The 57671-nt window shown below is 44.4% G+C and carries 54 protein-coding genes (2 of these 54 only partly in view); 29 read left to right on the forward strand and 25 right to left on the reverse strand.

Annotation, left to right across the window (positions count from 1 at the left end; all coding sequences use genetic code 11):
• The 3 genes in view from OH456_RS01545 to OH456_RS01555 are tightly spaced (at most 12 nt apart) and all read left to right on the forward strand, a layout consistent with a single transcriptional unit that may run on beyond the window.
• Nucleotides 1–204, forward strand: the 3' portion of a protein-coding gene (locus tag OH456_RS01545) for a PTS sugar transporter subunit IIB (RefSeq protein ID WP_006069230.1). Its footprint begins 66 nt before the window's first position; the window shows 204 of its 270 coding nt (coding positions 67–270); its start codon lies beyond the left edge, outside the window; it ends in the stop codon at nt 202–204.
• Nucleotides 205–216: 12 nt separating this feature from the next.
• The gene (locus OH456_RS01550) at nt 217–1473 is read left to right on the forward strand and encodes a PTS ascorbate transporter subunit IIC (protein WP_006069231.1); all 1257 of its coding nucleotides are present in this window, start codon (nt 217–219) and stop codon (nt 1471–1473) included.
• The gene (locus tag OH456_RS01555) at nt 1470–1919 is read left to right on the forward strand and encodes a PTS sugar transporter subunit IIA (RefSeq protein WP_006069232.1); all 450 of its coding nucleotides are present in this window, start codon (nt 1470–1472) and stop codon (nt 1917–1919) included. Before OH456_RS01550 ends, OH456_RS01555 begins: the two co-directional genes overlap by 4 nt.
• A 148-nt stretch (nt 1920–2067) precedes the next feature.
• Here the strand turns inward: OH456_RS01555 and OH456_RS01560 are convergent, their stop codons facing one another.
• The gene (locus tag OH456_RS01560) at nt 2068–2997 is read right to left on the reverse strand and encodes a LysR family transcriptional regulator (protein ID WP_270032656.1); all 930 of its coding nucleotides are present in this window, start codon (nt 2995–2997) and stop codon (nt 2068–2070) included.
• A 165-nt stretch (nt 2998–3162) separates the two neighbouring features.
• Between OH456_RS01560 and OH456_RS01565 the strand changes: the two genes are divergently transcribed.
• Both OH456_RS01565 and OH456_RS01570 read left to right on the forward strand, forming a co-directional pair.
• Nucleotides 3163–4197 carry a DUF1214 domain-containing protein gene (locus tag OH456_RS01565; protein ID WP_270032657.1) on the forward strand — a complete coding sequence of 345 codons (1035 nt, stop codon included), beginning with the start codon at nt 3163–3165 and terminating at the stop codon, nt 4195–4197.
• A 262-nt stretch (nt 4198–4459) separates the two neighbouring features.
• A complete protein-coding gene (locus tag OH456_RS01570) occupies nt 4460–4972 on the forward strand; it encodes a GNAT family N-acetyltransferase (protein ID WP_252039553.1) in 513 nt (170 codons plus the stop codon).
• Between the two features lie 65 nt (nt 4973–5037).
• On the opposite strand, the gene OH456_RS01575 is transcribed toward OH456_RS01570, so the two are convergent.
• Nucleotides 5038–6027 carry a zinc ABC transporter substrate-binding protein gene (locus tag OH456_RS01575; RefSeq protein ID WP_252039552.1) on the reverse strand — a complete coding sequence of 330 codons (990 nt, stop codon included), beginning with the start codon at nt 6025–6027 and terminating at the stop codon, nt 5038–5040.
• 148 nt (nt 6028–6175) lie between these two features.
• On the opposite strand from OH456_RS01575, the gene OH456_RS01580 reads away from it, so the two are divergent.
• The 9 genes from OH456_RS01580 to OH456_RS01620 all read left to right on the forward strand — a co-directional run bounded on the left by OH456_RS01580 (nt 6176) and on the right by OH456_RS01620 (nt 13678).
• Nucleotides 6176–6907, forward strand: a complete 732-nt coding sequence (locus tag OH456_RS01580) for an ATP-binding cassette domain-containing protein (RefSeq protein ID WP_270032658.1) — start codon at nt 6176–6178, stop codon at nt 6905–6907.
• The gene (locus tag OH456_RS01585; protein ID WP_270032659.1) at nt 6897–7706 is read left to right on the forward strand and encodes a metal ABC transporter permease; all 810 of its coding nucleotides are present in this window, start codon (nt 6897–6899) and stop codon (nt 7704–7706) included. Before OH456_RS01580 ends, OH456_RS01585 begins: the two co-directional genes overlap by 11 nt.
• Before the next feature lie 6 nt (nt 7707–7712).
• Nucleotides 7713–8381: a DUF1826 domain-containing protein gene (locus tag OH456_RS01590; RefSeq protein ID WP_270032660.1), complete on the forward strand. Its 669-nt coding sequence runs from the start codon at nt 7713–7715 to the stop codon at nt 8379–8381.
• Between the two features lie 5 nt (nt 8382–8386).
• Nucleotides 8387–8845 carry a Fur family transcriptional regulator gene (locus tag OH456_RS01595; RefSeq protein WP_031493159.1) on the forward strand — a complete coding sequence of 153 codons (459 nt, stop codon included), beginning with the start codon at nt 8387–8389 and terminating at the stop codon, nt 8843–8845.
• Nucleotides 8846–8893: 48 nt separating this feature from the next.
• Nucleotides 8894–10228, forward strand: a complete 1335-nt coding sequence (locus tag OH456_RS01600) for a dihydroorotase (RefSeq protein WP_270032661.1) — start codon at nt 8894–8896, stop codon at nt 10226–10228.
• Between the two features lie 63 nt (nt 10229–10291).
• On the forward strand, nt 10292–10852 hold the full coding sequence (locus OH456_RS01605; RefSeq protein WP_006069242.1) for a carbonate dehydratase: 561 nt from the start codon (nt 10292–10294) through the stop codon (nt 10850–10852).
• Nucleotides 10842–11846 carry a CobW family GTP-binding protein gene (locus OH456_RS01610; protein ID WP_270032662.1) on the forward strand — a complete coding sequence of 335 codons (1005 nt, stop codon included), beginning with the start codon at nt 10842–10844 and terminating at the stop codon, nt 11844–11846. The genes OH456_RS01605 and OH456_RS01610 overlap by 11 nt, the downstream gene beginning before the upstream one ends.
• A gap of 12 nt (nt 11847–11858) precedes the next feature.
• Nucleotides 11859–12533 carry a DUF1007 family protein gene (locus OH456_RS01615; protein ID WP_443088623.1) on the forward strand — a complete coding sequence of 225 codons (675 nt, stop codon included), beginning with the start codon at nt 11859–11861 and terminating at the stop codon, nt 12531–12533.
• Nucleotides 12530–13678 carry a nickel/cobalt transporter gene (locus OH456_RS01620; RefSeq protein WP_270032663.1) on the forward strand — a complete coding sequence of 383 codons (1149 nt, stop codon included), beginning with the start codon at nt 12530–12532 and terminating at the stop codon, nt 13676–13678. The genes OH456_RS01615 and OH456_RS01620 overlap by 4 nt, the downstream gene beginning before the upstream one ends.
• Nucleotides 13679–13809: 131 nt before the next feature.
• Here the strand turns inward: OH456_RS01620 and OH456_RS01625 are convergent, their stop codons facing one another.
• From OH456_RS01625 to OH456_RS01640, 4 genes are all read right to left on the reverse strand, one after another.
• Nucleotides 13810–14682 carry an aspartoacylase gene (locus OH456_RS01625; RefSeq protein WP_252039547.1) on the reverse strand — a complete coding sequence of 291 codons (873 nt, stop codon included), beginning with the start codon at nt 14680–14682 and terminating at the stop codon, nt 13810–13812.
• Nucleotides 14683–14879: 197 nt separating this feature from the next.
• Nucleotides 14880–16574: a phospho-sugar mutase gene (locus tag OH456_RS01630; protein WP_270032664.1), complete on the reverse strand. Its 1695-nt coding sequence runs from the start codon at nt 16572–16574 to the stop codon at nt 14880–14882.
• A 194-nt stretch (nt 16575–16768) separates the two neighbouring features.
• Complete coding sequence (locus tag OH456_RS01635) at nt 16769–18385, reverse strand: ABC transporter ATP-binding protein (protein WP_270032665.1); 1617 nt, start codon at nt 18383–18385, stop codon at nt 16769–16771.
• Nucleotides 18386–18407: 22 nt separating this feature from the next.
• A complete protein-coding gene (locus OH456_RS01640; RefSeq protein ID WP_006069249.1) occupies nt 18408–18896 on the reverse strand; it encodes a hypothetical protein in 489 nt (162 codons plus the stop codon).
• A 194-nt stretch (nt 18897–19090) separates the two neighbouring features.
• On the opposite strand from OH456_RS01640, the gene OH456_RS01645 reads away from it, so the two are divergent.
• The 5 genes from OH456_RS01645 to OH456_RS01665 all read left to right on the forward strand — a co-directional run bounded on the left by OH456_RS01645 (nt 19091) and on the right by OH456_RS01665 (nt 26818).
• On the forward strand, nt 19091–20182 hold the full coding sequence (locus OH456_RS01645; RefSeq protein WP_171388848.1) for an alkene reductase: 1092 nt from the start codon (nt 19091–19093) through the stop codon (nt 20180–20182).
• Nucleotides 20183–20367: 185 nt separating this feature from the next.
• Nucleotides 20368–20649 (forward strand): hypothetical protein, encoded by a 282-nt coding sequence (locus OH456_RS01650; RefSeq protein ID WP_038226228.1) that lies wholly within the window; start codon nt 20368–20370, stop codon nt 20647–20649.
• Between the two features lie 637 nt (nt 20650–21286).
• Nucleotides 21287–24307: an NADH-dependent flavin oxidoreductase gene (locus OH456_RS01655; RefSeq protein WP_198558668.1), complete on the forward strand. Its 3021-nt coding sequence runs from the start codon at nt 21287–21289 to the stop codon at nt 24305–24307.
• Between the two features lie 53 nt (nt 24308–24360).
• The gene (locus OH456_RS01660; RefSeq protein WP_107306000.1) at nt 24361–25305 is read left to right on the forward strand and encodes an FAD:protein FMN transferase; all 945 of its coding nucleotides are present in this window, start codon (nt 24361–24363) and stop codon (nt 25303–25305) included.
• A 112-nt stretch (nt 25306–25417) separates the two neighbouring features.
• Entirely contained in the window at nt 25418–26818 is a 1401-nt protein-coding gene (locus OH456_RS01665; RefSeq protein ID WP_270032666.1) for an amidohydrolase, read from the forward strand.
• A gap of 58 nt (nt 26819–26876) precedes the next feature.
• Here OH456_RS01665 and OH456_RS01670 read toward each other — a convergent pair whose 3' ends face one another.
• The 3 genes from OH456_RS01670 to melR all read right to left on the reverse strand — a co-directional run bounded on the left by OH456_RS01670 (nt 26877) and on the right by melR (nt 28789).
• Nucleotides 26877–27425, reverse strand: a complete 549-nt coding sequence (locus tag OH456_RS01670) for a disulfide bond formation protein B (RefSeq protein WP_270032667.1) — start codon at nt 27423–27425, stop codon at nt 26877–26879.
• Nucleotides 27426–27440: 15 nt separating this feature from the next.
• A complete protein-coding gene (locus OH456_RS01675; protein ID WP_006069256.1) occupies nt 27441–27596 on the reverse strand; it encodes a DUF5993 family protein in 156 nt (51 codons plus the stop codon).
• A gap of 188 nt (nt 27597–27784) precedes the next feature.
• Nucleotides 27785–28789, reverse strand: a complete 1005-nt coding sequence (gene melR, locus OH456_RS01680; RefSeq protein ID WP_038226208.1) for a transcriptional regulator MelR — start codon at nt 28787–28789, stop codon at nt 27785–27787.
• Nucleotides 28790–29116: 327 nt separating this feature from the next.
• Between melR and OH456_RS01685 the strand changes: the two genes are divergently transcribed.
• From OH456_RS01685 to OH456_RS01695, 3 genes are all read left to right on the forward strand, one after another.
• Nucleotides 29117–30469, forward strand: a complete 1353-nt coding sequence (locus tag OH456_RS01685; RefSeq protein WP_270032668.1) for an alpha-glucosidase/alpha-galactosidase — start codon at nt 29117–29119, stop codon at nt 30467–30469.
• A gap of 70 nt (nt 30470–30539) precedes the next feature.
• Complete coding sequence (gene melB / locus OH456_RS01690; RefSeq protein WP_006069259.1) at nt 30540–31967, forward strand: melibiose:sodium transporter MelB; 1428 nt, start codon at nt 30540–30542, stop codon at nt 31965–31967.
• Nucleotides 31968–32066: 99 nt separating this feature from the next.
• Nucleotides 32067–34277, forward strand: coding sequence for a hypothetical protein (locus tag OH456_RS01695; protein WP_270032669.1), 2211 nt, complete (start codon nt 32067–32069; stop codon nt 34275–34277).
• 76 nt (nt 34278–34353) lie between these two features.
• Here the strand turns inward: OH456_RS01695 and OH456_RS01700 are convergent, their stop codons facing one another.
• The 3 genes from OH456_RS01700 to OH456_RS01710 form a co-directional block, all read right to left on the reverse strand.
• Nucleotides 34354–35793, reverse strand: coding sequence for a catalase (locus tag OH456_RS01700; RefSeq protein WP_270032670.1), 1440 nt, complete (start codon nt 35791–35793; stop codon nt 34354–34356).
• A gap of 397 nt (nt 35794–36190) precedes the next feature.
• A complete protein-coding gene (locus tag OH456_RS01705) occupies nt 36191–36970 on the reverse strand; it encodes a glycine betaine ABC transporter substrate-binding protein (protein ID WP_252039537.1) in 780 nt (259 codons plus the stop codon).
• Nucleotides 36971–37093: 123 nt separating this feature from the next.
• A complete protein-coding gene (locus OH456_RS01710; RefSeq protein WP_268666275.1) occupies nt 37094–37987 on the reverse strand; it encodes a DMT family transporter in 894 nt (297 codons plus the stop codon).
• A gap of 162 nt (nt 37988–38149) precedes the next feature.
• Between OH456_RS01710 and OH456_RS01715 the strand changes: the two genes are divergently transcribed.
• Nucleotides 38150–38350 (forward strand): hypothetical protein, encoded by a 201-nt coding sequence (locus OH456_RS01715; RefSeq protein WP_006069264.1) that lies wholly within the window; start codon nt 38150–38152, stop codon nt 38348–38350.
• A gap of 201 nt (nt 38351–38551) precedes the next feature.
• Here OH456_RS01715 and OH456_RS01720 read toward each other — a convergent pair whose 3' ends face one another.
• Together OH456_RS01720 and cfa are read right to left on the reverse strand one after the other, a co-directional pair.
• Entirely contained in the window at nt 38552–39037 is a 486-nt protein-coding gene (locus tag OH456_RS01720; RefSeq protein ID WP_231892903.1) for a MarR family winged helix-turn-helix transcriptional regulator, read from the reverse strand.
• A gap of 181 nt (nt 39038–39218) precedes the next feature.
• Nucleotides 39219–40367: a cyclopropane fatty acyl phospholipid synthase gene (gene cfa, locus OH456_RS01725; protein WP_270032671.1), complete on the reverse strand. Its 1149-nt coding sequence runs from the start codon at nt 40365–40367 to the stop codon at nt 39219–39221.
• A 374-nt stretch (nt 40368–40741) separates the two neighbouring features.
• Here cfa and OH456_RS01730 point away from each other — a divergent pair, with 374 nt between their 5' ends.
• Nucleotides 40742–41917: an MFS transporter gene (locus tag OH456_RS01730; RefSeq protein WP_006069267.1), complete on the forward strand. Its 1176-nt coding sequence runs from the start codon at nt 40742–40744 to the stop codon at nt 41915–41917.
• A gap of 21 nt (nt 41918–41938) precedes the next feature.
• Here the strand turns inward: OH456_RS01730 and OH456_RS01735 are convergent, their stop codons facing one another.
• Nucleotides 41939–42103, reverse strand: a complete 165-nt coding sequence (locus OH456_RS01735; protein ID WP_156750258.1) for a hypothetical protein — start codon at nt 42101–42103, stop codon at nt 41939–41941.
• On the opposite strand from OH456_RS01735, the gene OH456_RS01740 reads away from it, so the two are divergent.
• Nucleotides 42082–42957, forward strand: coding sequence for a DoxX family protein (locus OH456_RS01740; protein WP_270032672.1), 876 nt, complete (start codon nt 42082–42084; stop codon nt 42955–42957). The genes OH456_RS01735 and OH456_RS01740 overlap by 22 nt on opposite strands.
• 103 nt (nt 42958–43060) lie before the next feature.
• Here OH456_RS01740 and OH456_RS01745 read toward each other — a convergent pair whose 3' ends face one another.
• The 3 genes from OH456_RS01745 to OH456_RS01755 are packed head-to-tail and all read right to left on the reverse strand — an operon-like array spanning nt 43061 to nt 47169.
• Entirely contained in the window at nt 43061–44212 is a 1152-nt protein-coding gene (locus tag OH456_RS01745; protein WP_270032673.1) for a mandelate racemase/muconate lactonizing enzyme family protein, read from the reverse strand.
• A 2-nt stretch (nt 44213–44214) separates the two neighbouring features.
• Entirely contained in the window at nt 44215–45798 is a 1584-nt protein-coding gene (locus OH456_RS01750) for a BCCT family transporter (RefSeq protein WP_270032674.1), read from the reverse strand.
• Between the two features lie 15 nt (nt 45799–45813).
• Complete coding sequence (locus tag OH456_RS01755) at nt 45814–47169, reverse strand: FAD-dependent oxidoreductase (RefSeq protein WP_270032675.1); 1356 nt, start codon at nt 47167–47169, stop codon at nt 45814–45816.
• Nucleotides 47170–47317: 148 nt separating this feature from the next.
• On the opposite strand from OH456_RS01755, the gene OH456_RS01760 reads away from it, so the two are divergent.
• A complete protein-coding gene (locus OH456_RS01760; RefSeq protein WP_270032676.1) occupies nt 47318–47971 on the forward strand; it encodes a GntR family transcriptional regulator in 654 nt (217 codons plus the stop codon).
• Between the two features lie 45 nt (nt 47972–48016).
• Here the strand turns inward: OH456_RS01760 and OH456_RS01765 are convergent, their stop codons facing one another.
• The 7 genes from OH456_RS01765 to OH456_RS01795 all read right to left on the reverse strand — a co-directional run bounded on the left by OH456_RS01765 (nt 48017) and on the right by OH456_RS01795 (nt 54817).
• The gene (locus OH456_RS01765) at nt 48017–48325 is read right to left on the reverse strand and encodes a hypothetical protein (protein ID WP_031493168.1); all 309 of its coding nucleotides are present in this window, start codon (nt 48323–48325) and stop codon (nt 48017–48019) included.
• 126 nt (nt 48326–48451) lie between these two features.
• On the reverse strand, nt 48452–48970 hold the full coding sequence (locus tag OH456_RS01770) for a GNAT family N-acetyltransferase (RefSeq protein ID WP_270032677.1): 519 nt from the start codon (nt 48968–48970) through the stop codon (nt 48452–48454).
• An 82-nt stretch (nt 48971–49052) separates the two neighbouring features.
• Complete coding sequence (locus tag OH456_RS01775) at nt 49053–49952, reverse strand: multidrug transporter (protein WP_038226179.1); 900 nt, start codon at nt 49950–49952, stop codon at nt 49053–49055.
• Nucleotides 49953–50017: 65 nt separating this feature from the next.
• The gene (phnR, locus tag OH456_RS01780) at nt 50018–50722 is read right to left on the reverse strand and encodes a phosphonate utilization transcriptional regulator PhnR (RefSeq protein WP_006069272.1); all 705 of its coding nucleotides are present in this window, start codon (nt 50720–50722) and stop codon (nt 50018–50020) included.
• A gap of 27 nt (nt 50723–50749) precedes the next feature.
• The gene (locus tag OH456_RS01785; protein WP_270032782.1) at nt 50750–52453 is read right to left on the reverse strand and encodes a putative 2-aminoethylphosphonate ABC transporter permease subunit; all 1704 of its coding nucleotides are present in this window, start codon (nt 52451–52453) and stop codon (nt 50750–50752) included.
• 45 nt (nt 52454–52498) lie between these two features.
• Entirely contained in the window at nt 52499–53605 is a 1107-nt protein-coding gene (locus OH456_RS01790) for a putative 2-aminoethylphosphonate ABC transporter ATP-binding protein (protein ID WP_006069274.1), read from the reverse strand.
• A gap of 201 nt (nt 53606–53806) precedes the next feature.
• Entirely contained in the window at nt 53807–54817 is a 1011-nt protein-coding gene (locus tag OH456_RS01795) for a putative 2-aminoethylphosphonate ABC transporter substrate-binding protein (RefSeq protein ID WP_107306009.1), read from the reverse strand.
• Between the two features lie 221 nt (nt 54818–55038).
• Between OH456_RS01795 and phnW the strand changes: the two genes are divergently transcribed.
• The 3 genes in view from phnW to phnX are tightly spaced (each overlapping or abutting the next) and all read left to right on the forward strand, a layout consistent with a single transcriptional unit that may run on beyond the window.
• A complete protein-coding gene (gene phnW, locus OH456_RS01800) occupies nt 55039–56142 on the forward strand; it encodes a 2-aminoethylphosphonate--pyruvate transaminase (protein ID WP_270032678.1) in 1104 nt (367 codons plus the stop codon).
• Complete coding sequence (locus tag OH456_RS01805) at nt 56142–57515, forward strand: aspartate aminotransferase family protein (RefSeq protein WP_006069277.1); 1374 nt, start codon at nt 56142–56144, stop codon at nt 57513–57515. Before phnW ends, OH456_RS01805 begins: the two co-directional genes overlap by 1 nt.
• Nucleotides 57508–57671, forward strand: partial view of a phosphonoacetaldehyde hydrolase gene (gene phnX, locus OH456_RS01810; RefSeq protein ID WP_038226168.1) — the beginning only. It continues 655 nt past the right edge of the window; 164 of the gene's 819 nt are visible here — the first part of the coding sequence; it begins with the start codon at nt 57508–57510; its stop codon lies beyond the right edge, outside the window. The genes OH456_RS01805 and phnX overlap by 8 nt, the downstream gene beginning before the upstream one ends.

Genomic DNA, 57671 nt, shown 5'->3' on the forward strand with positions numbered 1-57671 from the left:
AAAGAAGTAGCAGGGAAAATTGGTCTAGATGCAGAAGTTGATCATGAAGATCTATCATCAGCAGCATCAAGCAATGCTGATATTTGGGTAGCAGCTACTGATGTTGCAACGCAATTAGCAGATGCTGGTAAAGAGAATATTGTTAGCCTAGCGAATATTTTTGACAAAGCTTCAATTGAAGAGCAATTAAAAAAATTCATCTAAGGAAAAAGTATAATGGCTAACTTCTTCGAGTTTATGCTGGGCTTATTAAAAGAGCCCGCAATCATGGTTGGTTTAATAGCTTTCATTGGCCTTATTGCACAGAAAGCTGATGTTTCAACCATTCTAAAAGGCACTATTAAAACCGTAATGGGTTTCCTAATTTTAGGTTTTGGTGCTGGCGCTTTAGTTGGCGCACTAAATAACTTCTCCACTGTATTTACAGAAGCATTTGGTGTAAGTGGTGTTATTCCAAATAACGAAGCAATTGTTGCTCTAGCACAAGAAGCATTCGGTTATGAAATGGCACTAATTATGTTCTTCGCATTTATCGTTAATATTCTTTTGGCTCGTTTCACACCGCTAAAATATATTTTCCTAACTGGTCACCACACTATGTTTATGTCTATGCTAGTTGCAGTTATTCTGTCAACAGCAGGTATTACAGGTGCGACTCTAGTTGCGATGGGTGCAATAATTGTTGGTTCTCTAATGGTCATTATGCCGGCTCTAGCTCAGAAATATACTGAGAAAGTTATGGGTACCGATCAATTAGCAATGGGTCACTTCTCAACACTGTCTTACATCGTTGCTGGCTTCATCGGTAGCAAATTTGGTAACCCAGAAAAATCAACTGAGCACATTAATGTTCCAAAGAGCCTTATGTTCTTGCGTGATACGCCTGTCGCTGTTGCTACAACTATGGCTGTGTTCTTTATGATTGCATCTATCTTTGCAGGCGGTGAGTTTGTAGAAGGTGTTTCAGGTGGTCAAAACTGGGTAGTATTCACCTTCATGCAATCTCTGACTTTCGCTGGTGGCGTGTACATCGTACTACAAGGCGTGAAGATGCTGATTGCTGAAATTGTACCGGCATTTAAGGGTATCTCGGACAAACTTGTACCAGGTGCAAAACCAGCACTAGACTGTCCTATGGTATTCCCAGTTGCTCCTAACGCTGTACTGATTGGTTTCCTATCTTCATTCTCAGCAGGTCTTGTTGCAATGGGTATCCAAGGCATGTTTGACTGGACCATTATCGTAGCAGGTGTTGTTCCTCACTTCTTCGTAGGTGGTGCGGCAGGTGTTTATGGTAACGCAACAGGTGGTCTTCGCGGTGCAGTGCTAGGTGCATTCACTCAAGGTCTATGTATCTCGTTCCTACCAATGTTACTACTGCCAGTACTAGGTGGCTTAGGTCTTGAAGCAACGACGTTCGCTGACTTCGACTTCGGTGTTGTTGGTCTGATTCTAGGTTGGATTGTATCATGAGCATCATGAATCTAATTGGAGATAACGGCATCGTTATCTCTCACGAAACGAGCTTAAGCGTAGACGCGGCGTTAGATATCACATGTTCAAAGCTGATTGAACAAGGTAAGGTCGAGCCAAGTTATTTGGAAGCAATTAAGGTTAAGCACAAAGAAATTGGTGCTTACTATGTACTAGCTCCAAAAATCGCCATGCCACATGCTCGTCCAGAAGACGGCGTGAATGAGCAAGCGCTTCAAATCACGGTATTTAAGAATGGTGTTGACTTAGAATCAGAAGATAACGGCGACGTCTACTTCTCGGTCACATTGGCAGCGATGGACTCTGATAGCCATATCCAAACTATCATGGCGTTGGCAGAACTGTTCCAAAACGATGAAGACGTGGACGCCATCATCGCCGCGGATAATGAAGCCGCTATCGTGGAAATTCTTAAAAAGTACTAAGGGTTTAAAAGTTGCGTTAAGCATGCTTTTAAATTTAAAGTAGTTAGATTGAAAAGACCTATTCATATAGGTCTTTTTTTGTACATTCAGTTCTAGACTGAAGATTGTCAGCAATATGAGCGCCTACTGGGAAGATAATGTGCGTTTTTCACACATTAAATGTAGAGAATCCCAATTGTATTTGGTCTATTAGCCATTGATGTTTCGGAGAATGTCTATTCCTTCTATGAAGATAGAGGCTAACGGGATAATTAACCAAATCTAGCATTTCAACAAATTCTATACTTTTTAGCTTGTCTGAATACTGCTCAACAATGTGTTTGGATGCCGGACAGAACATATTGGAGTGACAAAGCGTTTCTACGACAGCTTCAAGTGAACTCGAGGTAAACTCAGGCTCCAATTTCACTCCACACTGGCGCTCCGCTTCGTGGATAAAATGCCAGCGCTTGCCACCTTCATCTAGATTCAGTTCTATCATTGCACAGCCGTAACTCGCTAACTCCTCAACTCTCGCCGTCTTGCTCGTGATAGGGTGATCTTTTCTCACAGCCATTACCAAAGGTTTGGTCTTGAGTGGGAATTCCATAATGTCTTTTGGAGTATCGACCCTCGCATACTCAATGCCTATATCTACATCTCCGTGCCTAAGGTTACTTATGGTATTCTCTGAAAAACCATTGAAAGTCATGCTCGCTTGATGGGCGCTGGATTTAACCAAAGAAAAAAGCTTGGGTGCAAACCAACTGATAAAGTGTTGCCCCAGATCTATATTCACTCTTCCACTCAGGTCAGCTGGTTCAAACCCTCTTAAACTACCAATATCGGAATAGAGTTGATTCAACAACGGCTCGACTCTTTCGTAGAGATGATCCGCCAAAGCCGTAGGTTCAAAGCCGGTAGGCACTTTAATAAACAACTCACCTCCAAGCTCTTGTTTCAACTTATTGAGTTTGACACTTACCGCTGGAGCCGTGATAAACAGCCGCTCTGCGGCACGTTTTAAGTTGCGCTCTTTATAGGTAATCACAAACGCCTTTAGGAGGTTTAAATCTAAGTTCGTCAGAATATTACTCATTGTGTTAAACAAATCTAAAGATGATGCTAATTAATATTAAATATATCTAATCATGTCGCCTTGGTAAATTATTTGTCATCAGGATGAACTAACAAGATCGAAGGATACTTTTAAAACCACACTCCAACCCATTTGGATCAACGCGCAGACCAACACAGGCCAAGCATGAAAAAGACTCTTTTAGCAACCTTATTATCACTGACCTCATCAACCGTTTTCGCTTCGGAATTAGTAACCGTCACGGAAGAGAATTACTCAACTGCCATGTTTGATATGGCAATGAATGTTGAAGCGGGTAACGGTGCTCTTCAAGATTGGCATCATCATAGAGCACCCATTGCACTAGATGAGCAACCTGCACCGATGATGAATCGAGACACGCTATATTCATTCGTTATTGCAGATGCCCGCTCTGACATAAAGGTTACGATTCCAGAATTTGATGGACGTTATGTCTCTCTGCACGTCATGAATCACAATCATGACACCGCCTATGTCTTCTACGGGTCAGGTGAGCACATTATTAAAGCCACAGACACCAGTGACTACATTGCGTTTTATGCACGTACCCAAGTGAATGCCTCCCAAGCATCAGATATCGAAAAAGTAAATGATTTCCAAGATCAACTGCACTTTGAGTATGTAGACAGAGCTTTTGAACCAACACCGTATAAAGTGACCACTTGGGATATGGACACATTTAAACCTATACATCATAAATGGGTATCCATCGCTCAGTCACAGGGTATAGCCAATGCTATGGCAGATCTCCAGGCAGGTATCACGATAGATCAGGATGCACGAAATCGTGGTGTTGCCATCTCAACAGGTCTACTGCCTGATGCGCACGCAAGTTATAAGGTGGCCGAATACAACTTGGATAAAGACGCCTGCTACGTTGCAAATTACCCAAAACCAAAAATGGAAGATGAGGAGCTCGGATTTTTCTCAATCACCATCTACGACGATAAACAATATATCGCAACAGATGACTATTCCATTCTTTCAAATGAGGACATGGCGTTTAATCAAGATGGATCGTTTACGGTGTATTACGGCAACACCGAGACCAGATCATGTGGCGATGTAGATAACCTACTTCATATTCCGACGGACAATATTTCCATCAACATGCGAATCTACTTACCAAGTATGGAGCATATTGGGGCGTATACTCTGCCCGACCTGAAAGCAATTTAAGTCAAGCTAGATAACATTCGTCATGCAACCTCGCTAAGTCAGATGCGCTTTGCCTTAGCGAGGTATCTCTCTAAAAGGTATCTATCTACAAATAGAGCTTTCGTAGAACTCGTCGTTATTCCCCCCTTTCCCAATCGAATAAGAATTTTAGAAATTGTCGTTGACCTGTCTATAACTTCACACTTTATAGTGACGACATCACATAAGCGTAAGAACAGCGGCTTGATGTTTAAACAAGCGTGGCCAAATAGCAGGTAATTGAATGAAAATCAGAACAGAAACTCACGAAGATACTAAACAGATCCACTCAATAACATATCAAGCATTTGAGAACCACCCACATCACGAACCAGGTGCGAAACCAACAGAACATCTCATTGTCGACGGACTTCGTCGTGACAACGCACTTACTGTTTCTCTTGTGTGCGAAGCCAATAACGAGGTTATCGGTCATATTGCGTTTTCACCAATCCTAATAGATGGTGAAGCTTCAACTTGGGTTGGATTGGGTCCTGTATCTGTCATTCCAGAGCATCAAGGCAAAGGCATAGGCGGAGCGCTGATTCGAGAAGGGGAAGCTCAAATCAAACAACTCGGTTATCAAGGCATTATGTTACTTGGAGACCCAAGTTATTACGGACGCTTTGGTTTCGAATCTCATCCAAACCTAACGTTTGCAGATGTCCCAGCAGAATATTTCTTGGTGAAAGGATTTGAGAATACTATCCCTAAAGGTGAAGTAACCTATCACAAGGCGTTCTTTGAAACGGCATAAGGCATAACAAACAGATAAACCTCTCTGCATATCACAATGCAGAGAGGTTATTCACTATTGTGAGTTTACTGTTGGCACTGTTGAAGGCTACCTAGCATCGCCAGCAACAGCTGACTATATTGGTCTTTACCTACTGCGATATCAGCACCGATAGGATCCATCACACCGATGGTAGTAACAGTAGAGTTTTCAAACACTGAATTTACCAGTTGCGGATTAAACTGAGGTTCCGTAAACACACAAGTCACTCCGAGCTCTTTTACCGTGTTGCGAATTTGAGTAATACGCGCAGGGCTTGGCTTCGATGCGTCCGATACTGATATTGCTCCTGACGCTAACACTCCAAAACGTTGTTCGAAATATTGATAGGCATCGTGGAAAACAATGAATTTAATACCACCCAGATTCTGGGTTTGCTGTTTTATCTCAGAAGTCAGTTGTTGTAAGCGAGAAATCGTCGCTTTTGCGTTCTGCTGATAAATCGATGCATGCTCACTATCAGCTTCAGAGAGTGTTTTAGCGATGGCTTTAACCCAAACCTCGGCATTTTGAGGATCTAACCATACATGTGGGTCATGGCCTTCGTGGTGGTGAGCATGGTGCTCTTCTTGGTGTTTATCATGGTGGTCAGCGTCGTGATGTTCGTGTTCATGTTCATCATGATGAGCCTCATCTCCATGGTGTTCATGCGCCTCAAATGTGGCCCCCTCACGGAAGTCATACAAGGTTGTACCACTCACTTCCATCATCTCAACTTTCTTTGCTGATCCCGCTAAGCTGGATAGTGGTTTTTCGAGCCAAGGGGTCAACCCCTCGCCAACCCAAAATACAACGTTCGCTTCTGAGAGAGCTTTAGCCTCTGATGGACGCAAATGGTATTCATGTGGTGATGACTCGGGACGAATCAATAAGTCAGGCTCACCAACGCCATCCATCACCTGAGACACTAACGAATGCAATGGAGCAATATCCACTGCCACATTAGGTACCTTAGCGTAAGCGTTTGAAGCTACGACCAAACCAACCACCATGCCTGATAAGGCTTTTTTAAACATTTTCTTCTCCCTGTTTTTTTAAGATATAAGATTGGCAACTACAATTGTTATGTTATAACATAACTTTTATTCCAGACGTCTTGCAAGCATCTTTTCTTTATGCACAGGTTTGCAAATCGTCGTTACTTAGTAAGTTGAGAGAAGGTGAATGTTGATTTCATCCCACGGGTTGTCAGTTAAATTTGGCAGCCATTTAATATTGGACAACATAAATATCTCGGTGAGTCAGGGGGAAATAGTCACGATTGTCGGCCCCAATGGGTCAGGTAAATCCACACTATTGAAGACCTTAATAGGCGCAATCTCCCCAATTAGCGGTCACATCAAGCGCAGTGAGAGTTTGAAGATCGGCTACGTGCCCCAGCGTTTACATATTGATGAAACCCTACCTATGACGGTATATCGCTTTCTAACGCTTCCTCTGCGTCATTCCAAATCAAGGATAAAACAAGCCTTGGAGCAAGCTGGTGTTGCTAACTTAGAAACACAGCAACTTCGGTCGCTATCAGGCGGGCAACTACAACGCGTCCTACTGGCTCGAGCACTTCTGGAGCAACCGTCCCTACTGTTACTCGACGAGGCCACTCAAGGACTTGACCAGCGAGGTACTGTCGATTTCTACCAACAAATCGACGCGATCCGCAAACAAACAGGATGTGCTGTCATCATGGTTAGTCACGATCTTCACGTTGTTATGCGAAGAACAGATCGAGTGATCTGTTTAAACGGGCATGTGTGCTGTGAAGGTGTTCCAGAGAAGGTCAGTGCATCACCAGAGTACAAAGCACTATTCGGTTTGGATGATGAAGACGTGCTAGGTGTCTATCGACACCACTCTTCCCCAATCGCTCTCCAAGAAGGAAGACTTAATGTTGGATGATTTTCTCTGGCGAGCGGCCTTAGCAGGAATTGGCGTTACATTAGCCGCCGCGCCATTGGGCTGTTTTATTGTCTGGCGTCGCATGGCCTATTTTGGTGATGCTACCGCTCATGCCTCTATGCTGGGCGTTGCGTTGTCACTGGCATTTTCGCTGCCTATTTTTCCAGGCGTGCTGTTTATTGCGCTTCTGATGGCCATAACCGTCTCCACCTTCAGCGGCAGAGGTTACGCCATGGATACCTTACTCGGCGTCATGGCTCATTCGGCATTGGCAATCGGTCTGGTTGCTGTCTCATTTTTATCCGGGATTCGCCTTGATCTGATGGCCTATTTATTCGGCGATATTCTGGCAGTAAGCAAAACTGATTTATTGGTGATTTGGCTGGGTACGTTACTGGTTGTTGGACTGATTGGCTTTCGTTGGTCTGGATTACTGCTCTCCACCTTAAACAAAGATCTCGCGTTAGCAAGTGGCTATTCTCCCAAAAGGGAGCAACTGATACTCACAATCGCACTCGCTGTCGTCGTTGCAGTCGCCATTAAAGTGGTGGGGGTGTTGCTGATTGTCGCCATGCTGATCATTCCTGCTGCCACCGCCCGCCCATTTAGCCGCACCCCCGAAATCATGGTCGTATTGGCGGCGGTTATTGGCAGCAGTTCCAGCGTTGTAGGTCTGCGCACTTCTTATCTAATGGATACGCCTACCGGCCCAACGATCGTTTGTGTCGCCGCTGGGCTATTTCTTGTTTCAAGCTTGGTTTGGAAAGTTACCGTCAAACGTCAAGAGAATGGAGGCTAAGCACTTATGCATAACTACTTAACCAATACAACCACAGATCTGGGAATATCCCCTCCACTGCCACTGAGCCTGCAACCCAGCGCTCTGACGGGAATTTATCAGCCAGAACACAACATCGCGGTTTGGCATCGCTCACTCTCGACAGAAATGACACAAAGTATAAAGTTGCTGCTTCAAGAGCAGACATCTTTAGCGCTAGTGCAAACTGTCACACCCAGCAATACAGCACATTGGGTAAAGGAGAAGCTGGCTGGTCATGATTGCGCAGAGGCTTTAGGCGAAGACATTGCGCTTATCGTTGATATGTTCTGTTGTCTATTCGATTTAAAGGAGGCGGGCTTGCGTCTGACTCGTTTAGATAAACCCATGTGTCCTAAATTTCATGTCGATCATGTCCCCTGTCGACTCGTGACGACTTATCTTGGCAGTGCGACCCAATGGCTAAGTAATAACGACGTTGACCGCCGTAAACTCGGTGCAGGAAGTCATGGTAAGCCCGATCATCTGTCTGGTATTTATCCTAATGAAGCTAGTATCAATCAACTGTCTTCTGGTGACGTTGCGTTGTTAAAAGGCAGTGGATGGGAAGGTAACGAAGCGTTGGGGCTGGTTCATCGCTCACCTGAGGTTCTGCCAAATGAACGAAGGCTGTTACTCACATTAGATATGGTATAGCGATTATGGGTGACATTAACGACATTATTGAGCATGCCGAAAAGCGCTGTAAGATTCGCGGTAAACAACTGACATCTAAACGTAAATTGGTCCTAAAAGCACTAGTTCATGCTGATAAAGCGTTATCCGCCTATGACTTAGTTGATTATTGTAAGACACATTTTGACCAGAATATTCAAGCCATGTCGGTCTATCGTATTTTGGAGTTTCTTGAGAGCGAGCACTTTGCTCATAAGCTCAATGTTTCTAACAAATACATCTTTTGCTCTCACATTCTTTGCGAACATGAGCACGGCGTTCCTCAGTTCCTTATCTGTTCTCAATGCAACAAGATCAGTGAACAAATCATTGATCCTAATGTGGTATCCGGCCTCCAGTCACACGCCAAAAAGGAAGGCTTTACCGTGCTAAGTCCACAATTTGAGATCAGCGGCGTGTGCGACGAATGTGCGAGAAACGACTAATCACCACCATTTAATAGCCTATTTCACCCAAGGGAGTCCCTAATTCTCATGTCTGCCACGCTTATCAAGAACGCTCGCTTAGTCAATGAAGGAAGCATCATTGAGACGGATATTAGAATTGTTGGTCAGCGAATCGAGATGATTGCATCCAACATTAGCAGTAAACCAGGTGACACCATTGTCGATGCCCAAGGTGGCTACATCATTCCAGGGATGATTGATGATCAAGTCCACTTTCGCGAACCAGGTCTTACCCATAAAGGGACTATTGCAAGTGAATCCCGAGCGGCCGTAGCGGGTGGCATCACCAGCTATATGGAGATGCCAAATGTCAATCCAGCCACAACAACCATTGAAGCATTAGAGCACAAATTTAGCATTGCAGAGCAAACCTCTTTCGCCAACTACTCATTTTACTTGGGTGCCACCGAAGACAATCTTGCGCAGATAAAACGGCTTGATCCTCAGAAACATTGTGGCGTGAAGGTCTTTATGGGTGCTTCAACTGGCAATCTATTAGTTGAAGATCCAGCTGCATTAGAGGCTATATTTCGCGACTCACCAGTGCTCATCGTCACTCACTGTGAGAGCGGTGCTGTAATAAAGCAAAACCTACAGAAGTTAGCACAAGACAAGTCGCCATTGACCATCGACGATCACCCAATACTCCGCGATGAAGACGCGTGTTTTGCTTCCTCATCCTACGCCGTCGAACTGGCGAAGAAGTATCAAAGTCAGTTGCACGTCCTGCATATCACTACCGCAAAAGAACTGTCTTTGTTTGAGTCTGGTTCAATTAATAAAAAACATATCACCGCCGAAGCGTGTGTTCATCACCTTTGGTTTAGCAACAAAGACTATGAGCGCCTTGGTAATCAAGTTAAATGTAATCCTGCTATCAAATACCCAAATGACCGTGATGCCCTGCTTCAAGCTCTGAATACAGGAAAAATCGATATTATCGCTACCGATCATGCACCGCACACTTGGGCAGAAAAACATGTGCCGTACGAGCAAGCCCCAGCTGGACTGCCTTTGGTTCAGCACGCCCTACTCAGCTTACTCGATCAAGTGCATCAGGGTCATATGACTATGACGCAACTGGTTGAGAAAACGGCCCATAACCCAGCGGTCCGTTATGGTGTTCAGCAGCGCGGATTCGTTCGCGAAGGTTACTATGCCGATTTGGTTCTCATCGACCCAGATACGACGACCCTCGTTACTAACGACAATAGCCTGTACCACTGTGGCTGGTCGCCATTTAATGGACACTCTTTCTCTGCGCAAATCGACAAGACTTGGGTAAATGGCAATCTCGTCTACGCCAATCAAAAAGTGGTTGAGCAGCCCGTGGGAGCAATGAGATTGGTGTTCAATAAATAGCTCAGACGACTTTTAATCATGCGATACAGCGCAATTTTCACTCACTATTGAACAAAGAACACTATGCTAAGAAGAAATCCCAATGGTCATATGCCGCAAGTCTCTGAAACGGCTTTCATCGACCCCACTGCAATTATCTGTGGCAAAGTTATTATCGAAGACAATGTTTTTATTGGTCCTTATGCCGTTATCCGTGCTGATGAAACCAACGAACAGGGCGATATGGAAGCGATAGTCATCAAAAGAGACACCAATATTCAAGACGGTGTCGTTATTCATTCCAAAGCTGGAGCTTCGGTAATCATCGGTGAGCGAACCTCAATTGCGCACCGCTCTATTGTTCACGGACCGTGTGAGGTCGGCAATGATGTATTTATCGGCTTTAATTCCGTTGTGTTTAATGCTGTCATAGGGGAAGGATGCGTGGTACGTCATAACTGTGTGATTGATGGGCTTGACCTCCCTCAGCACTTTCATGTCCCACCTATGACCAATATTGGTGCAGATTTTGATTTAAACAGCATTTCTAAAGTACCACCTGAATATTCAGCCTTTTCCGAGTCGGTGGTTTCAGCTAACCATACGCTTGTTCAAGGCTATAGGAGAATCGCTAATGAACTCTGACAATCAGCCTATAACTGGCGTTCCAACTAACATCATTACTGGTTTTCTCGGTGTTGGAAAAACATCGGCAATTCTTAGTCTGATGAAGGATAAGCCCAAAAATGAGCGTTGGGCCATATTAGTTAACGAGTTCGGAGAAATTGGTATCGACGGTAGTCTGGTACAAGGACAACACAAAGATAAGCAGCAAGTCTTCATTCGTGAAGTCCCAGGCGGATGTATGTGCTGCGCAGCCGGGTTACCCATGCAAATTGCATTAAACCAGTTATTGTCGGAAGCAAGACCCGATCGTCTTTTGATAGAACCTACTGGACTTGGTCACCCTAAAGAGGTGTTAGAAGTCCTTTCTACCGAACACTATCGCCAAGTGCTTTCATTACAAAAAACAGTCACGCTTGTCGATGCTCGTCGTTTGTCCGACTCTCGCTATACTCAACATGACACTTTCAACCAGCAAATATCGATAGCTGACACTATCGTGGGTAACAAGTTCGATCTCTACCAGCAAGGCGATTCTGAAAAATTGACAACCTACGTAGCGAAAGTAGGCCGACCAAATACAAAGGTGGTCTTTGCCGAACACGGTGCCATCCCCCTATCGGAGTTTGAAGGGGAGACAAGCATTCATCAACACCCACCTCATCACCACCACCATCATTCCCAAAGCAAGCCGCTAGTGTCTGAGCAAGACCTCCCAGAGAGTGGTTTTCTTAAAGCAGAAAATGAGGGGGAAGGCTTTCACAGCGTGGGGTGGCGTTTTAGTCCCGATAAAGTATTTAACCGACAGAAACTCATTTTATTATTGGTTGAATTAGACGTTGAGCGCATGAAAGCAGTATTTATTACCGAAGATGGAATATTCGGTTACAACTTAACGTCAGATGGTTTAACAGAAGTCGTCCTCGACGATTATTTTGAAAGCCGAATCGAACTAATTTCAGATACTATTGATGATACGTTTGAAGAACAGCTCTTAAGCTGTTTGCAGGAGTAATCATCTTTGACGATTTATGAACTAAAAAATAGAGCCCGCCAAAAGAGCAAGTATTTATTGGTAGGTTTAGTCGCAGCGTTATTCGTTAACGCTGCTGCGGCTCATCCTCATTCTTGGATTGAAATGAAAACACATATCAATGGCCAAGACGGTATCATCACAAGCTTAAGTATGGAGTGGTCTTTCGACGCAATAACCTCTATCTATATGCTTGATGGAGAAGATGTTTCTCCCGCTAAAGAGCAGGAAACGTTGCATAATTTGTCGATGTCAGTCCTCAACAATATGAAAGATGAACATTACTTCACTCACTTTTACGATGGTGAGAAAACAGTAAAGTACGGACTAGCACGCAATGCAAAGATGACCCGTGATAAAGCAAAATTGGTGCTCAGCTTTGAGATTCCCTTTACCAAACCGCTGCCTGTTACTCGCAATTCATTAAAGCTATTAATATATGAGCCGAGTTATTATGTTGATATGGCTTGGCGATCCACTAATGATGTCGTCCTGTCACCAGAGCTAGCCCGCCAATGTCAGGTCAACATCATTGAGCCAAACCCGACTCCAGAGCAAATGAGTTATGCCATGTCTCTCCCTGCTGACGCGGATCCGGATAACACATTGGGTCACCTCTTTACACAAACTGCAAGTATCCATTGTGCCAATGTTTCCGACTCGCAATGACAAACTCAAAGCAAATTGAATCAAACGTTATGAAGCAAAACAAGAACAATGTAACACTCAATCACACCAAAGAAGCACACTTACATTATCGACGTATCTTTGTAGCGCTAGTCGTCTCTATACTACTGGTTGTAAGCTTATATCTGTTATGGCAAGCATGGCCGTCACTGGTCGTGATGAGCATTCAATGGCAACGAGAGGTGAACGCACAACTTGCCGATTTGCTATACGATGCTCAAACACAACCTTTGATCGCTGGTGGCTACTTGATTGGCGCCAGTTTTCTTTATGGAATGCTCCATTCCATTGGTCCAGGTCACGGTAAAGTCATCGTGACCACTTATCTGGCAACCCACCCAACCAAAGTTAAAACTAGCTTAGTTTTAACCGTTATTTCTGCGTTGTGTCAGGCACTCGTTGCTATTGTACTCGTGAGCGTCCTCATTTGGGGTTTCAATGCCTCAATGCAGGCCGTCAACCGTGATGCCATGATTTTTGTTTCAATTAGCTTTGCGCTCGTTACTTTATTGGGAGGCATTATTTGCTGGAAGGCCGCAGCGCAGATTTTTAAGCTCTTGCGTTCTCACAACCTCAAGATCCGTAGTCTAGCTCCGCTCTCTTCTCAAAACACGAAACAAAAAACAAAGCTTGAGGTAAATCCTGCCACCTACGCTATCAAGCCCTCACCTATAGTGGCTAAAGCAACAGGTATTCAACATCACCATTCCCATGGCGATAACTGCGGGTGTGGGCATCAGCATGTTGTTAGTGCACAGATGATCAACGAAGCTTCAACATGGAAAGAATACTTAGGCATTGTTGCATCCATAGGTGTTAGACCCTGCAGTGGCGCCATTATGGTCCTGCTTTTCGCAAACGTTGTTGGTCTATATTGGATGGGGGTAATCAGTGCGATTCTGATGGGACTAGGAACGGCTTTAACAACGTCACTGATTGCACTAATGACTCTGTCTGGCAAACATATACTTAAACGGTATCTAGTGGTGGCAAACAGTGAGCACTCCGTTAACTGGAAGCTAACTGGCAGTTATCTAAAGCTGGTTGGTGGCGTTATACTGATGATCATTGGCTTACTTTTCATGGGCGGGCAGGATTACGGAATGTCCCCTGTCTTGTCGAGCTGATCTAGAAAGCTCTAAATAGAAACTATTTAGAGCTTGTTTACTATGATATGCCACCTGTATTGCCTATCCAGAACATATCTCAGCGGGTTTGTGGTCATCGCAGTAGTCGCTAGATAAGATAGAAGCCCATCCTATCGAACTGAAACCGTGTGTTTCTCAGCCAAAGCCATCACGATATTCGAGTCACTGTAGGCACTCTCATTTATAAAGTGTGGGTATACCTCATTGTCGCTCTCCCAATAAATATCATGACCACTGAGAGTGGCCAACAAAGGCTCTCCCTTCCTTAGTACTTCGAAATCTCGCCCACATAGCGTGGGATGTACGACAGCTTCACGCATACCGTCGTTTCCGACTGGTGCTTTGACCTCTTCGGTATAGTAAAAAGCGTCATAATCATTCAGCTCACCAAGTTGCTTCAGGTTGTGCTTTTCTATGTAATCCAAAACCACAGAACACATCGTTTTCATAAGCTCTAACGTACTGTATTTTAGCGAGCTATGAGCTTGACTCCCGACCTCTATCATGACGCCATATTCACTAGCAGTGCAAAGATAGGGCTGATCACTCCAAGATTTCCTGCTTTCAAATAAGATATTTGCCTTAGGTAGACGTTGCTTCACATACGCGCCCATCATTCGATAAAACGGGCTATCCGCAAGTAGAATCAAGGTCGCCCCCATATTACTTGTGGTGTTATGCAGATCAATGATCAGTCGATCACTTGTGTTTGCGTGATGTTCAATAAACTGATTGGCGACTTTCGATTCGTGCGAATTCGAACTCTCAACCTTATTAGATGCAGAGAATTCACGATTTAAGTCAGAATCAATATATCTAATGTTCTGTTTTTGAGCCTCAGGGTTAGCAATGATGGAAGAGGCAGAAAACGTCGAGCGATCAACGGCATAAAGACCTTCTTTAATTAACTTATGTAGATAAATCCCAGAAAGTTCATTGCCATGGGTCCCAGCCACAATCAGGACCTGCTTGAGTTTATCCATTTATCTAATACCTCCAATTAAAATTAATAACATTCCTAAACTAGGGCCGATTGCCTACTAAGTGTGTAAAGGTAAGTCAGGAATAATTGATATGTTATAACATATCAATATAAATATAAAAAAGACTAGGTTTAGATAGGTCAAAAACACAAAAGAGCGGCTGACATGCCGCTCTCTTCTACTGCATTTTTTCTGAGTTATAGACTCCGTTGATGCGCTTCAATTAATGCTAACATTTTGGCTTCAGCCGATTGATTCGCTTGAGCGTAGTCCATCTCTGGTGGAAAATCGCTGATGACCTCATAGTAGCATTTAAGCTTAGGCTCGGTGCCAGATGGACGCACAATGACTCGCGATTGATCCTCAAGCAAATAAATCAGCACATCACTTGCGGGTAAATCGATGGTTTCTGTCGTTCCGTCTGCGAATTGTCGAACGGATGTATTTAGGTCTTCAATCACCTCAATGCGCTTGCCTGCAATCTCTGTCGGTGGGTTGCGACGAAGTTTCTCGCCAATAGGTGGCGACTTAGGATCTAACGCAATACTGCGTTGGGCATTAAAGTAGAAGCCATGTTGACGATAAAGCTCTTCAAGCTTATCCCACAGCGTTTTTCCTTGCGCTTTGAGCTTACCGGTTAACTGTGAAAACGCCACAAGTGCAGAGAGCCCATCTTTATCCCACACTTTATTGCCGACCGTATACCCTAATGCCTCTTCATAAGCGAACAGGAAGGGATGGTCCACGCTCTCTTGAGTCATTGCGACGTTGGTTAGCCATTTAAATCCCGTCAATGTTTGGTAATACTGAGCACTATGCGCCTTGGCAATACTTCTTAGTAGGCGCGACGAAACTATGGTATTCCCCACCAGCGCATTAGGTTGACCCGACAACAAGTAATCGCCAAATAGTGACCCTACTTGATCTCCCGTCAGCATTTGGTACTCACCATCAGGACGTTTAACTGCAACTGCAAAACGATCAGCATCTGGATCGTTGGCACAGGCAATATCTGCACCTACAGACTTGCCGAGCGCCATCACCATATCCATTGCTCCAGCTTCTTCTGGATTTGGGAAGTTAACGGTTGGGAACGCACCGTCCGGTTCTCGCTGCTCAGTTACACTCGCCACTTGGTTAAAGCCTGCGTCTGCTAACAGTGTTTCTGCCATGTCAGCACCGACACCATGCATCGCAGTATAAACAATGGAAATATCCGTATTGCTATCCGGTGTTAGAAGTTCACTTTGGTTTATGGCCTTACGATAGGTTTGATAGTAATCCTCTTCTAACCAAATCAATAACCCCTGTTGTTTCGCTTGGTCTAAGGGTAACAACGTTAGAGGTTGAGTCGCAGCATCGTCAATCTGTGCCGCAATACCAGAGTCATGTGGAGGAATAATCTGCGCCCCGTTTTCCCAATAGACTTTAAATCCATTGTATTCTGGTGGATTATGACTCGCCGTCACTACAACGGCTGCTGCTGCATTCAATTCACGAACACCAAAGGCAACGATAGGCGTTGCTGCAACTTTATAGGTCAGATACACCTTGATACCGAGCGCTGTTAGAACGGACGCGGTATCGTGCGCAAACTGCTTGGAGTCAGAGCGGCCATCATAACCGATCACTACACCTCGCGATGAAGCCTCGCTAACTTGTTCGAGAAGATAATGACCTAACCCAGTCGCAGTTTCTTGAATGACTAAACGATTCATACGATTTGGTCCAGCCCCCACTTTTCCGCGTAAGCCAGCGGTACCGAATGCAAGGCGAGAGCTGAATCGATCTTTCAACTCTCTTTCATCGTTCGAGTCCACCAGCTGCTGCAATTCGTGTTTAGTAATTGGATCAGGATCGCGTGCTAACCATTGAGAAATTTGTTCAGTCATAGTGATGTTTCCTTAATTGAGGCAACCTGATGGAGAGGGATATCTTTCAGGTTCTCATTTGTCTATTTAATAATAGTAAATGACTCTCAATATCATTAAAGAGAGAGCAACCGATAAAATGAACTCCAATTTGATAACAAGCTAGAACAGTAATGATAGGTAAACCAACACTTACCTACCAATGGACAGGGTGACTATGCCTCTTCAGGGTCTATATCGAACGACGCATCAATCAACTTCTGGGTATAGTCGCTCTTTGGATGATAGAAGATTTCATCAGTGGTGCCTTGCTCCATAATCTCACCCTTTTGCATTACCAGAACGCGGTCAGATAGCGCTTTAACCACGCTCAAATCATGGCTGATGAACAAGAAACCGATGTTATGTTTCTTCTGAATGTCTTTAAGAAGGTCTATAACGGTAAGCTGTACCGAGCGATCCAATGCTGAAGTGGGTTCATCAAGCAAGATAAATGATGGTTCAAGAATGAGTGCTCGGGCAATAGCAATACGTTGTCGCTGCCCGCCTGAAAACTCATGGGGATAACGGTTGATACTGTGAGGGTCAAGCCTAACTTCTTCTAAGGCAGTCCGTGCACGCTGCATGCGTTCGGCTTTTGACAAATTGGGATGATGAACCGTAAGGCCTTCTGTAATGATGTCGCCTACGGTCATTCGTGGCGAGAGCGACCCATAGGGATCTTGAAACACCATTTGAATGTCTTTTTTAAGGGCAAATCGAGCTTTAGCCGTCAGTTTGTCCACTTCTTGACCTTTGAACTTCACAGTCCCAGTGCATGGTAGCAACCCGATCAGTGCACGTCCTAAAGTCGATTTACCCGACCCTGACTCCCCTACAATACCCAAGGTTTCACCCTGCTTGAGCTGCAACGAAATCCCTTTAACCGCTTCAAAATACTGATTACGCTGTTGTATAAAGCTCGATTTAATCAAGAATTTCACTCGAATATCGTCAGCTTCTAGCAAAGTAGGAGCGGTTTCTTCTACTTCCTCTTTTTGTCCCTTAGGTACAGAATCGAGTAGCATCTTGGTGTAATCGTGCTGGGGTGATGAAAACAGCGCTTGGCATTCGCCTTGTTCGACAATATCCCCCTTACACATCACTATCACTCGGTCTGCCAAGTGTTTGACCACACCCAAGTCATGAGTAATAAACAGAATCGCTGTTCCAAGCTTGGCTTGGATTTCTTTGATGAGATTAAGTACTTCAGCTTGAACCGTTACATCGAGTGCAGTGGTTGGTTCATCAGCGATCAAAATGTCAGGCTCATTAATCAAGGCCATAGAAATCATAATGCGTTGCAGCTGGCCACCAGAAAACTCGTGAGGGTACTTAAAGTAAGCCGTTTCTGGTTCTGGCAAATGCACCAAATCAAACAGCTCCAAAACGCGTTTCTTGGCTTGTTGACCACCCACCTTTCTATGGCACATCAATGCTTCAGCGACTTGAATGCCCACCTTCATATAAGGGTTAAGTGAGGTCATTGGTTCTTGGAAGATCATTCCGATACGGTCACCACGAATCTTTTGCATCGCCTTATCATCCATTTTCAGTAGCGAGTGGCCGTTAAATGCGATGTTTGAATCCGCGTGAATAATCGCATTGTTAGGCAAAATCTGCATCAGCGCGTTGGTTGATACAGATTTACCGCTTCCTGATTCACCCACAATAGCTAATGTTTCACCCGCAAAAAGATCGAAGTTGACTTGTTTCACTGCATCAACAATACCGTCATTGGTGGTAAAGCTTACGGAAAGATCGCGGACTGTTAGAATAGGGTCTTGAGACATAATGCTTCCTTGCTCATTCGAATTAGTAATGTGAGTTTGGTGTCGGGTTGGTGTGTGGATTCAAGACCGCAATACTATGATGCGATCGGCTAAGCTCATTGAATTTTCGAGTCCACTCAGCACTGTGTTGAGAAGCGCAGAAGGCTTCCATATGGCTGAGCACAAGATCCGTACTCTCTTCAATCGCCGCATAAACGATCTTGATAAGTTGAGTTTGCTCTAGTGACAAAAATTGCAGTAATGCATAACAGCGATTGAGTGTCTCAAACGCTTGCTGTGGCTCACCAATACTATTGAGGATACTTGATTGATAGATAGACGCGTCTCGTAATCCTGTCACCAAGAAAACGAACTGACATGGGCGAGTTTGTTTACATTCAAGTGCATGATAGACATGCGAAGGTAAGCTATCTAACACTTGTGAAAACAAGTGTTTTGCCTCAGGCCAACTGCCTTGTTTTAGTAATTTCTCTGCATTTACAAAACGAGACCAGCACTGTTGAATTTCCATTGGGTGAGCCTTTTTAAAACGATAGTTGCCTATTAAAATTCAAACCAAATGCGAATGCAAGTAATTATCATTTGACTAATGACTTCACTATTCGAAATTAATGAATACTAAATTCAAAATAAAGCCAATTATCAAATTTAATTAAATGAATACAATGAGCAGACAATAAACATCAGCCACTCAGGACATTCAACATGAGCAAGTTATTTGAGCAAACAGAGATTAAAGGTCTAGGACTTCAAAATCGTATCGCGATGGCACCAATGACTCGAGCACGCACTAGTCAGCCAGGCAATATTCCTAATGATATGATGGCCACCTACTACCAACAAAGAGCCACCGCTGGATTGATCATTTCCGAAGCGACGCAGATTTCCGATGACTCTCAAGGTTACTCTTTTACTCCAGGTGTTTATACCGATGAACAGGTGGCCGGCTGGAGCAAAGTGACGCAAGCTGTGCACAGTGAAGGCTCAAAAATGTTCTGCCAACTTTGGCATGTAGGCCGAGTGTCCCACCCGACGTTCCAAAACGGTGAAAAGCCAATGGCCCCCTCTGCTCTAGCACCAGTAGAAACTCAAGTATGGATTGCAGACGAAAACGGCAATGGCAACATGATAGATTGTGTCGAGCCACGCGAAATGACCAAAGACGACATTCAGCGTGTGGTTAACGATTTTGCCACCGCTGCAAAGCGTGCTGTAGAGGCCGGGTTTGATGGTGTCGAAATTCACGGTGGCAATGGCTACCTTATCGACCAGTTCCTTCGCACCAACTCCAATAAACGTACCGACGAGTATGGCGGTACACGCGAAAATCGTATTCGTTTCTTACTTGAGGTTGTGGATGCAGTTGTCAGCGCGATAGGTGCTCACAAAGTCGGCGTCCGATTAGCACCATTCATAACTTTTAAAGATATGAATTGCCCAGACATAGTACCGACCATTCTTGACGCAGCGACAGAATTACAACAACGTGATATCGCTTACTTACATTTATCTGAAGCGGATTGGGATGACGCGCCTGAAATTCCTGAAGCATTTCGTATCGAGCTTCGCAAACGTTTCGACAACTGCATCATTGTTGCCGGCGGTTACACTCAGCAAAATGCAGAGGCCGTACTAGCTAAAAACTATGCCGATATTGTCGCCTTTGGTCGCCCGTTTGTGTCTAACCCAGACTTGGTCTCTCGCTTACAACACGACAAACCACTAGCGGAACTCGATGGCGCTACTCTGTTTGGTGGCAATGACAAAGGTTATACCGATTATCCAACAATGCCATAACGCTCAGGCCCGCCTTTTGTGCGGGCTTTTTTGTCACCAAATTCCTACATCAATCCTGCTTTTCTTCTTTTTAATCATATATTAACCCGTCAAATCCCTTCATTTGCACAAAATATGACCTCGCTCAAAAATATATGCATCATTAGGAGTATTTTAGGAACGTTCATATTTCAGGAGTGAAAAACATGACGGCTTCAAAAATGTTTGTAAGGGATTTTCTGGGATTACTATTAATCGTCTGCACTGTGCTTGCAGGATTGTGCGTTTTACTTTGCCTACTTGCATTGTTTGCATACGTAAACCACGAAACGATTCTCGCCTCTGACTTCTTCCACGAATCGTTCTACCTCATCGCTTTCTTTATTCCACCCTACTTCATAGCAAGACACATCAACCGTGCAGAGACGGTCACCGCCGTTGAGCAATATTTGCTGATGAAGAGTAAAAGCGAGCAACTTCCACACTAATACGCTTTAAGGGTAATCTTCAATTCATCCTGACCATTACCCTTATTCAACCGCAGTAGACGTATTCAGTTACGTACTTCACTGAGCAATTAGACGTTTCTTGTCACTATCTTTCTCTGTTAACTACCGCCCTCAACACCATTAACTCGTCTGACGAATGATGCCCGGTGGTGGAATCTTATTTTCAGCTAAGCACCAATATCCAAAGCTTAAAAAGTTACATTAATGTCACCAGTTGCTCTTTGTCTCTATCACAAAGCTGAAAGCATTACCCGTTCAAACTGCGGCAAAAATAGGGCTATTACGTTGTTAGACTCGGTCAGCTTAACTAATAAATAAAAATAAACGATTGTTATTAAAAGATTTATATAGTTATCCGCCCCTACCAAAAACAGAGCCAGTGCTTGTCGTAACAAATACATTCAATGCATCTAATACATAAACAATTCTTAAACATATGCACAATAAACATATATTGAATGCAAACCTTTCATTTTACTCATAAAAATTATCCATAGTATTTTTGAGGGAAAGTCATCTGATGATGTTTTCTTATATGAAAAATACTTTGAGCAATGCATTCGGCTCTTGAGGAATTTTTCATATAAGAATTAATCAGTATAAGGAATATTAACTAATGACAAAGTTAATCGAAGAGATAACGCTTGGGCTGTCCAAGGCCACGCTTAAAAACCGCATTGTCATGGCACCAATGACCATTCAATCTGCATTTTTTGATGGTGGAGTGACTCAAGAAATGGTGGATTACTATGCCTCTCGTTCTGGAGATGCAGGGGCTATTATCGTGGAAAGCGCATTTGTCGAAAATTACGGCCGTGCATTCCCTGGGGCTCTAGGTATCAACCACGACAGTAAAATTGCTGGCCTCGAAAAATTGGCAACGGCAATTAAAGCTAAAGGTTCGAAGGCTATTTTACAAATTTATCATGCTGGACGCATGGCAAATGGTGAATTCAATGGCGGCCACCAACCGATCTCTGCCAGTCCTGTTGCCGCTCTGCGCGATAACGCAGAGACCCCACTCGAGATGACCGAAGAGCAAATTGTTGGCATGATCGACCATTTTGGTGACGCAGTTAATCGTGCCATTCTTGCCGGCTTTGATGGCGTTGAAATCCATGGCGCCAACACTTACCTTATCCAACAATTCTTCTCTCCACATTCCAACCGACGCACTGATAAGTGGGGTGGTGATATTGAGAAACGCACCACATTCCCGCTCGCTATTTTAGAGAAGGCGAAACAGGTAGCCACATCTCACCAAATGCCTGGGTTCATTATTGGCTACCGTTTTTCTCCTGAAGAGATTGAAGAGCCGGGAATCCGTTTTGAAGAGACCATGTTCCTTCTTGATAAACTCGCTCAAAGCGGCCTTGATTACTTCCATTTTTCAATGGGTAACTACGCTCGAAACTCTATTGTTAATCCAGAAGACAAAGAACCGCTTATCCGCAAATTCCATGCGTTGAAGTCTGAAGATGTTGCTAAAGTCCCAGTTATCGGTGTCGGTGGCATTGCTCAGCGTCAAGATGCGGATACTGCGCTTGAGTATGGTTATGACATGGTTAGTATTGGTAAAGGTTTCCTTGTCGAACCAACATGGGCAAAGAAAGCAATCAATGACGAAGTCTGCGCTGAATTTGCTGATATCGCTCAACAACAAGCATTAATGATCCCAACACCATTGTGGGAGATCATGGATTACATGATCATCGACAGCGCAGCCGAAGCATTAAAACACCAACGTATCAAAGAGCTTCAAAGCGTCGAGATCAAGTTCGAACCCGGCGAATACACAGCGTATGGTTATGGCCATAACGGTCAACTTCCAGTCACGGTTAGTTTCTCTGAAGACAGAATTCTTGATATCGCCGTAGATTCCTCAAAAGAGTCAGACGGTATCGCCAACCCTGCTTTTGAACGTATTCCTCAGCAGATACTCGATGGTCAAACACTGAATATCGATGTTATCTCCGGCGCTACTGTCAGTAGCCAAGCTGTTCTTGATGGTGTGTCCAATGCCGTGGATCTCGCTGGGGGCAATTCAGAGGCACTACGTTGTAAAGCACGCGAAGCAGTTGAGTGGTCAACAGAAGTCATCGAAGACACCGTAGATGTGGTGGTAGTCGGTGGTGGTGGTGCAGGTTTGAGCGCAGCGCTTACCGCATTAGATAATCATCAATCAGTGATAGTACTTGAGAAGTTCCCAGCGATCGGTGGTAACACAGTTCGTACAGGTGGTTGGGTTAACGCTGCAGAGCCAAAATGGCAAAAAGCATTCCCAGCTCTTGCCGGGGAAGCAGACTATCTAAAAGCACTTGCTGACACACCAGAGTCTGAGATTGCGCCAGAATATCTCGCGGACTTCCGCATGTTGAAAGATCAGTTAGCAAACTATTTCTTAGATGTAGACGCTGGTAACCACTATCTGTTCGACTCAACAGAACTGCATTTGATTCAGACTTATCTTGGCGGTAAACGCACTAACTTAGATGGTGAGTCAATCTACGGCCAATACGATCTTGTACATACACTGACTAGCCGAGCGATGGAATCGATCAACTGGCTAACAGAGAAAGGCATCGATTTTAACCGTGGTATGGTCGACATTGCGGTTGGTGCGCTATGGCGTCGCGCCCACAAACCAAATCGCCCTAAAGGTGTTGAGTTTGTTGAAAAACTGCAAAAGCACATTGTCGCTCAAGGTGGTCGTATTATCACTGATACACGTGCAGACGATCTGATTATTGAGAACGGTCAAGTCGTGGGTATTAATGCCACTCATTCAAACGGCACTAAATACAAACTAACCACGAAGCAAGGTGTAGTAATGGCATCTGGCGGATTTGGTGCCAACACTAAGATGCTTCAGAAGTACAATAACTACTGGAACGAAATCGCCGATGACATCAAGACAACTAACTCTCCAGCGCTTGTGGGTGATGGTATTGCCATTGGTGAAAACGCTGGAGCAGAATTAGTCGGTATGGAGTATATCCAGCTGATGCCAATTGGCGACCCTAAGTCAGGTGCATTGCTTACAGGCTTGATTGTTCCACCAGAAAACTTTGTCTTTGTTAATCAACAGGGCAAGCGCTTTGTCAACGAATGTGAAAGCCGTGATGTGCTGTCTAACTCATTCTTCGAAAATGGCGGTGTGATTTACATGATTGCGGATGAAGAGATTCGTAAAACAGCGGCAAACACAACCGACGAGACTATCGAACGAGAAATTGAAGAAGGTATTATCATTAAAGCTGACACAATTGAAGAGTTAGCACAGAAGATCAATGTTCCGACTGCCGAACTTAGCGAAACCATTCGCTTGTATAACTCCTACGTTGATAATGGACGTGACCCAGAGTTCCAAAAAGGTGCACTTGGTCTTAAGGTCGAGCAGGCGCCTTTCTACGCGACGCCTAGAAAACCATCTGTACACCATACGATGGGTGGTCTCAAGATCGACACTGACGCTCGTGTGTTAAATAAACAGGGAGCACCAATTCCTGGGCTATATGCCGCTGGTGAAGTAACGGGTGGCATTCACGCTGGTAACCGCCTCGGCGGTAACGCCTTAATTGATATATTCACTTACGGCCGAATCGCAGGTCAAAACGTTTCTATGAGAAACTCGTAAACAAAAGGGAAGCCTCTGGCTTCCCTATTTTTATTCCTGTTCGGAGACACATTATGCCTAGCTATAAAACTCGCTTTCAAATGATGGGGACCTTCATTGATCTTGTTATTCATCATCACAATGGCGGGCAGTTGCTAAAGGACTGTTATCTCCAACTCCAAGAATTCGCCCAGCGCTTTACCGTGAATCAGTCTCATTCGGAGCTGATGAACGTCAATCACAATGCAGGTATACGCCCGGTGCGTGTCAAAGCTGATTTATACGAACTGTTGAAAACTGCCACCGCAGTGAGCCTTGATAACGCCAATCCTTTTAACATCGCCATTGGGCCGTTAATCAAAACATGGCGTATTGGTTTTAAGGACGCGACCCTACCCTCCGATTCTGAGCTTGCATCAAAGCTTGAACTTGTGAACCCCTCACATATTGTGTTTGATGACATCTACCAAACGGTATTCTTAACCAAAGTAGGTATGCAGATTGATTTAGGCGCTATCGCCAAAGGCTATTTCGCTGACAGGATAAAGCAGTATTTAATTAGCAAAGAGGTAGAGTCCGGCTATATCAGCTTGGGAGGGAACGTATTAACCATAGGGCATGCACCAGATAGCAAAGCAAAAGCATGGACGGTTGGCATTCAGGATCCATTTCGCCCAAGGGGCCAAGTTTGCCGAATCGTACCGCTTAACGACAAGTCCGTCGTCACATCTGGCATCAATGAACGCTTCTTTGAACACAAAGGGGTACGATATCATCATTTACTCGATGCACAGAGCGGCAAGCCCATCGTGACTGATATCGCGAGCGTAACGATTATTTCCAAGTTGTCTGTCGATGGTGAAATTTGGAGCACGGCAGGTTTCCTGACTTCGGTTGACGACGCATTGGCTTACTTGAATCAACAACAGCACGTTGAAGCCATCGTCATTTCCAATCAAGGTCACGTACATATCACTCACGGACTTGTCGACAACGGCCATACGATTCTCGAAAAGTGAGACTATTAGCCCAACTCATTCACCCTGCGCAACCTCACTCCAGCAAACGTTTGCAATTCATCTAGAACTCACTATTATTCGCGCTAATTAAAAACAATAATTAAGAGCTACTATGAATATCAAGCAAACGTTACTCGCCACGACGATCGCTGGCTTAAGTACTTTTTCACATGCTGCCCAAAAAGTCGATCTGATGATCACCGACGCTCTCGTGCTTACAATGAACCAAGAGAAGACCGTGTACCAAAACGGCACTGTGGTTATCGATGACAACAAGATTGTCGCCGTAGGGAACGAAGCGCTAGCTGAACAATATAAAGCCAAACAAACACTTGATGTTGATGGTGATATCGTGATGCCCGGCCTAATCAACACCCATACTCATGTATCAATGACCGTGTTCCGCTCTCTTGCCGATGATGTGCCAGATCGCTTACACCGCTATATTTTCCCGCTTGAAGCTAAATTGGTGTCTCGTGATATGGTTCGTATCGGAGCAAACCTTGGTAACGTTGAAATGGTGAAAGGTGGTGTTACCACATACGCTGATATGTACTACTTTGAAGATGAAGTGGCAAAAACCGTTGATGAAATCGGTATGCGTGCAGTGTTGGGCGAAACCGTGATTAAATTCCCAGTGGCAGATGCTGCCAATGCTGATGAAGGCATCAAATACGCTTTGAACTTTATTGAAGAGTATAAAGACCACCCTCGTATTACCCCAGCGTTTGCCCCTCATGGTCCATATACCAATACGACAGAAACACTACAGAAAATTGCTAAGCTATCGCTGGAGCACGACGTGCCCGTCATGATCCATCTTGCTGAATCTCATCGAGAACAAGAGAAGATCGCAGAACGTTCCAATGGCATGTCTCCCGTTCAGTATATGCACAGTATCGGCGCGCTCAATAAAAACCTTGTTGGTGCTCACATGATTTTGGTCGATGACGAAGATATCAAGTTGGTGAAAGAGTCTGATATGGGTGTGGCACACAATATGAGTGCAAATATCAAATCGGCGAAAGGTGTTTCTCCGGCGCTAAAAATGTATGATCAAGGCGTACGTATTGGCTTAGGTACTGATGGCCCGATGTCTGGTAATACACTAAGTACTATTGACGAGTTCAATCAAGTGGCTAAGGTCCACAAGCTAGTCAACAAAGACCGAGCAGCGATGCCTCCAATCAAAGTTATCGATATGGCGACCATGGGCGCCGCACGTGCACTGCACATGGAAGATAAAATTGGCTCACTAGAGGCTGGCAAGTTGGCAGATATCATCGTCATTGATACCAAAGCGCCAAACATGGTTCCGGTTTACAACCCTTATTCGGCGTTAGTTTACTCAGCGAACTCCGCTAACGTTAAACACACTATCGTCGATGGTAAAATCATAATGAAAGACCGCGACATGCTAACCGTAGATGAAGATAAGATTCGAGAGGAAGCATTAGCGTTCACGGAAGTGGTTCGCAAAACCGTCGTTGAAGCTGGCGAAATAGTTCAGTAGATATCTAATTCACCGTTAGAAAAACGCTTGGTGTTAGCCAAGCGTTTTTATTTGGAAGTTAACTGAAGCTATCGAGCAACCAATAACTAACCGGATTATCCGGACATTGATACGGACCACATTCAATAAAGGTCGACAACACATTAATAGCTACCGCCACGATAGCCAAAATACAGACGACTCGACCAAACATGCTCATTTGGTATTGGTCATCACTCCAGTCTTTATTCCAAAGTACCAATAACAATGTAACTCCCGCGATAGTCATAGCAAAAATCACAAAAGCCCACGTGTAATAGTGCATTCCCAAAATCGGGCTACCAAAACCCGGGGTTCCCGGAATCACATGCAGTGAAACTTGCCTAAGTGCTGTCGCCGCACCAAATAGAGCCCCCACTAAAATGACACCATAGTGACGCTGCTCCGTGCCATACACAATATTGAGCAGGAATCCAAACATGACCATTACAAAACCAATCCGTTGCAATAAGCAAAGTGGGCATGGCAGCTCATTCCACGCCACCTGTAAAACTGATCCCATGAGCAAAACAAAGGTAATTCCAAGTAATCCTAGAGTATTCAGCAAAGTGATGTGCTTCTGATTCATAAGTAGTCACCTCCGCTATAACAAGATCGATAACGTATCGGTTGCATGGTGATGAAACCAATATAGACCCAGCACAACTGAGACTCCGAAAAATGCGTAACCCACCTCTTTCTTACCAATGAACGCGCTAACCATGGCGATCAAAAGCAATAAGAAAATTAAACTCATCATAAGCGACTTACCTTATTGTTTTATAGAGTATTATCCTTCCGATAACATGAGTTTAAGTATAGAAAGAGTTGCATAGGTTGCAAAAAATGAGGTGTGGGAAATCTGCAGACTTAGATTGTACAAATCAATTGAATGCTCTTTATTAGGCTATTTCGCGCCCTTGTTAAAACATGGAAAAAGCTATCATACTAGCTCCCCAATACCGTCAGCGGTCTTTTCCCATCGCAGGCTCCTTTCTCAAGATCATATAACGGACTAGTACCGTGACTGCTCCAACGGTGGTCTTCTCTCGATAGCTTGCGATATTGTGTGGGCGTGACTCCGATATAGGTTTGGAATGTCTCGTAAAAGCGGCTACTTGAGTTAAACCCGACGGTAAGTGAGATATCTAATATGGTTCGGTCTGTATCACTAAGCAAGGCTCGGGCATGGTTAATGCGCATGGCGGTGATGTACTGCTTAATGGTCATCTGCATGGTGCGTTGGAACACGTTCATTGCGTAGTTGGTATGCAAACCAATGTGTTCAGCGATATCTTTGATCGTCAGAGGTTGATTGTGGTGCGTTGCTATGTATTCCAACATCTGACTGACGTAAAACTGAGAGTGTTTAGATACCCCTTTAGGTGTTGACTTGTCCTGCTTATTAATAAGTAATTGCTGCCAACCATCAAGGCAAATCCGCTTTAACATCAAGCCTATTTCATCCACAGCAAGCTGCTGGCGGCTTTCCGATGGATGGTTCATTTCTTCTGCCCAACGGGCAATTTCAAACTCACTAATCAGCGAACATGAGTTGGATTGAATTACGCTACCGTGAGTGATTTGATTGACGAGATCTCGGCTCAATGTCCAAGACATAAAGTGATGGATAGGTATATTTATGATTCCCATATTGTGGCTGTGACCCGGGTCAGTCAAGCGATGTGGCACCGATGCCCAGAACAATCCGATCGCACCGCTTTTTACAACAATGGGGCTGCCGTTAATGATGTACTCCACATCATCACCGAACGGAATATTAACTTCAATTTGGCCATGCCAATGGTATCCCGGCATCGAATGTGGCGGTCTCAATTCAATATCAATTTTCTCATACGACGAATAGAGCGACAGCGGACTGACCGATACCGTTTCTGATGAGTATTTGTCTTGGGTGACAACTTTCAGCGCATCTGGGTCATATTGTTTCATCTATCACTCCTTAGGAAATCGTACAAACCTGTTTTAGCAAATCGTGCAATTTAAAACTCTGAACAGGATCATATAGCCAAACTACCCCAATAAGTAAGATTCAAGTTATGTGATTAAAGTCAGTGCGTTACATGAAATTCGCTAGTATTTTCACAATCTTTATCCGCAAAAATGACAATATTGTCCCATTTCCTAAGATTTTTATTTGGCTCATTAGAAATATGAGAAAACAGGATACTCATTGTTATATCTGAGACGAATCTACTCTTGCCACAGGTGTACCTTAGCTTCATCGAAACAGAACTTTGAGAGATAAAGGATTCGACTATGAAAAGCCCCAAAATCACATTCATCGGTGCTGGCTCCACCATTTTTGTTAAGAACATCCTTGGTGACGTTTTCCACAAGCCCGCATTAAAACAAGCGCAGATTGCGCTGATGGATATTGATGAACTGCGTTTAGAAGAATCTCACCTTGTCGTGAGCAAACTTATGGAGTCCTCTGGTGCGACCGGTACCATCACTTGTCATCTAGACCAAAAAGAAGCACTCAAAGATGCTGACTTTGTGGTTATCGCATTCCAAATTGGCGGTTATGAGCCATGTACGGTGACAGACTTTGAAGTGTGTAAGCGTCATGGTTTAGAGCAAACCATCGCTGATACTTTAGGCCCTGGTGGAATCATGCGCTCGCTGCGCACCATTCCTCATCTATGGAGTGTGTGTGAAGACATGACAGAAGTTTGTCCAAACGCCACCATGCTTAACTACGTCAACCCAATGGCGATGAATACTTGGGCAATGTATGAAAAGTATCCGCATATTAAGCAGGTGGGTCTTTGCCATTCGGTGCAAGGCACGGCTGAAGAGATAGCTCGTGATTTGGAGCTTAATTATGCTGACCTTCGCTACACCTGTGCAGGTATCAACCACATGGCTTATTACCTCACACTAGAGAAGAAAAATGAGCAAGGCGACTATGTTGATATCTACCCTGATCTACTCGAAGCTTTTGAAAGTGGTAAAGCGCCTAAGCCGGGTCTTCACCACAATGGACGCTGTACCAACCTCGTACGCTATGAAATGTTCAAAAAGCTTGGCTACTTTGTCACTGAATCTTCAGAACATTTTTCTGAATACACGCCATATTTTATCAAACCAAATCGCCCTGATTTGATAGAACGTTATAAAGTGCCACTAGATGAATATCCGAAACGCTGTGTAGAACAAATTGCAGACTGGAAAAAAGACCTTCAAGAATTCAAAAACGCCGACCATATTACGGTTCAAGAATCACATGAATACGCCAGTACTATCATGAACTCAATTTGGACAGGAACTCCAAGCGTCATCTACGGCAACGTCAAGAACGAAGCATTGATCGACAACTTACCTCAGGGTTGCTGTGTAGAAGTCGCCTGCTTAGTTGACGCCAACGGTGTTCAACCAATCAAGGCGGGTCGATTACCAAATCATTTAGCCGCGTTGATGCAAACCAACATTAATGTTCAAACACTGTTAACTGAAGCGATTCTCACCGAAAACCGCGAGCGCATCTATCACGCTGCCATGCTTGACCCTCATACCGCTGCCGTACTTGGGTTAGAGGAAATTTATGCACTAGTTGATGACCTCATCGACGCTCATGAAGGCTGGCTGCCTGAGTGGGTAAATCAGTAAATCAATACCAATAAAAACAATAACGTGAATATTTAACGCCTTCTCTATGGGAAGGCGTAAGGAGTAACAAATGAGTATCTCAATGAATACCAAGCTGAGCTATGGCTTCGGCGCATTTGGCAAGGACTTCGCAATTACCATCGTCTATATGTATTTAATGTTCTACTACACCGATGTGGTAGGCATTTCCGCTGCGGCGGTGGGTACCATCTTCCTCGTGGCACGTATTTGGGATGCGGTCAACGACCCGATAATGGGCTGGATCGTTAACAATACCCGTAGTCGCTGGGGTAAATTCAAGCCTTGGATTTTGATTGGCACACTTGCCAACTCTGTAGTTCTTCTGATGCTGTTCAGTGCACACTATATTGACGGCCCTTGGCTGATTGCTTATGCCGCTGTCACCTACATTTTATGGGGTATGACTTACACCTTAATGGACATCCCGTTCTGGTCTCTAGTACCAACTCTAACCTTAGACAAACGTGAGCGCGAAGAGCTTGTTCCTTATCCTCGATTCTTTGCAAGTCTTGCATGGATAGTCACTGCTGCCATTGCTATGCCGTTTGTGAACTATGTAGGTGGTGATGACAAAGGTTTTGGCTTCCAAATCTTTACGTTACTCTTAATCGCTTGTTTCCTTGTCTCAACTTACATCACTCTTCGTAACGTCAAAGAGCGCTACTCGACCGCTAATTTGGATGAAACACAACAGGAAGAAAAAGTATCGTTAAAACAGCTTCTTAAACTCATCTACAAAAATGATCAGTTAACGAGCGTGCTATGTATGGCACTATCCTACAATCTAGCAACAAACATCATTACAGCGTTCGCGGTTTATTACTTTACCTACGTGGTCGGCAACGAAGCTCTATTCCCTTATTACATGGCTTATGCGGGGATTGCGAACCTCATAACCTTAGTACTGTTCCCGAAATTAGCACAAATGTTCTCACGTCGTGTTCTTTGGGCTTGTGCTTCTAGCTTCCCGATTTTAGGTAGCGCGGTACTTATTTATGTAGGCATGTACGACAAACAGAGCATTCTATTGATTTCAACGGCTGGTGTCCTACTCCAAATCGGTACTGCCTTGTTCTGGGTACTGAATGTCATCATGGTGGCAGACACTGTTGATTACGGTGAGTACAAGCTTGGCTCTCGCTGTGAGAGTATCGCCTACTCAGTGCAGACATTAGTGGTAAAAGCAGGTTCAGCATTCGCCGCATTCTTCATCGGTATCGCGCTCACTGCTGTCGATTACGTGCCAAACGTAGAACAAAGTGCTGACACTGTCTTTGGCATGCAATGCATCATGGTTGGTTTACCTGCGTTCTTCTTTGCAATTGCATTGGTGGTCTATTTCCGCTTCTACAAGTTGAACGGAGCCTATCACCAACAAATTCAAGACCATCTCACAGAGAAATACGATCACATTACCAATGATGGTTGCGAAAAAGGTCAATCGACTAAACCTGCTGAGCCAGCACAAGCTCTATAACCCAATACAATAAAACCCATGCAGAAGTCCGGTCTGCATGGGTTCACTAACAATCGTCAAACATCGGCTAGATCTTCCATTTCCAATAAAGAGAACAGTATGAAACTTAAAGTCCTTGCATCCGCAATCACTTTTGCCCTCACACTATCTGGTGCGGCAATTGCACAACAGAACGACAACCTTATTGTGAACCCAACATTTGAAAACAAAGGGCTAGGCTGGAGCTATTGGTTTGCCAATATCAAAAACGACCAAACTCATGAAGGTGAATACCGAGGCCGTATTGCCCAAGGTCGAAACCACCACATAAGCCAAGAAATCACAATTCCTGAAAGTGGCTATTATGATTTATCTGCGTTTATCATCAGTCCAGGACAAGACGCCACTCTTGCTATTACCAACCTGTACGATGAAATCTTGGTACGAGATAAAGCTAAACAGAGCAAAAAATACAAACGTAACAAGCTCAAGCATATTCCTTTGGAGCAAGGTGAACAATTAAAGGTCTGGTTCTCGGGTTCTAAACGTGGTGGTGTTAGTGTCGACAGTGTTTCTTTGACTAAGAGTGACAAGAACAAAAAGCTGAACTTCAATCAGATCATCCAGTTCTCCGCTCTAGAGCAAGTGGGCGCAACAAACCTTAACAAAAAGTCTAAACAGATTGAGTTTTACGTCCCTTATGGTACCGACTTAACCCGTATCACCATTGATAATATTCTCGTTTCATCCACCAGCAATGTCTCATTAGAAAACGGAGACACGGTTGACTTTACTCAGCCTGTTCGTGCTGTCGTAACCGATCTAAAAGGTAATAAGCAACGCTGGACAATCAAAGCGATCGAAAAAGAGAAACAAGTTGTTGTCACCTCTTCCAACCAAAAGCTCCAAGAGTCGTTCGATTGGGCTATCGATAAAACCCGTCGCTTCGTTATGACTGGCCAGCATGATCTGGTCAACCGTGACGAATTCAACAACGATGGAGATGGCACCGCGGATTACATCCCATCCTATTGGGCGGGGTATTTTGATAGAACAGCCTTCTATTCTCGCGATTTTTTGCATCAGGCGAGCGGAGCAAAGATCGCTGGATTGGATATCGAAAACTTTTCCATGTTTAAGACCTTTGCCAAACACTCAACAGAATCCAGAAAGTGGTACACCTTGTGGGCTGTGAACTTTGATGGCACGCCTCATACTATTGATTACAAAGATGATAGTTGGTTTGTCCGCGAGGTTCCGGCTCAGTTTGAGTTCGTCGAAAAAGCATGGCAGCAGTATCTGTGGACTGGTGATAAGCGCTACATCGAAGATGAGGACCTATGGCGCTTTTACACTAAAGTGCTCACAGACTATATCGAATTACACGACGACCAAGATCCAAACGGAATCGCAGAAGGTTACGGTGGGATTTTTGAGGGGTCAGCAACCTACAACGAGCGCGGCGAGTTTCCAATTGAAGCCGGAGATGGTATTGGCTCACAATACCAAGCAACAGTGGCTTACTCCGCTATGTTAGAAGCTCGTGAAGAGTACAGTGAAGCTGCGCTTTGGCGTGAGAAAGCTCAGCAGCTCAAAACGTACTTTAACGAGGAATGGAGCATCGCCGACCCTGATAAACCACTCGACAACTACGTCAATATCGTTCAAAGAGATGGTTTTAGAATGAATGATTTTGGTAAGGAAAACAGTTGGTTTATGCCAATGAAGCGAATTACCGAACCCGGGGAGCGTAATAATCGTTATCTTGACTTTATCGCCAAAAACTTAGGAGATGGCATCGGTTCGACTCCGGAAGCTCCAAATAATATTGAGGCCTACACTTACATTCCAGAAACCTACTTCCCGTACAATCGTAATGAGGAAGCATGGAAGTGGATGCAATACATCATGGATATCAAAGATGAGCCACATGAACGTCCAACTCAAGGTACCAACGGTGATTACCCTGAAATCTCGTTTACCTTTATCTCCAACACAATCGAAGGCTTGATGGGCATTAAACCTGATGCAGCGAACCACAAAGTGGTCACCGCTTCCCATCTCATTCCAGACATTGGTTGGCTGGAAGTAACACAACTTCCAATGGGAGAACATGAGCTTACTGTCCGACACGATGGTTTAAGTAAGTCCACACTGACTAACGACTCAAATCATAACCTAGATTGGGAGGTGTGGTTCTATGGTAATTATTCAAGTTTAGTTGTCGATGGACAAACCGTTCGCAGTCAGCACAAACAAGTTAATGGTCAGCAAGTCAGCTATGTACTGGTCTCTGTAGCAGCGGGAGACACAAGCACCGTTCACAAGTAGCGCTCTGAACGTTCATTGAACAAGGCTCAAAGAACAAGGCTCCTCGGATTCATGCCGTGGAGCCTTGATGTCATTGCTAGTTGTTACTCAACCCCAATATGCGCGCCAACCCTTCTCCATAAACCGTATCCGCTTGAGAGGCGTTGTATACGTGACGCAACTTAACTGCTTCACTCACTCCCGACATAGCACGTGCCGTATTTGCGAACAGACGCTGTTGCTCATCCTCAGACATTAAGCGGAACAAATCGCCAGCCTGCTGGAATTGGTCAACATTGTTTCGATGATTGTAATGGTCTGCGTCCCCAGAGATTTTCAACGGTGGCTCTGAATAGTCTGGTTGCTCCGCCCATTCTCCGTATTGATTCGGTTCATAACCTATTGTTGCGCCCGAGTTAGCATCCACTCGCATCAACCCATCACGATGAGAGGAGTGCACAGGACAACGCGGTGCATTGACTGGGATTTGATGATGATTCACTCCAAGACGGTAGTTTTGTGCGTCGCGATAAGCAAAGAGTCGACCTTGAAGCATTTTGTCTGGAGAGTAACCAATACCAGGTACAACAGCGGCCGGATTAAAAGCCGACTGTTCAACTTCAGCAAAGAAATTCTCAGGGTTACGGTTTAGCTCGAATTCACCAACTTCTATTAGTGGGTAATCAGCGTGAGTCCATACTTTGGTTAAATCAAACGGGTTAAAGTCCACCGATTCAGCTTCTTCCTCAGACATTACTTGAATGAACAAGGTCCATTTCGGGAAGTCACCACGCTCAATCGCATCGAATAGATCTCTTTGGTGGCTCTCTCTGTCTGCTCCAACGATAACTGCTGCTTGTTCGTCAGTCAGGTTCTTAATACCTTGCTGGGTTTTGAAGTGAAACTTAACCCAAAAGCGCTCATTAACAGAGTTAATCATGCTAAATGTATGTGAGCCAAAACCGTGCATATGGCGATAGCTCGCAGGTATCCCACGATCTCCCATAACGTAAGTGACTTGATGTAGTGCTTCCGGTAGAGAGGTCCAAAAATCCCAGTTGCTCTCGGCGTTATGCATATTCGTTTTCGGATCGCGTTTCACCACTCGGTTTAAATCTGGAAACTTCAGAGGATCGGCGAGGAAAAATACCGGTGTATTGTTACCCACTAAGTCCCAGTTTCCTTGTTCGGTATAAAACTTGAGTGCGAACCCGCGAATATCACGTTCAGCATCGGCAGCACCACGTTCTCCTGCAACGGTAGTAAACCGAGCAAACATCTCGGTTGTTTTACCTACTTCAGAAAACATCGCGGCTCTTGTGAACTTAGTGATGTCCTGAGTCACTTTGAAAGTACCATATGCGCCAGAACCCTTAGCATGCATACGCCTTTCTGGTATTACTTCCCTATTGAAATGGGAGAGTTTTTCCAAATACCAAGTGTCTTGAAGAAGCATTGGACCGCGCTCACCAGCTGTTAGCGCGTGATTATTATGAGCAACAGGGCAACCCGTTGCAGTGGTTAGTTTTTTAGTCATTGCTTATCCTTCCATTACTTCGCGAGTAGGTAACCTCTTACTACCGCTCAAATTAAATACAAGAACAGTAATTACCTTTTATTTAAGACGCCCAAAGTGGACCAAAAGGCGTTATCGACAGGTAGCAAGAGGTTTTATTTGCATTTTGTAGTAGTAAACACAGAGTAGGATACGCTCTATAATGAATAACATAATATCTAAAAAAGCGAATTCTCTTTTTTGCACAGGCGAATAATACAAAGAAGCAAACTAAATAGATGAGTCCATATAATAATTTCCATCACATGGAATAACTTTTTTGAAATTCCCTTGCAAGCTCTCTTATTGAAAACTTGCTTACTAAGTTAAAAAATCACTCATAAAGAGTGATTTTTATCAGCAATTACGACAAAGCTATTTATCGATTATTTTCCAACCAATGCTTAGTCACAATATCAATATCCAAACCTTCCCTACTCACTTTGTAGTCTAGCTCTGCGATAATCTCGTTAGAAAACTTCAAATCATCTAGCTGATTGATTTGTGCTGCTGTAAACCTATCTGCTACGTCTTCAGGAACGAGTAGTACAGCACGGTCAACAATACCGAGCAAACCTTTAGGGTCTTCTATCTCTCGAATGTCGTACTTGAAATGCAGGAACTGCGGTTTCCATAGTGGCACAACGAACCACTCATTGTTGGCGACTCGTTGCTCAAAGGTAGTAAAGCAGTCTTCCTCAGTTCCAGTGTGAAATTCGTACCCAGCTTCACTCAATCCATACTCCTCCATCATTTTAATTGAAAATCTGGTAATGCCGGCTCCAGGATTGATGCCCTGAATATCCTTTTGCATTTTGCCCAGTACATCTTGCTTGAGCAAATCCTTCACTTCCCGAACTGCTTCTTCAGGAACATAACTTGGCACTCCCCAATGCGCATAAGGTTCATAGTGCAAACCCAACTCAATCACGGGACGTTTTTGTTCAACATCCTGTTTGTAGATTCCATGGCTAGAAGGCAGCCAAGCAGAGGTTAGAATATCAACCTCACCAGACTTAAGCTTTGCGAAATTTTCTTGGTGCGGAGAGTAGATTCGATTTACCTCAAATCCCATGTCGGTAAGCACATGAGATATAAGAGAGGCGGTAATTCTATGGAATGATAAATCTGTTACGCCTAAGTTTATTTTTTTATTCATTATTTCACCGTATAAATTTATTTATGTTAAAAGTCCTGACTTGTTAGCGAATATTTTCTTTCAATAACATTCAATACACGCCGATTAAATCCCTATTAAAATGGAATTTGAAGAGATGGAAGATTAGTAATCAATTATGGTTTGTTCGGTTGGTAGCTTTTTCTTATATTCGAAAAACTGTGCCATTAGGTTGCTTAGAACCATTAAAGCCATCACTGATATTTGAACTTGACTAAATGAATCTCCCATTATTGTCGCTCCGAGAACCATCGCTAATATAGGATTGAAGGTTCCAAAAAAACTCAATTCATTAGTAGATATCATCGGAATTGTATAAATGTAAGCACCATACGCCAAAGAAGTGAGTCCTATCGTCAACCAGAACATCGCGGCCCACTGCTCACTACCAACCGGGATGGCTGCGACAAATGACCTACCGCTCCATACCATTTCCCAATATGCCATGGGGATCAACAGCAAGCCTCCAAAAATCAGTTTCCATGTGAGTAACTTCCACCAATGGATCTTTTTCATGACGTGCTTTGCTACTACGCTACCGCCTATCAGTGCCGTCATCGCACCAATAAGTAGCACCACCGCACTCACATTGACAGGAACGGTACTCGAAAAGAACAAATACGTTGCACAGGCAACAAGAATTAAGGCTGATAGCAATTGAATCAGAGACGGTTTTACTTGATGGAAGATACCCATTATAGCCAAACCAATCACAGGTAATGCGACCATTCCAACGCCCACCAAAGTGCTAGGAAGTTGCATAGCTGCAGCAAAGAGCAAACCAAAGAACAAAGCGATATTGAGAAACCCTATCAGTAACAATGCAGGCAGTTCTGACGCCTTTGGTAATGTTGGTTTAAGTAACAGCAGTATTATGCCCGCTGGTAATGCTCGCCACACCGCCAGCGCAAATGGTGACCAACCGACAAATTCAGAAGCCACTACGGCATAAGTGGTCCCCCACAACAGCGGAGCCAACATGGCTAGAAAGATTTTCATACTACGACTCTCATTTATGTTTAATTAAACATACTTTACATAAACAAAAATAGATAGTAAAGTGCCTTCAGTCATCAAATGGGGTATGCGGGGTTAACGTGTGCCGTGTTATCAATCAGGTTCGAATGAGCCATATAAGGTCAGTAAGAGTTAGGAGTTACTATGAAAGCACTATCCATATTCAAAAAAGGCGCGAGCGTCGGGGTCACTAAGACTATTTTTTTGGCAATTGAAGTAGTCTCACTACTTGTGCTGGTTTTCCATGTAATCAGTTCGATCAGCAAAATTATGTATTACGGCGTAAAACTCAGCATTGCAAGACACCAATACCGTCAGTCCCATATGGGTAATCAACTCAAATAGTATGAATAGACAAGATTATGAATCTCCGCTGAGATTATTTTTAGATAAGACGAAGGCCCCATTTCATATCAGAAGCTTGACACATGAAATGGTGGCCTTAAATCAGGCAAGACAGTTTTTTAAGTCATGAAAGTGCATATACTTATAAGAGCCATCGCAGATACCCGTTGCGTGGTATCCAGTCTAAGGTGCTACCTAGATTCAGGCTCCCATCTTACTCATCAATACCATTAGTGTTTCTATCTCACTTGGCTCTAGGGATGAAAACTGACTGGACATTTGCTCGAAGAACTTTGGATACATTTGACGGACTAACTCCACGCCGTCTTCAGTGAGAGATATTTTTACGCTGCGCTTATCAATCGTATCATGTCTTCTCTGAACCAAACCTTTCGCTTCCAGGCGATCAATTCGATTTGATAACGCGCCCGACGAAGGAAGCAAGGTCTGCTCTTTCAGTTCTTTCGCTGTCACTTCATAAACGTCACCCGCTCGATAAAGTGTTGCGATGACATCGAATTCAGACGTATTTAATCCATATTGCTTGCAAAACTCACAACGAACATGAGTAAACTGATTCGAAGCTAAAACAAATTGTGTCACTAACCTAACGGACGATTCAGATAGACCAGCGTCCGCACTCATCCACTGACTTACGATAGATTCTTCTTTTTCTCTATTAATCAAACGATTAACCTCGGTTAATATTGACGATGGTTATAGAGCATTACCCTAGCATATTTCGCCGTTTTTCGCTTTAACATCCGCTAGTCCACCAGCATTCCATTGACGATAAAATACCTAGAGTCCGCCAAACATCATTAATCACAAAACCGACACCTTGGTGTCGGTTTACTCAATAGAAAGGTTATTCAGAACGAGCGCTAGCTGGTTTTGGCGTTCCAACTTTTGTCAGTACCATCTGCCACACGCTCAGTTCTCGACAACGAAATGCACCAGCACAACTCAATAGATAGTACTTCCACATACGGTAAAACCTCTCATTGTAGTTGAGGTCACCTTGCTGCCAAGCCTTGTCAAAATTACGATACCATGCACAAAGCGTATGATCATAATCCTCTCCAATATTATGCAGGTCTTCCATATTGAACTCTGGCTCCATCGCCGTCGCTAACTGAGCTAAAGAAGGAATTTCACCATTAGGGAAAATGTATTTATGGATCCACGGATCATTGGTTTCTGTCGATTCAAACGTACCAATAGAGTGAAGTAAAAAGACCCCATCTTGATTCAAAAAGTTATCTGCACATGTGAAAAAGTCTCGATAATTCGATGAACCAACGTGCTCTAACATACCCACAGAAACAACGCGATCGTATTTCGTTTCCGGTTCATAGAGTCGGTAATCTCGAAGAATGAAATTAACGGGAAGTTGTTTTTCCTCCACCATCTGAGTACCTAGCTTTGCTTGTTCTTCAGATAACGTTAAACCATCACAAACTACACCGTATTTTTCGGCGGCATAGATCATCAAACTCCCCCAACCACAACCGATGTCCAAAAACCGCATACCTGGTTTTAAGCCTAGTTTTCTACAAATTAGATCCAACTTGGCCTCTTGAGCGTCATCTAGGTTATCTGCATTTTTCCAATATCCACAGGTATACGTCATACGTTTATCGAGCATAGCGCGGTATAAGTCGTTACCGATATCGTAATGAAATGAGACGTTGTGCTTGGAAATTGTCGTGCCTTGAGGGTTAAAAAACTTTTTGATTTTGTCTTTACCAATTTTGGCACCAAGTATCATTTTGGTCCTTAAATCTAAGTGCTTGTCGAGCTCAAACGCTAAGATCCTGTTTACCAATTCTGCGATGTCCTTACATTCCCACATCTTTTCCATATAGGATTCGCCCAAACCAAGCGAACCATCGGCTAATATTCGATCAAACATGGCAACATCATTGACCTGAATATCCCATGGTCTAGAGCCATTAATCTTGATGTCCGCGGAACTCAACATACTTTCGAAAATTGCGTATTCATTACCCTTCATGTGTTAACTCCAAAAGAATCACCTTGAAGCTTCACATTATTCCCAATATATATTTACGTAAACATAATTTATTTAAACATTTATCACTTCAGAAGAGTGTTTTTTTTGGCGACAGTTGGAGTGTTGTGACTAAGACGCTCAACACAGCTCGGATCAACGTGAGTGGAATGCCCTACCGCTACCCATACTCTTAACCGTTCTGCTGCCAAACAAAGAGATTTGATTAGATTGTTCAGTATTTACGAATAATGATTTCATTTTTTGGGTAATTCTAAAAACTAAAATGAATAAATATACTCTCACCATCACTTGAGAGACGAGCCACCTTACAACTCAGCGTGACTCATCCCAAACCGTTTTAGAGGAGAAAAACCATGAACAAAGAGAAGATGCCATTTCAAGTCTGGATACTAACACTCGCCGCCTTCGCTATCGGCACTGCAGAATTCATTATCGCAGGTATTTTGCCGCAAGTTGCCACATCGCTGTCGATTACTGAGGGTCAGGCAGGTTATTTAATCAGTGCATACGCACTTGCCATTGTGATTGGAGGACCAATCTTAACCATTTATCTCGCACGCTTTAATAAGAAAATGGTTCTTATCGGATTAATGGCATTATTTATAGTCGGTAACCTCATGTCAGCCTTTTCACCAAGTTATGACATCTTGTTCATCAGTCGCATTATTAGTGGCTTAGTACAAGGGCCTTTCTATGGTATTGGTGCCGTTGTAGCGACAAACCTCGTGTCTGAGAAAATGGCTGGTCGCGCTGTAGGACAAATGTTTGCAGGCCTAACTCTAGCGAATGTACTAGGCGTTCCCGGTGGTACTTGGATCGGTGTTGAATTCGGCTGGCACACGACATTTATTGTGGTCGCTGCATTCGGTGTCGTAGCTCTATTTGCCATTCTTGCCGCTATCCATTCAACAGGTCACGGCGAAGCGAAAAATGTTAAAGCACAACTTGCTGCGTTCAAAAATCCAAAGCTTCTTATTAGCCTAGCGATTACCGCTGTAGTTTGGACTGGCTTCATGACACTTTACGGTTACATTGCTCCTATCGCTATGCATGTTGCTGGTTACGGTGAAAGTGCTGTGACATGGATTCTGGTCATTGTAGGTCTTGGCTTAATCATTGGTAATACGCTTGGTGGTCACTCATCAGACAAAGATTTAAACAAATCTTCTCTATTTTGGGCCATTGCAATGATTGCTTCTCTAGTACTTGTCGGTGTGTTTACCGACAACAAAATCCTATTCGTCGCCGCATCATTTATTTTCGGCATCGCATCATTCGCTAACGTTCCATCTATGCAATTGCGTGTAATGAACAATGGTGGTGACGGACAAGAGCTGGCAGCAACAGCAAATATCTCAGCGTTTAATGTTGCTAATGCGTTCGGTGGTTTCCTTGGAGGTATGGTTCTTGATGGTCAGCTTGGTGCAGAAATGATTCCTTACGTGGGTGTTATCGTTCCAATCATCGGCGTGTTATTGATTCTTAAAGCGAACCGCAACGAGAAACAAGCACAACCAGTAGAAGCGTAATAGGCCTTTCTCCCCCTTGCCTTACCAACCTTGCCGTGGCGTGTTAATGCGCCACGGCATACGCATTAGCAGTCCGACAAGCTCGGTACCATTCTGAAAAAGCCAAATTCGATATTCAGCAAAGTCAACATCGCCTTTATTGGCTTTGCTTTGAGGAGAAAAAGATGAACACTTTTGATAAGACATTACGACTACTCACCCTCATTGCCGCCACTTTCACGGTAATACTCTCTGTCAAAGCCGTTGTGGACAACGGACTAGGTAGTTGGGTCTCTACCTCCACAGGCCTATTTATTGCCGTTCTTATCGCGTCCTTACTTAAAACCTATAACAAAGGACAGGTTAACTTTTTTGGTTTGATAGGTGCTTTGTTTGCACAGCTCACTTTAGGAAGAATATTTTCAACCATTCACCTTGAATCAATCGATATTTCAACATTGTCGTCACTTGATCCTCTGATGGTGGCAGAGACAGGCCCAGGTATCTCAAGCATTGAGCTAACCAGCACCCTGTTGTTCGTCTTATTGGCCCTACAACTTATCGCCCTTCCTTGGAGAACCAGACTGTCGCTAACTCAATCGACATTTGGAAAACCAGACCACTACGCGTGGGGCATGACATTAGTAAGAATATATGTAGGACTTATGTTTATTGCCCATTTCACTGGTCACTTGTTAGTCGGAGGTAATCCATTTGCCGTATTTACCGATTACTTTGGCAGCATTGGCCTCCCCTTCCCTCAGGCCTTTGTCATTCTTGCAGGAATCATAGAGATATCCTTGGCGATTATGCTGTCCTTTGGCCTGTTCACACGCCTCGCAGGGTTTGGTTCGGCAGTCTATTTATTTGTATCTGTAGGCTTGGGCGGCCACTATTCAGTGGGGTATGTATGGGTACTACCCACGGGTGGCTGGGAATTCCCTGCAATGTGGATCTTCGTATCTGGGATATTCATGTTAGCAGGCGGAGGGAAATTGTCTGTTGATTACTTGCTTAGAAAAAAACTAGCTCGCCACCCACTTAAACTATTAATAGCGTGATTTCACTATTGATTGGCAATCAATATCATAGCATCACAGTAGAACAAACCATTTTAAAAAGGCCTAGTGATAAATCACTAGGCCTTGTGCGGAGTAACTGAACTTAGAACTTACAAAGTGATTCTAGGTAATCCATATTAAGCTCAATCCCTAGCCCAGGTGCATCGCTTACAGCAATTGAACCATCAATAATCGGCGGCTCATTTAGCGTGAGTTTTTGTGTGAGTTCACCATACCAAAATTCAGGGTGCAGGTACTCGATATAATGTTCTGTTTTCATCACCGCACCAAAGTGTCGAGCGACAGCCGAGGTAATGCCAGTCTTCCAGTTGTGCGGCATCAGCAATGCATTGTGATACTCACAAAGCTCTTCGATGCGCAATAACTCTGTAATACCGCCGCAGCGATTGTAATCAGATTGCACGACCGAAATATCTGTTTTTTGCAACCATTCTTGAGCCTCAAATCGAGTGGTCGACATTTCCGCCCCACAAAGACGAGTGGACAGGCATCCTGCTAATTTTTTGTGGCCGATAAGATCGTCATGTTGCAGAGCAGCTTCGACAAAGTACAAATCAATATCTTTTAACTGTTCAAACACCCAACGCGCTGACTGCCAATCGTGCCAACGATACAAACAGTCAACCATCATATCTATATCGTAGCTGAGCAGATTCCTAAGCTCTCGCAAGTACCACACCACTTGCTTATCTGTCGCTGGACAGCTAGGCATAATGCAGACCTTAACCGCTTTCGCACCGACCGCTTTTGCTTTTTCGAACAATACCGCATAGGCATCGATAATATCTTGCAACGTGGCATCTGCTGAAACACTCGGGTACAGAGTAAAGTAAGGTGTCACTTTATCTCTGTTTTTACCACCCATTAACTGGTATGCAGGAACCCCTAATTGTTTCCCCGCTAAATCGTACAGCGCCATGTCGATACCAGAGATTGCAAACATGCCAAATCCGCGCATCCCTACCCAACGAGTAGAGTCATACATGTTTTCCCAAATAGAACGAAACGCCATTGGTTCACGTCCAATTACTGCTTCTTTGAGGTTAGATAGCCATTTATGCTCCGTCTCTATCTCAGAGAATGCTTTCATGACTTCCGGAGAACCGTCGGCCTCTCCAATACCATAAACCCCATTTTCATCGGTCACTTTGACAATAACCGTGTTCTCACTCCAGTTTGTTGCCTCAACATTGACAGGGATGAATTCGACAGCTGTGATTTTTGCGACAGACATAGTTACACCTCGACTCGTTTCAGTTCTGTTGCTTGCTCTTTGGTTTCACTGCTCAACGGCATTGTTTGGCCAAATAGTTCCGGGTGGTCACGTTTAATCCACTTCATTAGACACACAGCCAATACAAAGTAGAGCACGATCATTGGTAGACCCACGACAACACACATGGACTTAATGGTGTCGATACTGCCGCCCATAAAGAACGCCGCCATAGAAACCGCACCGATACCGATGGCCCAAATCATACGCACTGACACATCAGGGTCGGCATCGTGATCCAGTTCTTTCGTCGTCATCATCGATACAGCCATCGCGGCAGATGTCATCGTTGTAGACATTAGGAAGAACTCAACAATGAGGAACGTAACTAGAATGATGGCGCCGAAAGGCAGAGACTTAATGGTCTGAATAATGGCGCTAGAGACACCGGATTCCGACATCCACTGTAAGACGGGTAATGCTCCTGAGATTTCGTTGTAAACCGAATAACTACCGAAGATTGCAATAAAGAACGAACAACCTGCAGAACCAAAAGTAATGGTCGTTAATACTAATTGTCTGATAGTACGGCCTTTAGAGATTCGTGCTAAGAATACCCCCATCATGACCAAGTACGCGAAGTACCATGCCCAGTAGTACATAGTCCAAGCTTGTGGGAAGCCAGACTTTTGTACTGGGTCAGTCCAAAAACTCATACGAATATAGTTGTTGAACATCACACCAATACTGTCAAAAAAGTATGCGAAGATGAACGCTGTTGGACCCGAGATAAGGATGATCAAACCCAGTAAAAATGCAGCGTATACACAAGCATTAGCCAGCTTAGATACCCCTTTTTTCATCCCAGCAAACATGACCAGTGCGTAAAAAGCGATGAAAAGAACAATAATACCAACTTGAAGCGTTAGGCCATTCTCAATACCCGTTAAGTTCTCAACCCCTGAACCAATGAGGTCTACAGCAAGCCCCATAGAAGTCGAAAATGCTCCTAAAGTACCAAAAATCGCAACGATATCGATGATATAACCGACCAGGCCGTTAGCATGCTTCTCGCCGATCACCGTTTTAACCAACTGGCTTAGTCGTAAATTACGGTGTTTCATCTTATGCAGATAGTAAGCAAATGGCACCGCTGGCAAACAGAAGATTGCCCAACCTGTCGGTCCCCAGTGGAACAAGGTATAAGTAATAAGCCACTGAGCCGCTTCTGGCGTGCCTTTCTCCGCAAACATCGGTGGACTTTGCATATAGTACATAGGTTCGCCGACCGCCCAAAATATAAGAGCAGCCCCAACACCCGCAGAGAAAATCATAAACGCGTAACTGGCGTAGGTAAACTCAGGTCTATCTTCATCCGTACCTAGCTTAATGTTGCCAAAACGACTGAACGCCAGATAGAGCAAAAAGACCAAGCAAGAAAAGCCCGATAACTGAATGAACCAACCGATATCGTTGGTTACCCACTTCATACCCGCGTTCGCAAACGCGCCGGATTGCTCAGGGAACAGAACGGCTGCCCCCAGCACCAAAAAGGTAAAACTGATGGCAGGCCAGAACAGTTTGTTGTCTAAGTTATTGAGATTCATAATTAATCCTTGTTGTTATAGTGTGCTGCCATGCTCAACCATAGTCCGACGAATAGCTTGAACATCAAGCTTACGAATCGGTGTTGACTCATTAATTGCTTTCACCACCGCAACTCCGGCAGCATGTCCCATTTCAAAACACTGCGCAGTCACTCGAGCGGATGCTAACGCTTCATGTTCAGCACTTAAGCATCGTCCAGCAACAATGATGTTTTCGCCAATGAGCGGCACCAATGTGCGGAATGGAATGTCATAGTAATCATTCAACAGCCAATGTAGTTTTGGCTTGTCGCCTGAATGAAGTTCGATTGGCCATGGTGTGCGGCAGATACCGTCTTCGCGTTTGCGGCAATTCACCACATCTTCGTTTGTTAATGTCTCAACACCAACAACAGAGCGAGTTTGACGAATCCCCACTTCCACGCCGGTATCAACGACAAACGCGTTCTCACACCCTGGAACAAATTCTTTTAGGAAACGAGCATATTCACGCACTTGACGACGACCGAAGATTTCAGCTTCCGTAAAGTCCAACGGATCGATAACGTTAAGCATGCGACCATCTTGCCCCGCTAAACGCGTCGCGTTAACCATGAGTTCATTAGGTCGGGTCGTTGGGAAAATCCAAATCTTATGACGCGGAAGTTCATAGTCTCCGCTCTCATTCGCGGCAAGAATATTTTCCGTTACTTTCGGAGGACAGATCGTATCGTGACCGTAGTATTCAAGATACTTATCCATATCTACGCCACCGATACGGAAGAACATAGTAGGATTTTGAATTCGACCGTTATCACCAAAGTAATAATCCAGTCCAGCTCTTGCAATAAGAGCGGCATCACCAGATGCATCAACAATCATCTTGCTTAGGATAACGCTTTGCCCAGCGTTGGACTCAATGACTACCCCTTTGAAGCAATCGCCATCCATGATGACGCCTGTTACCGCCGTGTGGAACAATGTGGTAACGCCGGCTTGCTCCAACAGATCATCCGCCGCTTCACGCCAAACCAGTGGATCATGAGTTACAGTGAAAGTCTTGCCGTAACGTTGAGGTTCCGTCACGCCACCTCTTTGCTCCAACGCTTGACGAAAACGTTCAGTAAATCCAAAAACGACTTGTTCTGGTTGTGCGTCCAAATCTTCTGACGCCATGTACATACCACAAATTGTGCCAGATAGACCAGCAACCGCAGCACCACCACAAAAGCCATACTTCTCGATCAACCATGTATTCTTACCAAGCGTCGCAGCCGTTTGCGCCGCGGCTACCCCTGCAGCCCCGCCACCAACAACTAAGACATCAACCTCTGCCAATACTGGCAAGTCTGGCTGTGTTTCATAACGACGGATAATGCTCCAAGATTTCATTGCTACCTCACTAATAGATTACTGATGTTCATCTGATATATCAGTTGTGTATTTTTAATATATTCCTATTTGTGATTCTGGTACAATGGCAAAACTTCTTATCGTGAGATTGCTCACTAAAAGATTGATCAAGACAATAGGACTAGGAATGACCGCAAATTCAGTCAATAAGACAGAGGTTGCATACAGCAAACTCGAAAAAATGATCATCTTCCGAGAGTTAGAACCAGGGAGTATGGTGAGTGAAAAACAGCTGGCAGAAGAGCTGGAATTAGGGCGGACGCCGGTGAGGGAGGCCCTGCAGAGGCTAGCGTATGAGTGTATGGTTGAGATCCACCCTCGTCGCGGGATCCAGATCCCACCGATATCGGTGGAGAGCCAACTAAAGATTCTAGAAGTTAGACGTGACATCGAAGCTTTGTGCGTGAACTACGCAGCATCACGCGCCTCTGTAGAAGAAAAGCAGCAAATGCTGTTGCTTTCAGAGCAACTGGAAGTCTGCGCGCAAAACAAAGATGACTTGTTATACGCATCTTTGCTAAAAGATATTCACACTGTTTTGGTGAAAGCGGCATGTAATGAATATTTACAGTTGGCAATGGCACCACTGCAGGGACTGTCTAGACGTTTTTGGTTTGCTTATAAAAACAAAGACTCAGACTTACTTGAAGCATCATCACTTCACGCTTGTGTTCTGCGAGCAGTAAGCCATACAGACTCTGAAGAAGCCGTTGCCGCTTCACATAGATTGAACGACTACCTGACGGATGTTGTTTATCGGAGTATTCGTCCAAGAAAATGATACCCAAATGGGCAATCCTCATTGCCCGCTTTCAATCACATATAGCTACTTCATTGAAGGCTTTTCGATCTGATTGAGAACATCCGACACACTGAGAATACTTGCGTTAAAGATGAAAAACTGAGTTACAGCAGAATCACAAGCGCTTGATGTTGAAATGATAGCTGGTTGGCCTTTGAAACCGATACGGGATAGCTTATGGCAAAGTTTCTCTGGCGCTTTATCGAATACTACATTAAGAAAGGGCAATAATTCCTGACTGACTAATCCTTGTTCATTGAACACTTCCATTGCCTGACTAAGGTGATCCGTATCCGTGAATTCGATAATTTCTTCAATTTGTTCCAATTGCATGTACTACTCAATTCCATTTTTATCAGATGCTTAGCTCGAACGCCGAGTCTACACTATCTGATCGGTAGATAACATGTATTGGATCAAATTGAGTCTTTCGGGGACTTTCGATACTGTCGATCATAATCACTTTATGCTCAGGCGATATAAAGAAAGTGGGCTGTCGCTATTAGTTTGATGTAAGCCGATGTATTGAAATCCCAGCTTTTCGAGTAATCGTATACTAGGTGAATTTTGTGGCAGTGATACCGCGTCAATCACTGGAAGTTGGAAAGCATCAATGGCAAAAGTCAGTAATTCGCTACAAGCCTCATGCGCATACCCTTTGCCTTGATAGCTGGGCAAGAACGCGTAGCCGAAATCTGGGTAACCCAGGTCGGGTTTCTTTAAGAAACCACAGATTCCGATTGGTGTTGAACATGATTTGAGGCGCACAACATAATACCCAAAGCCCAATTCTTGATAGGCTCTGATGAAACCGTTGGTTAGATACTCTTGAGCTTGATCTGACGTACGAACATTGCGATCACCTATGTTTTTGAGCCACCCTTCACTGTTCATCAGCTCAACAAAGAAGCCTGCGTCATTACTGGTAATGTGATCAAGTTGAATTCGAGCTGTATCAAGCAGTGTTTCAAAAGTCATGGTATCTCTAATAAACTCATTCAATAGTAGGAAGTCTCGTCGGTAAGTCGCCACTGATTCGATAACCTCAGCATCTACTTCGTTAAGTCAAAGCAACCACCAACCCAATCAGTACTAGCGTAACCCCAATACCTCGAGTATACAGCCATTTCTCATTGAGAAACCAGATGCCCATCAGGAGCCCAAAGACGATACTCACCTGACGCATAGCAACCACATAACTAACGTTATCGACCATAGTCATTGCATACAGCACAATGCCATAGGTCAGTCCCATCATAATCCCAGCGATAGACGAACGATAGCGATGCTGCCAAGTTAGCGCTAACTCACTGCGTTTATTAGTCGCTAATAACCAAGCTACCAAAACAAACGCAATCGCAGCAAACTGCACACCTAGGTAGAAAATAGCTACTTGAACTTTGGTTAGTCCGCTAGTTTCAAGCTGTAGCCATGTTAGTGCCTGCTTGTCGATGATGGAGTAAATAGTTGTGCCGATTGCGGCAATACATGACCAGAACACACCTAAATTTAAATAAGAGCCAAGTCTTAAGTCTTTGATGTGTCGCATTGGGATCAACAAACAACCTAATGTTAAGACCACAAACCCTATCCACGCATTGGGGGACAACGATTGGCCTATGAATACAGTCCCAATCCCAACCATCAGAACTGGTAAGGCTCGCGCGATAGGATAAATCACACCAATGTCACCGGCATCATAAGCCTTGATTAAACCAATTAGGTAGATAGCCTGCCCGATTCCACTTAGCGTGACCAGAAGCCAAAAGTAACCGTCAAGACTGTCAAAACCAATCACCGAAATGCACCAGATTATATACGGCGATAGTAAAATAAGTGGAGCAATAGACGCGCCTAAAGTAAACGAATACCCAGAGCCAGTATTCGATTTTCCAAGAATATTCCACCCCGCGTGGAGCAGTGCAGAAAAAATAACAAGAAGAGCGGCGTAGAGAGTCAAAGTGGGCACCAACAAACATGAAAGTCACCCCTCTCGAGACGTCAAGAGGGGTGAGCAGAAGGATATCAATCGAGCTGAGCAATAGATTCTATATTGATGGCATCGTGTCGCCAGTACTCAATATCGCAATCAATCAACTCACCGTGTTGGTTGTAGTTGATGCGCTCAACCATCATAGCCGGAGTGCCAGACGTCGCACGTAATGCTTGCGCGATGTCACCTAGAAGCGAAGTAGTGCTGACTCGGTATTTCACCTTACTGTAGGTCACGCCATACTCGTCGCGATAGATATCCGTCAAAGAGGAGTTTTCCATATCAAACTCTAACAAGTTCGCAAATGGTTCCGTCCGAATAAAGTTTGTCACGAACACGACTGGGCGATCTTCTAAATAACGAACGCGGTCTACTCGATAAATATCGGAGAACGGCGGCAAATGTAAAAGCTCTGCTGCTTGCTTGGTGGCTAACATCGCTTTGGCTGACAACAGCTCGGTTTTTGGCGTTCGATTTTGACTTTTCGCCATATTGGTAAAGTTCAATGTTTGAGTAGGATCATAACGCAGTGGTTCTGGTGAGATAAACCAGCCACGCCTATCTTCGCGATAAATACGACCTTCCGACTCAAGTAGTGACAACGCTTCACGCAGCGTTACACGAGTCGTGTCAAAAGACTCTGCTAACTTTCTTTCTGCTGGCAATTTTTGTCTTGGTGTAAGCATTCCTGAGTCTATTTGCTCAACGATAGCGTCTTTAATTTTTACGTATTGCACACCGCATCCTTAATTCAATCATTGTTATTAGCGCTTGCGCCACGCTTGAGTTCGACCTTTAAACAACTTTCCAACAAACATATGGGTGAGTTTTGCCACCGCTGCCGATAGCATGATCATCACAGCCATTGCCGCAGCACTGCCCGTCTGCCCGGCATCGTCCATATTCAGCACCGCTACTGATGCCGGAATGGTGTTGGTTGAATACAAGAATACTACTGCCGATGTGGTTGTTAAAGCATTGATAAATAAATATATCGCTATATCTAATACCGCTGGTAAACAGCAAGGCAGCGAAACTTTGAAAAACAGCTTATATTGTGGGAGTTTAACCGAAGCAGCGGTGGCTTCAATCTCTGCCGGTAACTGCTTCAGAGCTGTCAAAGCTGTCATGTGTCCAACCGTGTAATAATGGACAATGGTATTAATCACCAGAAACGCCATCGTACCGTACATCACACCCAACGGGTTGTTGGCATCGTTAAAATAGAAGATATATCCCAAGCCGAGTACGAGTCCAGGTACCGCCATGGGAATCACACTCATCATTTGCATCGCTTGACGAACGGGAGCAAAGGCACGACCTTTTTCAATACAGTAAGCACCGACAAAGATAACTACAGAACCTATAATCGCCGTCCACGCCGCCAGTTTCAGTGAATTAAAGTACGGACTCCACCCATAGGTGCTCATCTCAGCAAAGTTATAGTTATTTAGCGTCAGCGCCTTGTTCCAAGGCCAAAACGTCACGAGCGAGCCATAAACCGCCATACCAAGTACCGCTAGAACCGCGAGGGAAATAACCAGGCAATAAACGAAGCACACCGAATCTCGCAGTTTATTAGGGGATGGTTGATAAGGCACAGAACGGCTGTCCAACATGCTCTTTTGCTTTTTTTGTACCCAGCGATCAACCGCAAAGGCCAATACCGCAGGAAGCAGAAGTAAGATACTGGTAACCGCCCCCATGGAGAAGTTTTGCTGCCCCACAACTTGCTTAAATATATCCGTAGCCAGAACGTTGTAACTGCCACCAATGACCTTAGGCACACCAAAGTCACACACGACCAGCGTAAAAACGACGATTAACGTACTGATCAAACCGTACTTTGCAGCAGGTAACGTCACCATAAAGAAGGTCTTGAACGGAGAGGTTTTAAGAGCTCGAGCCGCTTCGTAAAGCCTAGCATCTGAGGTGCGTAAAGAGGTGTTGAGAATCATCAAGGCGTGAGGGAATGTCCAAAATATCAAGCCTAGAGAAATGCCAACTAAGCCATAGACTGAATGCCCATGCAGCAACTCTTTTGCGACGCCCTGATTACCAAACAGAAAAATCAAACTGATAGCAGGCAGCAGAGAAGGCGCTAATATTGGAGCCGTGCCCATCAGTTGAAACACGCCTTTAAAGGGCATGCAAGAGCGCGTTAATGCGAACGCATACCCAAACGCCAAAAAGCCCACTACAACGGTCACAATCAGACCAAGGGTAAAGGTATTGCTTAGTGAATACCATAAACTGTCAGTAGCAAAATAGGTGGCAAAGTTTTGTAGACCAACAAACTCACCGTCGCTGTTTTGGACACTCTTTTTCATCATGGCCCAAAGAGGCATCAAGATAAACAGTGTCATCGCCACAAAAAGGAACGTCAGAAGACCAAACAAGACAATATTGTCTTTGCTCATTGTTGAGCTCGCTTTTTGCGTTGCCAACTGTGCAATTCGTTGTTTCATAGACCCGCCTGTCGTCAAGGTTGAAGATGCTTGCATGTCTGTCCCTTAAGCCGCCGACTCTAAGGTTGCACTTAGCGATGGATAGCCCAGCAAACCACTTTCAGAAAACGCAACATAGCGAATATCATTACGGCGCAGATTAAGTTCATTCGCCTGTTTCACGGGTACGTCCACATATAGAGCGTTGGCCATTGGTGCATGTTGCATTGCCACTTCGACGCGATAGTAAGACCCTTGAAATTCCTTGGATAACACTCTGACAGGAATAGCGTTCGAAGCGTGCTCGACAAAGTGGAGACTCTCCGGTCGCACGGCTAAATCAAATATATCGCCATGCTTTAGAGTCATATTGTCTAACGCAGGCAAACGCAGCATCGACTCAGCCACGCGCATAGTGTTAGCAGATGGCACCGATGCTTCGATAAAATTCATACTGCCAACAAAATCAGCGACAAATCGAGTCGCAGGTTGCTCATACACCTCTTGTGGCGTTCCAACCTGCTCAATCACACCGTGGTTCATCACCACAATGCGGTCAGCCATAGATAGCGCCTCTTCTTGGTCATGAGTCACCATAATGGTGGTGATACCAAGTTTGCGTTGCATCTGACAAATTTCATCTCGCAGGTGAGTACGCACTTTCGCATCCAATGCAGAGAGCGGCTCATCCAGAAGCAGCAGACCCGGAGACAACGCCAATGCACGAGCCAGAGCCACACGCTGTTGTTGACCACCTGATAGTTGGTTAGGAAACTTCTCTCCCGAGGTTGGCAAGCCGATCATTTCTAACCAGTGCTCTACTTTTTCAAGCGCCTCTTTGTTCGACATCCCTTGGTTCTTAAGACCGATAGCAATGTTCTCTTGTACCGTCAGATTTGGAAACAACGCGTATGACTGGAACACAATGCCAAAATCACGCTTCTCTGGTGGTAAAAACGTAATCGCCTCATCTGCTTGATGGATTTCTCCTGAGGTTGGAAGATCCAAACCCGCAATAGCGCGGAGCAACGTCGTTTTACCGCAGCCAGAAGGGCCGAGGAAACAGACGAACTCGCCTTTATTAATGGACAAGGAAATGTGCTTTAATGCCGTGAACTGACCAAATTGCTTCACCACATTGTTGATTTCTAGATAAGGTTTGGATACTGACATCGTTTACTCTCCAAATGGTATATACCAAATTTAAATCTGGTATATTTCATTGGGATGACAGTTTTGTAGCAGGTTGATTGCAGTTTAATGATTGGCTTTTCTGGTGTGATTGGAGAGCAGAAATGACAAGAGGAAGATCAATAACAATCTCCCTCAATAGCTTATAATCTACCAATTCCCAGTTATTTTATTTCTTTAAAATTAGGATTTAGGCTCTGACTTTCCATCAAACTTTTTCGACCATGTTTTTAAAATCTCAGCACGATCGGCACCCATTTTCGCAAAATCCATCTCAGCCATCGCACCTTCAACTTCAGGGTAGTTCGAGACCACTGCTTTCACGTCTTTATGAGCAACCACTGGGTAGGATTCAACGTAGAGTTCGTTCGCCGCTTTTGACACTGACCAGTCAACAACACGCTTCGCCGCCTCAGACTCTTTCACCAAACCCACAGCCTCTGATTCCCAACCAATGCCTTCAGGTGTGATAACCGCGAGAGGCGCGCCTTGATTCTTGAGCTTCGCACCACGCACAGCCATCGAAATACCGATTGCCACCTCACCCATCGCAGCTTGAACACAAGGCTTTGAACCAGAATGCGTGTAATGTGCCATGTTGTTATCGAGTTTTTTCATGTAATCCCATGCTTGGTCCTCACCCATGTTTTGTAGCCAAGCTGAGACTTGCATATAACCTGTTCCTGATGAAGCAGGATTAGGCATGGCAATATGACCTTTGTACTCTGGTTTGGTTAAATCTTCCCATGATTGTGGCTTAGGTAGGTTGAGTTGCTTTGCCACCGCTTCGTTAAAACACACAGCATTGAAAAATGCATCATTGCCAAACCAAGCTTGATTAGATTGTGGGTCATTCAAACTGGCATTCAGCTCATCTGCACCTTTTGGAGTATAAGGCTTAAGAATCCCCTCTTCTTTAAGCAATGCCATAGAAGAGCCTGCTAATCCCCACACAACTTCGGCATGCGGATTGTTTTTTTCAGCAAGAAGTTTGGCCGTCATGATGCCCGTTGAATCTCGAACCCATTTGATTTTTACATCAGGATTTTCTTTCTCAAACGCATTCTTATATTTCGCCAGAATGTCAGTTTCGAAAGCGGTATACACCGTGACTTCTGTTGCTGCTAGTGCATTTGTCGCTAGTAGAGAAACCAGTGTCGCTAGTGTTCCCTTCATCAAACGGTTTTTCATCATTCTCTCCAGTTAGATTTGGTCTGTACCAGTTTGTGCGTTAAACGTTAAGTTCCGATTATGACGATTAAATGAACGAATAATGGCAGTTTGAAGAAACTTTGATTGGCAAGAAGAGCGAGTGTGAAAGTTTTATGAAACCTTAAGTTGTGCCGTTTACTTCCCCTAATTATCGCTGTTAGATTAACCAAAACAAATTGGTATAGTCCAAATAGAGAAATAACATGAAGAACGATTATTTGCTGTTAACTCCAGGTCCTTTGTCTACATCAGAAACGGTACGCCAAGCGATGCTTAAAGACTGGTGTACGTGGGACGATGAATACAATAAAGATGTCGTCGAAGTCATTCGTGCCAAGCTGACCAAGTTAGCGACTTCCCATCACGGTTATACCAGCGTTTTAATGCAAGGTAGTGGTACCGCATCGGTAGAGGCAACTATTGGCAGTGCCATCAGTAAAGACGGAAAGTTGCTTGTCATCGACAATGGCGCGTACGGTGCGCGTATCGCCCAGATCGCAAGCTATCTCAATATCGCAACCCAAGTAGTTGCTCCTGGCGAGGTTAACCAACCAAATATTGATGCTATTGATACGCTGCTCAAGCAAGATGACACGATTACTCACGTTGCCATCGTACACTGCGAAACTACGACAGGCATGCTGAACCCTATTAAGCAAATTGCATCGTTGGCAAAACAACATAGCAAAGTGGTCATTCTAGACGCGATGTCGAGCTTTGGTGGTATTCCAATGGATATTGGTGAGTTGGGTATCGACTTTATGATCAGCTCTGCCAACAAATGCATCCAAGGTGTTCCTGGCTTTGGGTTTGTTATTGCCAAACAAACAGAGCTTGAGAAATGTAAAGGTCAGGCCCGCTCTCTCAGTCTCGATCTTTATGACCAATGGCAATGTATGGAAGTTAACCACGGCAAGTGGCGCTTCACTTCGCCAACTCATACTGTGCGAGCCTTCTATCAAGCATTAATTGAACTGGAACAAGAAGGTGGGATTCCCGCTCGTCATCAACGTTACTTTACCAATCAGAAAAAGCTGGTTGAAGGCATGCGTTCGCTAGGCTTTCGCACACTTCTTAAAGACGATTTGCACTCACCGATTATCACTTCATTCTACTCGCCAGAGCACAGTGATTATCAGTTCAAAGAGTTCTACGACCGTCTAAAACAGCAAGGGTTTGTAATTTACCCAGGCAAAGTTTCCAACGCGGACTGTTTCCGTATCGGTAACATTGGCGACGTACACCCTGAAGATATTGAGCGCCTTATCATTGCCATCAAAAAGGCAATGTACTGGGAGGTAGCATAATGCCAGAGCAAGCGACCCATTTACGCAGCGAGGGGGACGTGAATAATACGCCCGCTCGCCACGAGTGGAATCAGAACATTCAAGACCAAGCGACTCAAGCACTGCTTAAACGTGACTCGGATGTGTTTCTGCATCAATCAATGTCCACGCCTTGCTTGGATTCTTTAGAAGCAGCTGAAGGTATCTACATTCAAGATACCCGCGGTAAGCGCTATATGGATTTTCATGGCAACAATGTTCACCAACTCGGCTATGGTCATCCTCATGTGATTAAACGAGTGACCGAGCAGATGCACTCGTTACCGTTTTCGCCACGTCGCTTTACCAACGAAACGGCGGTGCAATGTGCAGAAAAACTAACGCAAATTTGCGGTGGAGATTTGAGGCGTGTGTTATTTGCGCCTGGAGGCACTTCCGTTGTTGGCATGGCACTTAAGTTAGCACGCTACATTACCGGCAGCCACAAAGTAGTTTCATTATGGGATTCTTTCCATGGTGCGTCACTGGACGCCATTTCTGTCGGAGGTGAAGCCTGCTTTCGTGAAGGTATGGGGCCTTTGATGGCAGGTGTTGAGCGTATTCCACCCGCCGTGTCCTACCGAGGTGCCTTGCCTTCTCAAGATGGCAGCGATGTACATTATGCAGATTATCTAGAATACGTTATCGAGAAAGAAGGCGGCATAGGTGCCTTTATTGCTGAAGGTGTTCGTAATACCGATGTTCAAGTGCCAAGTAAAGCCTACTGGCAACGTGTACGCGAAATATGTGACAAGCATAATGTGCTGTTGATTATCGACGACATCCCAAACGGTATGGGCCGAAGCGGTGAGTGGTTCACCTATCAAGCCTTTGATATCGAACCGGATATTTTATGCATTGGTAAAGGTTTCGGTGGTGGTTTGGTGCCTATCGCCGCCATGGTAACCAGAGAAAAATACAACACCGCTGCAGAGATTTCTCTGGGTCACTATACCCACGAGAAGAGTGCGCTTGGCTGCGCGGCGGCACTGGCTACCATGGAAGCCATTGAACAAGAGAATCTTTTAGAAAAAACACGTCGTGACAGTGAGTATGTCAAAACTCGCCTAGAAACGATGAAGCAACAGTATCCAGTCATTGGTGACGTACGCGGTATTGGTCTACTCTGGGGTGTGGAATTAGTGAAGAGTCATGTCACTAAAGCACGCGCATTCGATGAGGCAGAACAAGTTCTTTACCAATGTCTGAACCACGGACTGAGTTTTAAGGTGTCGCAAGGCAACGTTATTCAGCTTAGTCCCCCCCTCGTTATTACTCGTGAAGAGCTGACGACCGCACTCGATATTTTCGAGCAAGCAATCACTAAAGTATGTAAGGATTTCAACTATGTCTAATTCATCTCCAATTCAAGCCATTGTATTCGACTGGGCAGGAACTATCGTGGACTTTGGTTCATTTGCACCAACGAGTATTTTCGTGGAAGCATTTAAACAAGGTTTCGACTTCGATATTACGCTTGCCGAAGCTCGTGAGCCTATGGGCATTGGTAA

This window comes from Vibrio sp. La 4.2.2 (assembly GCF_027586995.1).
Classification (GTDB): domain Bacteria; phylum Pseudomonadota; class Gammaproteobacteria; order Enterobacterales; family Vibrionaceae; genus Vibrio; species Vibrio mediterranei.

What these genes read in the sequence shown, in the direction of transcription:
- OH456_RS01550 (WP_006069231.1), top strand. Translation starts at nt 217, where the DNA reads ATGGCTAACTTCTTCGAGTTTATGCTGGGCTTATTAAAAGAGCCCGCA.
- OH456_RS01555 (WP_006069232.1), top strand. Translation starts at nt 1,470, where the DNA reads ATGAGCATCATGAATCTAATTGGAGATAACGGCATCGTTATCTCTCAC.
- OH456_RS01560 (WP_270032656.1), bottom strand. Translation starts at nt 2,997, where the DNA reads ATGAGTAATATTCTGACGAACTTAGATTTAAACCTCCTAAAGGCGTTT.
- OH456_RS01565 (WP_270032657.1), top strand. Translation starts at nt 3,163, where the DNA reads ATGAAAAAGACTCTTTTAGCAACCTTATTATCACTGACCTCATCAACC.
- OH456_RS01570 (WP_252039553.1), top strand. Translation starts at nt 4,460, where the DNA reads ATGAAAATCAGAACAGAAACTCACGAAGATACTAAACAGATCCACTCA.
- OH456_RS01575 (WP_252039552.1), bottom strand. Translation starts at nt 6,027, where the DNA reads ATGTTTAAAAAAGCCTTATCAGGCATGGTGGTTGGTTTGGTCGTAGCT.
- OH456_RS01580 (WP_270032658.1), top strand. Translation starts at nt 6,176, where the DNA reads ATGTTGATTTCATCCCACGGGTTGTCAGTTAAATTTGGCAGCCATTTA.
- OH456_RS01585 (WP_270032659.1), top strand. Translation starts at nt 6,897, where the DNA reads ATGTTGGATGATTTTCTCTGGCGAGCGGCCTTAGCAGGAATTGGCGTT.
- OH456_RS01590 (WP_270032660.1), top strand. Translation starts at nt 7,713, where the DNA reads ATGCATAACTACTTAACCAATACAACCACAGATCTGGGAATATCCCCT.
- OH456_RS01595 (WP_031493159.1), top strand. Translation starts at nt 8,387, where the DNA reads ATGGGTGACATTAACGACATTATTGAGCATGCCGAAAAGCGCTGTAAG.
- OH456_RS01600 (WP_270032661.1), top strand. Translation starts at nt 8,894, where the DNA reads ATGTCTGCCACGCTTATCAAGAACGCTCGCTTAGTCAATGAAGGAAGC.
- OH456_RS01605 (WP_006069242.1), top strand. Translation starts at nt 10,292, where the DNA reads ATGCTAAGAAGAAATCCCAATGGTCATATGCCGCAAGTCTCTGAAACG.
- OH456_RS01610 (WP_270032662.1), top strand. Translation starts at nt 10,842, where the DNA reads ATGAACTCTGACAATCAGCCTATAACTGGCGTTCCAACTAACATCATT.
- OH456_RS01620 (WP_270032663.1), top strand. Translation starts at nt 12,530, where the DNA reads ATGACAAACTCAAAGCAAATTGAATCAAACGTTATGAAGCAAAACAAG.
- OH456_RS01625 (WP_252039547.1), bottom strand. Translation starts at nt 14,682, where the DNA reads ATGGATAAACTCAAGCAGGTCCTGATTGTGGCTGGGACCCATGGCAAT.
- OH456_RS01630 (WP_270032664.1), bottom strand. Translation starts at nt 16,574, where the DNA reads ATGACTGAACAAATTTCTCAATGGTTAGCACGCGATCCTGATCCAATT.
- OH456_RS01635 (WP_270032665.1), bottom strand. Translation starts at nt 18,385, where the DNA reads ATGTCTCAAGACCCTATTCTAACAGTCCGCGATCTTTCCGTAAGCTTT.
- OH456_RS01640 (WP_006069249.1), bottom strand. Translation starts at nt 18,896, where the DNA reads ATGGAAATTCAACAGTGCTGGTCTCGTTTTGTAAATGCAGAGAAATTA.
- OH456_RS01645 (WP_171388848.1), top strand. Translation starts at nt 19,091, where the DNA reads ATGAGCAAGTTATTTGAGCAAACAGAGATTAAAGGTCTAGGACTTCAA.
- OH456_RS01650 (WP_038226228.1), top strand. Translation starts at nt 20,368, where the DNA reads ATGACGGCTTCAAAAATGTTTGTAAGGGATTTTCTGGGATTACTATTA.
- OH456_RS01655 (WP_198558668.1), top strand. Translation starts at nt 21,287, where the DNA reads ATGACAAAGTTAATCGAAGAGATAACGCTTGGGCTGTCCAAGGCCACG.
- OH456_RS01660 (WP_107306000.1), top strand. Translation starts at nt 24,361, where the DNA reads ATGCCTAGCTATAAAACTCGCTTTCAAATGATGGGGACCTTCATTGAT.
- OH456_RS01665 (WP_270032666.1), top strand. Translation starts at nt 25,418, where the DNA reads ATGAATATCAAGCAAACGTTACTCGCCACGACGATCGCTGGCTTAAGT.
- OH456_RS01670 (WP_270032667.1), bottom strand. Translation starts at nt 27,425, where the DNA reads ATGAATCAGAAGCACATCACTTTGCTGAATACTCTAGGATTACTTGGA.
- OH456_RS01675 (WP_006069256.1), bottom strand. Translation starts at nt 27,596, where the DNA reads ATGATGAGTTTAATTTTCTTATTGCTTTTGATCGCCATGGTTAGCGCG.
- melR (WP_038226208.1), bottom strand. Translation starts at nt 28,789, where the DNA reads ATGAAACAATATGACCCAGATGCGCTGAAAGTTGTCACCCAAGACAAA.
- OH456_RS01685 (WP_270032668.1), top strand. Translation starts at nt 29,117, where the DNA reads ATGAAAAGCCCCAAAATCACATTCATCGGTGCTGGCTCCACCATTTTT.
- melB (WP_006069259.1), top strand. Translation starts at nt 30,540, where the DNA reads ATGAGTATCTCAATGAATACCAAGCTGAGCTATGGCTTCGGCGCATTT.
- OH456_RS01695 (WP_270032669.1), top strand. Translation starts at nt 32,067, where the DNA reads ATGAAACTTAAAGTCCTTGCATCCGCAATCACTTTTGCCCTCACACTA.
- OH456_RS01700 (WP_270032670.1), bottom strand. Translation starts at nt 35,793, where the DNA reads ATGACTAAAAAACTAACCACTGCAACGGGTTGCCCTGTTGCTCATAAT.
- OH456_RS01705 (WP_252039537.1), bottom strand. Translation starts at nt 36,970, where the DNA reads ATGAATAAAAAAATAAACTTAGGCGTAACAGATTTATCATTCCATAGA.
- OH456_RS01710 (WP_268666275.1), bottom strand. Translation starts at nt 37,987, where the DNA reads ATGAAAATCTTTCTAGCCATGTTGGCTCCGCTGTTGTGGGGGACCACT.
- OH456_RS01715 (WP_006069264.1), top strand. Translation starts at nt 38,150, where the DNA reads ATGAAAGCACTATCCATATTCAAAAAAGGCGCGAGCGTCGGGGTCACT.
- cfa (WP_270032671.1), bottom strand. Translation starts at nt 40,367, where the DNA reads ATGAAGGGTAATGAATACGCAATTTTCGAAAGTATGTTGAGTTCCGCG.
- OH456_RS01730 (WP_006069267.1), top strand. Translation starts at nt 40,742, where the DNA reads ATGAACAAAGAGAAGATGCCATTTCAAGTCTGGATACTAACACTCGCC.
- OH456_RS01740 (WP_270032672.1), top strand. Translation starts at nt 42,082, where the DNA reads ATGAACACTTTTGATAAGACATTACGACTACTCACCCTCATTGCCGCC.
- OH456_RS01735 (WP_156750258.1), bottom strand. Translation starts at nt 42,103, where the DNA reads ATGTCTTATCAAAAGTGTTCATCTTTTTCTCCTCAAAGCAAAGCCAAT.
- OH456_RS01745 (WP_270032673.1), bottom strand. Translation starts at nt 44,212, where the DNA reads ATGTCTGTCGCAAAAATCACAGCTGTCGAATTCATCCCTGTCAATGTT.
- OH456_RS01750 (WP_270032674.1), bottom strand. Translation starts at nt 45,798, where the DNA reads ATGAATCTCAATAACTTAGACAACAAACTGTTCTGGCCTGCCATCAGT.
- OH456_RS01755 (WP_270032675.1), bottom strand. Translation starts at nt 47,169, where the DNA reads ATGAAATCTTGGAGCATTATCCGTCGTTATGAAACACAGCCAGACTTG.
- OH456_RS01760 (WP_270032676.1), top strand. Translation starts at nt 47,318, where the DNA reads ATGACCGCAAATTCAGTCAATAAGACAGAGGTTGCATACAGCAAACTC.
- OH456_RS01765 (WP_031493168.1), bottom strand. Translation starts at nt 48,325, where the DNA reads ATGCAATTGGAACAAATTGAAGAAATTATCGAATTCACGGATACGGAT.
- OH456_RS01770 (WP_270032677.1), bottom strand. Translation starts at nt 48,970, where the DNA reads ATGACTTTTGAAACACTGCTTGATACAGCTCGAATTCAACTTGATCAC.
- OH456_RS01785 (WP_270032782.1), bottom strand. Translation starts at nt 52,453, where the DNA reads ATGAAACAACGAATTGCACAGTTGGCAACGCAAAAAGCGAGCTCAACA.
- OH456_RS01790 (WP_006069274.1), bottom strand. Translation starts at nt 53,605, where the DNA reads ATGTCAGTATCCAAACCTTATCTAGAAATCAACAATGTGGTGAAGCAA.
- OH456_RS01795 (WP_107306009.1), bottom strand. Translation starts at nt 54,817, where the DNA reads ATGATGAAAAACCGTTTGATGAAGGGAACACTAGCGACACTGGTTTCT.
- phnW (WP_270032678.1), top strand. Translation starts at nt 55,039, where the DNA reads ATGAAGAACGATTATTTGCTGTTAACTCCAGGTCCTTTGTCTACATCA.
- OH456_RS01805 (WP_006069277.1), top strand. Translation starts at nt 56,142, where the DNA reads ATGCCAGAGCAAGCGACCCATTTACGCAGCGAGGGGGACGTGAATAAT.